Below are 57,671 nucleotides of genomic sequence, written 5' to 3'. Positions count from 1 at the left end.
GCCGGCCTCGGCATGGGCCTGGTGTTCTCGCCGCTGTTCAGCGTCGGCATGCGCCAGGTCCCGCCGCCGCAGGCCGGGGTGGCCTCCGGACTGGTCAACACCGCCCAGGAGATCGGCGGCCTGCTGGCCAGCGCGGCGATCGGCGCGATCCTGTCGCTGCGGCTCTCCAGCGGCCTGCGCGGCTGGGTGAACGAGCAGGCGCTCGCACTGCCGCCGGAGGCCCGGGAGGGCTTCAAGCGGGCGTTCGCCCCGCTCACCGACGGCGCCCTGAAGATCGGCAGCGGCGGTCCGCCGCCCGCCCTGGCCGGGGCCGACCCGGCGCAGGCGGCCAAGGTCCAGGGCGCCTTCGCCGAGGCCTTCACCAGCGCCATGCACAGCGGACTGCTCCTGCCGGTGGGCCTGCTGGCCGTCGGCTGGGTGGCCGCCCTGCTCCTCATCCGGGACGTCCCGGCACCGGCCTTCGGAGCTCCACGACCGCCCGCCGCCAGGGCCACGGGCAGCGCCCCGGCGGCGGCCGAGAAGGCCTGAGGCCACCGGACCGGTGGCTCCGCGCCACCGACCGACGTCCCCCGTCCCCCCGTCCACCCACCACCTACCGACCCGAACCGCATCCGACCGGTCCGCGCCGGCGGAACGAACAGAACCGAGGAGTCATCCGATGTCCCAGTCCCCCGTGGTGCTGTCCACGCACATGATGGCGACGTACATGGTCAAGCCCGGCTGCGCCGAGCAGGCCCGTGACATCATCGCCCGGCACTGGCCCACCCTGAAGGCGCACGGCCTGGTCACCGACGAGCCCGCCACCGTCTACCACAGCGAGAGCGAGCACGGTCCGGTCTTCTTCGAGATCGTCACCTGGGTCGACGAGAACGCGGTCAGCCGCGCCTTCAACACCCCGGACGTCAACGCGATCTGGCAGGAGATGGCGGCGATCACCGAGGCCCGCGAGGGCCGGCCGCCGGTCGACTACCCGATCGTGCACCGGATGGGCTACTTCCAGGACGAGCCCGACCTCCCCGAGGAGGACGCCTACACCGGGCTCGCCCACTACCTCGTCCGCCCGGACAAGGTCGCCGAGTTCCACGAGCTGATGGCCCGTGACTGGCCGACCCTGCGCGACGAGAAGCTGACCAGCGGCGACCGCGCCGTCGTCTACTTCGGCGAGGACGCCACCGGCCCGTTCTTCCTGGAGATCGTCCGCTGGTACGACCAGCAGGGCCCCAGCATCGCGTACCGCAACGACAAGGTCAGCGCGATCTGGCAGGACGTGTTCCGCTACACCGAGGGCCGCAGCGGCCGCCCCGCCTCCGAGTACCTGTGGGCCGGCGAGCTCCGCTACCCGTACCACGACGCCGACTGACGTAACGTCAACACCTCAGAGAACCATCAGCGTTCGGACGGGCCGGGGCGCCGCCCCCGGCCCGTCCGGCCCCGTCCGACCGGAGCTTCCTCGGTGACCCGCAAGACCCCCCAGACCTTCGACACCCCGCCCGCCCCCGTCCTCGCCGACCGGCTCAGGTCCGAGCTGGAGGACAGCGCCGTGCCCGGCCGGGCCGACGGCGAGAAGGCCTACCTGAAGAGCCGGCTGGAGCACATCGGCGTACCGCTGCCCGCCATGCGCACCGTGGTGCGCAACTTCGTCCGCCGCCACCCCGGGCTCGACCGGGACACCCTGCTGGAGCTCACCGAGGAGCTCTGGGCCCCGCCCGTCCACGAATCGCGCTCCTGCGCCGCGCTGCTCCTGGAGAGCCGCTCCGACCTGCTGGTCCGCGAGGACACCGGCTACCTGGAACAGCTGCTGCGCGAGTGCGAGACCTGGGCGCACGTCGACCTGATCGCCCCCAAGGGCGCCGGCGCCCTGCTGCTGCGGCTGCCGGAGACCGCCGAGGACTTCCTGCGCTGGAGCCGGGACGACCACCAGTGGGTACGGCGCGGCGGCATCCTGTCCTACCTGCTGGCCCTGCGCGACCGGGGCGAGTTCCCGCACTACTTCGCCGCCTTCGGCGAACTCGCCGACCCGCTGCTGACCGACTCCCGGTTCTTCGTGCGCAAGGCGCTGGGCTGGGCCCTGCGCGAGGGCGCCAAGCACCACCCCGAGGAGGTCGCCGACTGGCTGCGCGCCCGCCTGCCCCGGGTCTCCGGGCTCACCCTGCGCGAGGCGATCCGGCCGATCGACGACGACACCTGCCGGAGCCTCCTGCAGGAGCACGCCGAACTCGGCGGGCGCCGACCGCGCGGCTGACCGCCCGCGCCGCGCCCGGCCGCCACCGCCCACCGCCCGGAGGCCCGCATGACCACGCACAGTCCCGCCGACCCGCACCGCCGGCCGCTCCCGGTCGTCCAGGTGCTCGCCGAGGACGGCCGGCACCGGACGATCTGCCGGATGTGCCACGGCGGCTGCGGCGCCATCGTGACCGTCGACCAGGGGCGGCTGACCGCCATCGAGGGCGACCCGGAGAACCCCAACAACCACGGGTTCCTCTGCGCCAAGGGCCGCGCCTCGCTGGAGCACCTCAACCACCCCGACCGGCTGACCACGCCGCTGCTGCGCACCGGGCCGCGCGGCAGCGGCGAGTTCCGGCCGATCGGCTGGGACGAGGCGCTGGAGCGGACGGCCGTCGCGCTCGACCGGGCCCGGATCGAGCACGGCCCGGAGGCGGTGGTGCTGGCCCAGGGCACCGACCGCAACTACCAGGAGTGGCTCTTCCGGTTCGCCAACAGCTTCGGCACGCCCAATGTGCTCGGCCCGGCGCACGTCTGCTTCTACCCGAGGGTGATGGCCGGCATCCTCACCGCGGGCGGCTTCACCTTCTGCGACTACGAGGGCCGGCCCGACCTGGTCCTGGTCTGGGGCTCCAACAAGGCGCTCACCCACGGCGACGGGGTGATCGGCACCCGGCTGCTCGCCTCCGTCCGGGACGGCTCCCGGATGATCGTGATCGACCCCCGGCGGACCTCACTGGCCGCCCGCGCCGAGCAGTTCCTGCAGGTCCGCCCGGGCGGGGACGCGGCGCTGGCGCTGGCGATGATCCACACCGTGATCGAGGCGGACGCCTACGACCACGCCTTCGTCGAGAAGTACACCGTCGGCTTCGAGGACCTCGCCGCCCACGTCGCCGACTGGACGCCGGAGTCGGTCGCCGAGCGGACCGGCGTGCCGGCCGACCTGATCAGATCGGCCGCCCTCGCCTACGCGGCCGCGCCGAGCGCCGCGATCGAACTCGGCACCGGGCCCCAGCAGCACCGCGACTCCTTCCACACCTGCCGGGCGGTCCTGCTGCTCTCGGCGATCTGCGGCAACCTGGACCGGCCCGGCGGCGACGTCCTGTGGGACCCGCCCGGCATCGACGGCCGCCGGTCCTTCCCGCGCGCCGAGCTGCTGGCGCCCGAGCAGGCCGCCAAGCGCCTCGGCGGCGACCGGCACCGCATCCTGGCGATGTCCGGCTGGGCCCACCCCGGCTCCGTCTGGGACGCCGTGCTCGAACCCGACGCCCCGCACCCGGTGACCACCATGCTGGTGCACGGCAGCAACCTGCTGCTCAACTACGCCGACTCGGACCGCGTCCGGCGGGCCCTGGAGCGGCTGGACTTCCTCGCCGTCGCCGACCTGCGGCTCACCCCCACCGCCGCCATGGCCGACGTCGTCCTCCCGGTCGGCGGCTGGCTGGAGCGGGACCAGATCGTCGAGCACGCCCACTACGTCGCGGCCCGCCGGGCCTTCGCCAAGGTCGGCGACACCCGCTCCGACGAGTGGATCCTCACCGAACTGGCCCACCGGCTGGGCCTGTCCGCCGACTTCTGGCCGGACGCCGCGGACTCCCTGGACACCCGGCTGGAGCCGATCGGCATGGACTGGCGGCAGCTGGCCGAACTCCACTACCGGGCGACCCCGCTGGAGTACCACAAGTACCGCAGCCGCGGCTTCGGCACCCGCAGCGGCAAGGTCGGGCTGCGCTGCGACGCCCTGCGCGCCTTCGGCTACCCGCCGCTGCCCACCCCCGGTCCGCCGGTCGGCGGGCCGGAGGACGGCCCCTACCTGCTCACCTCGGCGCACTCGGCGTTCTACTTCAACTCCGAGTTCCGCGACCTGCCCTCGCTGCGCTCCAAGGAGCCCGAGCCCCGGCTGGAGATGCACCCCGAGGCCGCCGCCCGCGAGGGCCTGGCCGACGGCGAGTGGGCGGAACTCGCCACCCGCACCGGCCGCATCCGGCTGCGCGTCCTGCTCACCGACCGGATCGCCCCCGAGGTGGTGATGGCCCCCGCCGCCTGGTGGTACCCGGAGCGCGGCGCCGACGGCGGCTGGCGGGAGGCCAACGTCAACCTGCTGACCACCAACGAGGACGAGAACGCCGAGATGGGCTCCTCCACCTTCCGCGGCCTGCGCTGCACCGTCACCCGCGCGGCGGACCAGTCCCCGGCCCCGGGCGGACTGGCCGCCGCCGCGGCGGGTCCGCGGGCCCCGGGGCGGTGAGCCCGGCCGTCCCCCGGGCCGGTGGCGGGCGCCGACCGGTCAGCCGGCCCTCGCACTGCGGAACGCCTCCCGGTAGCTGTTGGGCGGGACGCCGACGATCCGCTTGAACTGGCGCCGCAGCGTGGCGGCCGTCCCCATCCCGGTGGCGACGGCCACCGCCTCGACGCTCTCGTCAGTGGCCTCCAGCAACTCCTGGGCCCGGCGGACCCGCTGGTTCAGCAGCCACTGGAGCGGTGTCTGCCCGAGCACCGACCGGAACTGCCGGCCGAGGTTGCGCGGGCTGGTGTTCGCCCGCCGCGCCAGGTCGGTCACGGTCAGCGGCCGGTCCAGCCGCTGCTGCGCCCAGGCGAGCACCTGGGTCAGCGGGTGGTCGCCCGTCGCCTGCACCGGCGTGGCCACGAACTGGGCCTGACCGCCCGTGCGGTGCGGCGGCATGACCAGGCGACGGGCGACCGAGTTGGCGATCCCGGCACCGTGGTCGAGGTGGATCAGGTGCAGGCAGAGGTCCACGGCCGCCGCCTTGCCCGCGGAGGTGAGCACGCTGCCGTTGTCCGTGTAGAGCACGTCCGGGTCGACCACGGCCAGCGGGTGGCGGGCGCTCAGCTCCGCGGTGTGGGCCCAGTGGGTGGTGGCCCGCCGGCCGTCCAGCAGGCCCGCCGCGCCGAGCACGAACGCGCCGGTGCAGAGCGAGGCCACCCGGGCGCCGGCCCGGTGCGCGGCGCGCACCGCCTCGACCAGCTCCGGGGGCGGCGGCTCGTCGACGTCGGCCCAGGCGGGCACGATCACCGTGTCGGCGTCCACCAGGCGGTCCAGCCCGTGGTCCGGCTCGACGACGAACGGGCCGACCCGTACCGGCCCGGGCCCGCAGAGCACCACGTCGTACCAACCGTCCACGGCCTCGCGCGGAGGATTGCCGAAGATCTCGTAGGCCACCCCCAGCTCGAAGTGCAGCAGGTTTCCGGCGGTCGGCAGCGCGACAGTGGGCATGTCCGAAAGTGTACGGGTGTTGTCGTTCCGGACCATCACACCCGGGCCCCGCCGGCGACCAGACTGAGGGTCGACAGGACAACGAGAACGGGGAACAGCGATGGGTACGACGGCTGCAGTGGTGGTCTACGGCGCGACGGGGCACACCGGTCGCTTCATGGTGGCCGAGTTGCGACGGCGTGGCTTCGCCCCCGTCCTCTCCGGCCGCAACGCGGCCCAGTTGGAGGCGCTGGCGGCCGAGTGGCCCGGCACCCAGGTCCGGCCGGCCACCGTGGACGACCCGGCCTCGCTGGACCGCGCCCTCGCCGGGGCGGCGGCGGTCGTCAACTGCGCCGGACCGTTCGCGGTGACCGGCGGCCCGGTCGTCGAGGCCGCGATCCGCGCGGGGATCCCCTACGTCGACGTCGCGGCGGAGATCGAGGCGAACGCCGCGACCTTCGCCGACCACGCGGACGCCGCCCGGGAGGCCGGCACCCCGGTCGTCCCGGCGATGGCCTTCTACGGCGGCCTGGGCGACCTGCTGGTCACCGCCGCGATGGGCGAGTGGACCTCGGCGGACCTCGTGCACGTCGCGTACGGGCTGGACAGCTGGCACCCCACGCCGGGCACCCGGGAGGCCGGCCGGGTGTCCCACGAGCGCCGCGCGGGCCGCCGGGTGAGGTTCGCGGACGGCGCGCTGCGGTACCACGACGACGCGCCGTCCGAGCAGCAGTGGACCTTCCCCGCGCCGCTGGGTACCCGCGCGGTGCTCGGGGAGTTCACCATGGCCGACGTCGTCACGGTACCCAGCCACCTGGCCGTGCCGGAGGTCCGCACCTACATGACCGTCGAGGCCGCGGGGGACCTCGCCGGCCCGGACACCCCGGCCCCGGAGGCGGTCGACGACCTGGGCCGGTCGGACCAGAGCTTCGTCGTCGACGTCCTGATCGAGTCCGGCGGGGTCGGGCGACGGGCCACCGCCCGCGGCCGGGACATCTACGCGATCACCGCCCCGCTGGCGGTGGAGGCCGTCGAGCGCCTGCTGACCGGCCGGAGCCGCACCACCGGGGTCGCCTCGGCCGGCGCGATGTTCGACGCGGCGGACTTCCTGCGGGCGCTGGGTCCGCACCTCTCGGTCGAGCTCCCGCACTGACGCCGCTCGCCCGTCCCCCGCTACCCGCTACGCCTCACCGGCGCGCAGCGGGTAGCGGGGGACGGAGCGGCGGTGGGCGATCCGCCAGCCGTCCCCGGTGCGGACGTAGACGTCGAACCAGTCCCCGTTGTGGACCGTCCCGTCGAACTGGATCGCCAGGTAGCGGCTGTGGCCCCGGACGGTGCCGTCCGGCTCGACGGTGAGCACGCTGTCCAGGGTGTGCTGGTCGGGGGACCGGCTGCCGAGGTCGCGGCTGAACACCCGGATCTTCTCCAGTCCGCTGAACACCGCTCCGGTGCGGGCGAGTTCGAGCACTCCGTCGGCGGTGAAGACCTCACCCAGCGCCCTGGTGTCGGCGTTGTCGAAGGCGTGCGGGAAGCGGGCGAGCAGCTGGCGGATCTGCTCGGCGTCGGTCGGGGACAGGTCGGCGGCCATGCGGTCTCCTCGGCAGGGAAGTCGGGGCGGGGGTCCGGCGCCCGGACCTCGACCGCACCGGTGACCTGACGTCGCGTCAGCGGAGTGCACCCCGGTGACGGGACTGCCGGCCGGGGCCCGCGGCCGACGTTCTCCGCCGCCCGATTCTAGGAACGCCGGGACGATCTCTCAACGGCCGGACCGGGGATTCGGCGGCCTCGGGGCATTCCGAAAACCGCACGTCACAGGAGCGAAACACGGCCGCCACATTGACCCGTGGAACGCCACTCCGACCCGCCTGCGGGCGCACCGGCCTCAGCAGGCGCAGGAGATCCCGGAGCGCGGGGCGGTCAGCTCGTCCACCGGCCGCTGCTCGCTGCCGTGGTCGGTGTCGTAGGCGAAGCCCTCGCGGGCCCAGTACTCGAAGCCGCCGAGCATCTCCTTGACCGGATGGCCGAGTCGGGCGAAGGCGAGGGCCGCCCGGGTGGCGCCGTTGCAGCCCGGACCCCAGCAGTAGGTGACGACCGTGGCCGAGGGGTCGATCAGCAGCGGCGCGAGTTCGGCGATCCGGGCGGTGGGGATGTGCACCGCGCCGGGGATCCGGCCCTGTGCCCAGGCCGCCTCGCCGCGGGAGTCGACCACCACCACACCGGGCACGCCGGCGGTCAGGTCGGCGTGCACGTCCGAGACGTCGGCCTCGAAGGAGAGCCGGCCGAGGAAGTGCGCGGCGGCGACGGCCGGGTCGGCGGCGGGGACGGTGAGAACGGCGCTGGCGGTCATCGGGGTGCTCCTCGCACTCGCACCGGGGCCCGCCCTGTTCGGCGGTGGTCCGATCCTCGCCCGGCGGGGCCGGCGCCCACGAGCGGCGTGATCGCCCACCTTCGTCAAGATACCGCCAGCCCGTGGGCGCCCAGCCGGATGCGCAGCCCGCGCAGTTCGTGGCGGGCGAGGGCGGGCAGCGCGGTCGCCTCGTCCAGGACCGGGGCGAGCAGCTCCACGGCGGTCCGCAGGTCATGGGCACACAGGTGGCAGTCGGCCATCCGGATGGTGAACAGCAGCCGGGTGGAGGGCAGTTGGTCCGGGGCCAGCAGCCGCAGCGCGGTGTCGGCGGCGTCCACGGCGCGCAGCGCCAGCCGGTGGTCCCCGACGGCGGCGGAGGCGTCGCGCAGTGCGGCGGCGGCGGCCGACTCGACCCGCAGCCGCATCGAGGCGATGGAGAGCCAGGGCGCGTCGGTCTCGTCGTGCTCGCCGATGTGGTCGAGGTGCAGCCGGGCGCGGCCGATGTGCCGGACCGTCGCGCGGACGTCCCCCGCCAGGGCGTGCGCCCGGGCCTGGCCGATCTGGGACATCGCGCCGGCCCAGTGCCGGCCGGGCGCGGCCCGGGCGATCTCGCGGGCGTAGCCGAGCGCGGCGGCCGGGTCGCCGTCGAGCCGGGCGAGGGTGCTCATGTCGCTCAGCGCGGCGACCTGGGTGGCCGGGTCGCCGGCCAGTTCGGACCAGGTGAGCGCGCGGTCGAAGCAGGCCATCGCGGTGGCGTTGCGGCCGTGCTGCATCCGCAGCCCTCCGGCCGCGTGCGCGTACTCGGCGGCGAGCCGGGCGAGCGCCTGGCGGGCCCGGGCGTCGGTGGTGCCGCCGAGCCGGCGCAGGATCGCCCGCAGGGTCTCCTCGACGGCGGCTGTGCCGGGCCCGGCGGGCGCCTCGCCGGCCCGCAGGTGGGCGGCGAGCAGGCCGGTGAGGGCGTGCGCGGTGTCGGCGTCCAGCGGCGGCGCGGCGTCCGGGTCGGCGGCGCAGAACGCGGCGTGCAGGGCGGCGAGTTCGGCGGCCTCGGGGACGGCGCAGCCGGCCGCGCCGTGCAGCGGGCAGAGCAGCCCGTAGTCGGGGAGCCGGCGGGGCGGGCCGCCGGCTGCGAGCGGCGGCAGCGGCGAGGGCGGGGCGGCGGGGCCGCCGGGCAGTGGCGGGCGGGCCCAGCCGGCCGGGGCGGGCGGGCCGGGCGGGGCGGCCGGGGCGGGCCGGTCCCACTCCCCCGCGTCCCCCTCCTCGGCCCGCAGGCAGGCGGTGCGCAGTTCGCCGCCGGCGCCGAGCAGACCGTCCAGCCGCTCGGCGATCCGCGGGGTGGTCCGGCGGGCGCCGTGTTCGAGCTTGCTGACGGCGGTGTGGTCGTAGCCGATCTCGGCGCCGAGCTGGGCCTGGGTGAGGCCGGCCCGGCGGCGCCAGTGCCGCAGCCGGGCGCCGAAGGCGCGCCAGAGCGGGTCGGCCGGCGGCGGACCGACGGACGGTACGTCGGTGTGGCTCCGGTGCACGGGGCTGCCCTCCCGAGTCGGTTCCGGTCCTTCCGATGGACAGGACGGTACTGGACCGGGCGGGCTCCGTACATGAGGTGGTCTCAACCTCTTGGTCTCAACCTCTTCACAAAACCCGCAGCTTGACAGAACTTGCCAACTGCACGGAAGCCATGCCGCAGCCGTTGACCGGGGCATGACGGCATGTGAGTGTTCCGGCACCCGAGCGCGGACGCCCGCAACGGCCGTCCCCCGATGCGGCCCCGCGGTGAGCGCCAGACAGGCACGTCGTCCGCGGTCGAGCACCCCCACGTTCGAGGAGCCTCGGAATGAAACGCAGATTACTGACGGCGGGAACCACCCTGACCGTCCTGGCCGGCATGCTGACCGCCACCGCGGTCGGACAGGCCGCCGCCCAGCCCGGCCCGGCCGTCAGCGCGCCGCCGAGCGCCCTGGCCGCCGCCGTCTCCGCCGCCGACCAGGCGGCCGCGGCGGGCCTGGACGCCCTGGCCAAGGGCCCGGGCGAGACCTACGAGCGCCAGTCCGTCACCCCGTGGCTCGGCGGCCTCTACTCCGTGGCCTACGAGCGCACCTACCAGGGCCTGCCGGTGGTCGGCGGCGACGCCGTCGTCATAGCCGACGGCCAGGGCAAGGTCCGCGGCCTCCAGTCCGCCGCCACCGGTCCGGTCGGCGGCCCGACCAAGGCCGCGATCAGCGCCGCCCAGGCGGAGAAGACCGCGCGCACCCGGCTGGCCGCCGTCGACGGCGTCGACACCCGCCGCCTGGTGGTCAAGGTGCAGGACGGCACCGGGCGGCTCGCCTGGGAGACCGTGCTCACCGGCCGGACCGGCGCGGCCCCGAGCCGGCTGCACGTCTTCGTCGACGCCCGCACCGGCGAGGTGATCGACAGCTACGACGACGTCAAGGCCGGTACCGCCAACAGCAAGTGGAACGGCCCGGCACCGGTCACCATCAACACCACCGCCTCGGGCAGCACCTACTCGCTGCGCGACCCGAGCCGGTCCGGGCTGAGCTGTGCGGACTACAGCTCCGGCCAGGTGTTCTCCAAGTCCAGCGACTCCTGGGGCACCGGCAACCCGACCAGCAAGGAGACCGGCTGCGCCGACGTGATGTTCGCGGCGCAGAAGGAATGGGACATGCTCCGCGACTGGCTGGGCCGCAACGGCCACAACGGCAACGGCGGCAGCTGGCCGGTCAAGGTGGGCCTGAACGACGTCAACGCCTACTGGGACGGCTCCTCCGTCTCGATCGGCCACAACAACGCCAACGAGTGGATCGCCTCCATCGACGTGGTCGGCCACGAGTTCGGCCACGGCATCGACCAGTACACGCCGGGCGGCGCCAACAACGAGAACGGCCTCGGCGAGGGCACCGGCGACATCTTCGGCGCGCTGACCGAGGCGTACGCCAACGAGCCGTCCCCGTACGACAACCCGGACTACACCGTCGGCGAGATGATCAACCTGGTCGGCAGCGGGCCGATCCGCAACATGTACAACCCCTCGCTGGTGGGCAACAACCCCAACTGCTACTCCTCCTCGATCCCGAGCACCGAGGTGCACGCGGCGGCGGGCCCGCTGAACCACTGGTTCTACCTGCTCTCCGAGGGCTCCAACCCGGGCGGCGGCAAGCCCACCAGCCCGACCTGCAACAACTCCTCGGTGACCGGCGTCGGCATCAAGGACGCCGGGAGGATCTTCTACGGCGGCATGCTGCTCAAGACCAGCGGCATGACCTACAAGAAGTACCGGGTCACCACGCTGACCGCGGCCAAGAGCCTCGACCCCGGCTGCGGCCTGTTCACCCGCACCAAGGCGGCCTGGGACGCGATCAGCGTCCCCGCCCAGAGCGGTGAGCCCACCTGCACGCCGTCCGGCACCAACGACTACTCGCTGCTGGTCAACCCGACCGCCGGCTCCGTGCAGCCCGGCGCCGCCACCACCGCCACGGTGAGCACCGCGGTCACCTCGGGCACCGCCCAGGCCGTCAACCTGGCCGTCTCCGGCGCCCCGGCCGGCGTCACCGCCTCGGTCAGCCCGTCCTCCGTGCAGGCCGGCTCCTCCGCGACGCTGAACGTCTCGGCCTCCTCCTCGGCCACCCCCGGCACCTACGTGCTCACGGTGACCGGCACCGGTTCCGCCACCCACAGCGCGCAGTACACGCTGACGGTCGGCAACGGGAACCCCAACCCCGGCGTGCCCGACGTCAGCGTCGCCAACGTCCAGGCGCACCTCGCCCAGCTGAACACCATCGCCTCGCAGAACGGCGGCAACCGCCGGGCCGGCTCGGCCGGCCACAGCCAGTCGCTCGCCTACATCAAGGGCAAGCTGCAGGCCGCCGGCTACACCGTCAGCGAGCAGACCTGCACCTCCTGCACCTACAGCTCCAACAACCTGATCGCGGACTGGCCGGGCGGCCCGGCCGACCAGGTGACCATGTTCGGCGCCCACCTCGACAGCGTCGCCGCCGGCCCGGGCATCAACGACAACGGCTCCGGCTCCGCCGTCCTGCTGGAGAACGCGCTGACCCTCGCCCAGCAGAACCCCACCCTGACCCGGCACGTCCGGTTCGCCTGGTGGACGGGTGAGGAGCAGGGCCTGCAGGGCTCGCAGTACTACGTCAACCAGCTGGGCTCCACCCAGCGCAGCGCCATCAAGGGCTACTACAACTTCGACATGGTCGGCTCGCCCAACGCCGGCTACTTCATCAACAACATCGGTTCCGCCACCTCCGCCCCAATGAAGGCCTACTGGGACTCCCTGGGCATCCAGCCCGAGGAGAACGTCGAGGGCCAGGGCCGCTCCGACGACTACTCCTTCCAGCAGGGCGGCATCCCCACCTCCGGCTACGCGGCCGGCGCCAGCGCCGTCAAGACCCCGGCCCAGGCGACCAAGTGGGGCGGCACCGCCAACCGGGCGTACGACTCCTGCTACCACCAGGCGTGCGACACCACGAGCAACATCAACGCCACCGCCCTGGACCGCAGCGCCGACGGCGTCGCGTACACCCTGTGGAAGACCTCGGTCGGCACCGGGCCCATCCCGACCAACGACTTCTCGGTCGCGGTGAACCCGAGCACCGGCAACGCCCTCCCGGGCGGGAGCACCAGCGCCACGGTCTCCACCGCCACCACCTCCGGCTCGGCCCAGACGGTGAACCTCACCGCCTCGGGCGCACCCAGCGGGGTCACCGTGTCGGTCAGCCCGTCCTCGGTGCAGTCCGGCTCCTCCGCGACGCTGAACGTCTCGGTCGGCTCCGGCGTCCAGGCCGGCACCTACACCATCACGGTGACCGGTACCGGCTCGGCCACCCACAGCACCACGTACTCGCTGGTGGTCGGCACCGACCCGGGCAACCCGGGCGGCACCTGGACGCCGGGCACCACCTACAGCGCGGGTGACGTGGTCACCTGGAACGGTGTCAGCTACCGCTGCATCCAGGGCCACACCGCCCAGGTCGGCTGGGAGCCCAACATCGTCCCGGCCCTCTGGCAGCAGATCTGACCTGATCCGGAGGCCGTCGGGCCGGGCCGGGCCGCGGTTCGTCGAGGGGGACGAACCGCGGCCCGGCCGTCTGTTCGGCGGGGGTCACCGGGCGCACGACGGGGTGCGGCCCCGGTCGGCACCCGATCCGGTCGGCACTGCCGTCCGGGCGGATCGGAACCCCGCCGTCGTTGCGGGCCCCGGCGGTGCGGCCGGGGCCCGCAGCACGTACGCCCGGCGGCTGGGCGGCGCGCGGCGACCGTGCGCTGACGTACAGTCAGGCCGGGGCCCGTGCCCCGCCCAGCAGTCGACCGTGCCGGCAGAGGAGAAGCGCCGTGGCCACCGAAGCCCACCCCGTCCCCGTCCCGCCGCCCGCCGACGGGGCCGCCCGGCCCGTTCCCGAACTGCCGGCCGAGGCCGTCGCCCGGTGGCGGGCCGAGGGGTCCGAGCTGGTCGAGCTGCTCGCGCTCGCCCACCGGGAGCTGGGCGGCGTCGCGGCGTTCCGGCTCGGACCGGCCCCCACCGTGCTGGTCACCGACCCGGAGGCGGTGCAGCACGTGCTCGGGCGGCACCCGGACCGCTACGTCAAGCGCTCCCACCGGGCCCGGATGCTCGCCGGCGAGGGCGTCCTGTCCGCCACCGGAGAGGCCTGGAAGCGCCAACGGCGGATGCTGCAGTCCCAGTTCACCGGACCGGGGATGCGCCGCTACGAGCGGCGGATCGCCGAGGCCGCCCGCCGCGCCGCCGACCGCTGGGCCGGGTACGCCCGCACCGGCGAGCGCTTCGACCTCGGCGAGGAGATGCGGCACTTCGCCCTCGACACCATCTGGCGCGCCCTCACCGGCCGCCCGCTGGACGACCGGACCGACCGTGAACTCGCTTCGGTGGCCCGGGTGGTGGCCGCGCTGCCGACGCTGCCCGCGGACGGCGCCGACGCCCGGGACGCGGTCGCCGAGGACCTGGCCAGGATCGACGCCGTCGCGCACGCCGCGATCGACGCCGCCCGGCGCGACCCGGCGGGCGACGGCCTGCTCCGGGTGCTGGTCGAGGCCGCCGACGAACACCCCGAGTACACCGACCGGTTGATCCGCGACGAGCTGGTGACCCTGCTGGTCGCCGGGCACGAGACCACCGCCACCACATTGACCTGGCTCTTCCTGTTGCTCGACGGCAACCCCGGGGCCCGCGCCTGGGCGCTGGCGGCCGGCCCCGAGGGCTCGGCCGGGCGGCGCGAGGCGGTGCAGGCGCTGGTCAGCGAGACCCTGCGGCTCTACCCCTCCGCCTGGATCCTGCCCCGGCACGCGGCGGAGGCCGACACCCTGGCGGGCCACCGGATCGAGGCCGGTACGGACCTGCTGGTCTGCCCCTATCTGACCCACCGGGACGCGGAGTTGTGGCCCGACCCGGAGCGCTTCGACCCGGCCCGGTTCACCTCCCCCGGCCGCAAGCCCGCCCACCTGGGCGCCTACTACCCCTTCGGGCTCGGCGCCCGCGCCTGCCTGGGCACCCAGTTCGCCGTGCGGGAGACCACCGCCCTGGTCGAACTCCTGCTGGAGCACAGCCCGCGGCTGCTCGCCGTCCCCAGCGGCTCCGCGTACGGGATCACCGTCCGGCCCGACGGGCCCGCCCCGGCCACGCTCGCGGGAGCGTGACCGGGGCGGGCCGGCCTGCGGGGCGACCGTCGGGGACGGCCGGTCGGAGACGGTCAGTGCAGGGCCGCTCAGGGACCGGTCAGGGGAAGGCGACCACGGTGGACGGGACGGTGGCGGTGCCGGAGGTCGCGCCACCGGTGCCGTTGACCACGTGCTCGTACTGGCCGTTGCCGCCCAGCGAGACCACCGACAGGTCGTGCAGGCGCACCCCGGGCCGGACCGGGACCTCGAAGCCGTGGTCCATCCGGATGGTCGGGTCCACGTTGAAGTAGCAGTAGCTGCCGAGGCCCCAGCCCTCGTGGGTGGTCACGCCGTCGTCGACCTTGTAGGCCGCGAAGCCCTTGGTCGCGCCGTTCTGCACGGCCGCCTGGTTCGGCGCGTCGTACGCCTTCTCGTTCTGGAAGAAGATCGTCCGGCCGCGCTCGCCGGACCACTCGACGTCGTACTTCTTGAAGTGCTCCACGAACAGGCCGGTGGCGAGCACGTCGTCCCCGCGCACCAGCAGGCCGTAGTCGGAGGGGTTGGTGGTCCAGCCGACCCCGGCGCCGTGGTCGGCCCGCCAGATCCAGCTGTGGTCGACGATCACGTCGTCACTGTTGACCACGATCCCGGCGGTGGCGGAGCCGGGGCCGGCGCCGCCGACCCGGATGAACACGTCCTGGAGGGTGGTCGGGTCGGCCGCGTGGTCGGCGGCGGCGTTGTCCGGCCCGATCTGCACCAGGGAGGGCGAGTTGACCGCTCCGGCGTCGACCAGCAGACCGGCCAGCCGGACGCCGTCGACGTCGGCCACCTTGATCGCCGTCACCCCGTTGTCCGGGACGACGGTGGCCAGGCCGAGGCCGAGCACCACGGTGTCGGGCCGGTTCACCTCGATCGGCCGGTCGACGTGGTAGACGCCGGGGGTGAAGAGCAGGTCGAGCCCCTGGGCCAGCGCCGCGTTGATGGTCGCCGCGGTGGCACCCGGCTTGACCACGTAGAACTGGCTGAGCGGCCGCGAACCGCCCTGCGGGGTCCCGTCCCAGGAGACGCCGCGGGCGTCGGTCCGCTTGGCCGGGACGAACACCTTGTAGTCGTTGCCGTCCAGGTAGAGGAACGGCTTCTCGCGGGAGACCGGTGTGCTGTCGAGCGTGGTGTAGGGCGGGTTGGGGAAGCCCTGTGCCGGCGCGCCCTGGACGCCGGAGAACACCTGGTTCCAGACCCCGTTGGAGAAGCCGCCGACCGCGCTGTCCCGGGTGTACCACTGCTGCTGGGAGTAGTTGCCGACGGTGCCGTCGATCCGGCTGTCGGCGATGTAGCCGCCGCTGGCCCAGCCGTAGCCGTCGGGCGACAGGTTGAGGCCGCCCTTGACGTGCATCCGGCGGAACGGCGCCGCCTGGGCGACGGCCCAGCGGTCGGTGCCGTTGACCGGGTTGAGCGCGAGGTTCTCGGCGGAGCGCCAGAAGTTCTGCGTCGCGTTGCCGTTGAACCAGCCGGCGTCCACCGTGACATCGCCGTTGATGGTGGTGTCGTCCGGCTTCAGGCCGAGGCCGGCGATCGAGGTGTAGAAGCCGAGCTGCGCGTTGAGGTTGTTGTAGGTGCCCGGCTTGAACAGCAGCGCGTAGCGCTCGCTGCCGAACTGGTTGGCCTCCTGCTGGTGGAAGACCGCGTCGACCTTGGCCTGGATCCCCGGGGTGGCGGGGTCGAAGACCAGCACGTTGGGGCCGAGGTCGCCGCCGCCCTGGACCGGCGGCACGGTCGGCCCGTCGGTGGTGTTGACCCGGAAGTCCCAGAGCGAGTACCCCCAGGCGGTGCCGCGGGCCTGCCCGTTCATCCGGACGTAGCGGCCGCTGCCGGAGACGGCGAGCGTCTCGGTGCCGCCGGCACCGGTCGCGGTGGCGTACAGCGTCCGCCAGCTCGATCCGTCGTCCGAGGTCTGGAGCTGGTAGGAACGCCCGTACGCGGCCTCCCAGTTCAGGACCACCCGGCAGAGCGGGCGGACCGAGCCGAGGTCGACCTGGAGCCACTGCTGGTCGCTCGCCGCGGACGACCAGCGGGTGCCCGGGTCACCGTCGACGGCGTTGCCGGCCGCCGTGCCGGCGTTCTCCGCGGACGAGGCGGTGGCGGGCCGGCCCTGGGCGGCGTCGGTGCTGCCGCAGTCGGCGCCGCCCGGGGTGAAGGCGCCGTAGACCTGGAACTCCCAGAGCGAGTAGCCGTATCCGGTGCCCCGGGCCAGGCCGTTCATCCGGACGTAGCGGCCGCTGCCGGAGACGGCGAGCGTCTCGGTGCCGCCGCTGCCGGTGGTGGTGCTGTAGAGCGTCCGCCAGCTCGATCCGTCGTCCGAGACCTGGATCTGGTACGAACGCCCGTACGCCGCCTCCCAGGTGAGCACCACCTTGGTGAGCGCGGCACTGGCTCCGAGGTCGACCTGGAGCCACTGCTGGTCGCTCGCCGCGGACGACCAGCGGGTGCCGGTGGATCCGTCGACGGCGTAGGCGGCCGGGGTGGCGCCGTTCTCGGTGGACGAGGCGGTGACCGCCCGGCCCTGGGAGATCAGGGTGTCGGCGGCGTGGGCGGCCGGCGCGGGCAGCGCCAGGACGGCGCCCGAGAGCAGGGCGAGGCCGGCCAGTGCGGCCGGGGCCCTGCGGGGGCGTGCTGAAGCGAGCCTCATGGGCTTCTCCTGCGGTGGGGGTGAGTGGGGTGTGGGGGCGCGCGCCACGGCCCGCACCCGGTGCGGCGCAGGTACCGGGCGTGGGGGAACGACGGGGCGGCCGGGCGGTCGACGGTCGGCCGGCCGGGCTCGGCAGGTGGTGGCCGGCCGGGCACGGGTGGACGGCCGCCGGAGGTCCGACGGAGCGCCACCGGCCCGTCGTCCGGGCTCGGGGAGCGCCCCCGACCGGGAGTCTCGGGGCTGCCGATCGGGGGTGTCAACCCTTCGCGCCGACTTTCCTCACACCGTGAACTTGCTGGTGTGCCAACGGATCAGCGGAAGAAGCCAGGTCAGGCGGGGGTGGCCCGCACCTCCCGGGCCCGCGGTTCGGCGCGACGCGGGAACTCCCCGCCGGAGTCCAGGAAGTCGGTCAGCGGCAGGGTCGCCGCGCCGACGGTGACCGCCTCCGGCCCGAGCATGCCGAGCACGATCGAGGTCTGCTCCCGGGGGAACCGCAGCGCGTACTCGGTGGCGGCGGCGCGGATCGCGGGCAGCAGCCGGGGACCCAGCAGCAGCCCCGCCCAGCCGCCGATCACGATCCGCTCGGGGTTGAACAGGTTGACCAGGTCCGCGATCGCCGCGCCCAGGTACTCCGCCGCCTCGGCCAGCAGCCCGGTGGCCGCCGGCTCGCCCGCCTCGGCGGCCGCCAGCAGCGCGGCCAGCCCGGCCTTCTCGCCGCCGCCGGGCGGCGCCGCGCCCCACCGCTCGACCAGCGCCTCGGCGCCGACGTACGCCTCCAGGCAGCCGCGCGCGCCGCACCGGCAGCGCCGGCCGCCGACGTGCACCTTGGTGTGGCCCCACTCGCCGGCGCTGCTGGTGGCGCCGCGGAAGCGCACGCCGTCGGCGATCACACAGGCGCCGACCCCGGAGCCGAACAGCGCGATCACCGCGTGCCGGACCCCGCGCCCGGCGCCGAACCACATCTCGGCCTGGCCGAGCGTCTTGGCGCCGTTGTCGACGAACAGCGGCAGGTCGGTACCGGCTCTCAGCAGCCGGCCGAGCGGGACGCCCTCCCAGCCGACGGTCTGGCTGTGCACGACGATCCCGAGGCCGTCCGGGGCCGGGTCGCCCTGGTCGACGATGCCCGGGACGCCGATGCCGACGCCGAGCACGGTCGCCGGATCGGTGCCGGTGCGCTCCAGCACCTCGGCCAGTCCGGACAGGATCAGCTCCACCACGTGGTCCACGTCGTGGCCGCAGTCGGAGAGCGGCCGGTCGCTGGCGGCCAGTTCGGTCCGGGCCAGGTCGAACAGGGCGACCCTGACCTGCGTCTCCCCGACATCCACGCCGACCAGCCGGGCCCGCCCGGCGGCGACCCGGAGCAGGATCCGGGGGCGGCCGCCGTCCGACTCCACCGAGCCGCACTCCTCGATCAGCCCGTCGGCGAGCAGCTCGCCGGTCACGTTGCTGATCGAACCGGCACTGAGCCCGGTGATCACGCCGAGCTCCTGCCGGCTGAGCGGCCCGTCGAAGTACAGCCGCCGCAGCAGCGCCGACCGGCTGCCCCTGCGCAGGTCACGCACCGTCTTCTTGCCTCGCACGGTCATGGCATCTCCCTCCTGATCCGAATCTATCGCTGTCCGAACCCTTGACGGAAGCTTTTCTCACACGTTAAATCACGGCCTGAAGTAAGCATTCCATCAAGGCACTTCACCCGAACCCGCCCACCCCGCCCGAGAGGGGCAATCGGTCATGCCCATCAGCCGAGTCGCTGCGGCCACCGCCCTGGTCGCCACCCTGGTCCTCACCGCCACCGCCTGCGGCGGCGGTTCCACGTCCGGCGGCGGAGACAACAGCAGCCCCGGCACGCTCACCTACTGGGCCTCCAACCAGGGCACCAGTCTGGAGAACGACCGGCAGGTCCTGGAGCCGGAACTCAGAAAGTTCGAGCAGCAGACCGGCATCAAGGTCAAGCTGGAGGTCATCCCCTGGGCCGACCTGCTCAACCGGATCCTCGCCGCCACCAGCTCCGGCCAGGGCCCCGACGTGCTGAACATCGGCAACACCTGGTCCGCCTCGCTCCAGGCCACCGGCGCGCTGCTCCCCTTCGACGCGGCCGCCCTCAGCAGGATCGGCGGCAAGGAGCGCTTCCTGCCCGCCGCGCTCGCCTCGGCCGGCGCCCCCGGCCAGGACCCGGCCGCCGTCCCGCTGTACTCGATGGCCTACGGCCTGTACTACAACAAGAAGCTCTTCGCCGAGGCCGGCCTCGACAAGCCCCCGGCCACCTGGGAGGAGCTGGTCGCCGACGGGAAGAAGCTCACCACCGGCGACCGCCACGGCATCGCCCTGGAGGGCGGCAACGTCTCCGAGAACGTCCACCACGCCTTCGTCCTCGCCAAGCAGCAGGGCACCGACTTCTTCGACGCGGCCGGCAAGCCCGCCTTCGACAGCCCGGGCGCCGTCGCCGCCGTCAAACAGTACGTCGGCCTGCTCGGCACCGAGAAGATCGCCGCGCCCGGCAACGCCGAGTACGCCAACAACCAGTCCGTCACCGACTTCGCCACCGGCAAGGCCGCCATGCTGATGTGGCAGGCCGCCGGCGCCAACCTCAAGTCCCACGGCATGAACCCCGAGGACTACGGCGTCGCCCCCGTCCCCGTCCCGGCCGGCGCCACCGGCGGACGCGCCACCACCTCGATGGTCGCCGGCATCAACCTGGCCGTGTTCAAGAACACCAGGAACACCGACGGCGCGCTCTCCTTCGTCAAGTTCATGACCGGCACCGAGGAGCAGACCCAGCTCAACCGGACGTACGGCTCCATCCCGCCGGTCAAGGACGCCCAGGCCGATCCGGCCTTCGCCACCCCCGAACTCAAGGCCCTCACCGACGTCCTCTCGACGAGCGCCCAACCGCTCCCGCAGGTCGCCGACGAGAGCCAGTTCGAGACCCTGGTCGGCACCGCCGTGAAGAACCTGCTCGCCGCGGCCGCCGGCGGCAAGGCCGTCACCGACGAGTCCGTGAAGGCCGAACTCACCAAGGCCCAGCAGCAGATGCCGGCCAAGTGAAGTGATCCGCAAGCGCCTCCTCCCCCGTCGCAGCGCGCTGCCGTACCTGCTGCTGCTCCCCGCCCTCGTGCTCGAACTGCTCATCCACCTGGTGCCGATGGTGGTCGGCATCGTGATGAGCTTCAAACAGCTCACCCAGTTCTTCCTCCGGGACTGGACCGCCGCCCCCTGGGCCGGTCTCGCCAACTACCGGATGGCGGTGGACTTCCACGCCCCCGTCGGCCGGGCCCTGCTGCACTCCTTCTGGGTCACCTGCGCCTTCACCGCCCTGGCCGTCGGCCTCTCCTGGCTGCTCGGCACCGCCGCCGCGATCATGATGCAGGACACCTTCCGCGGCCGCGGCCTGCTGCGCGCCCTGTTCCTGCTCCCGTACGCGCTGCCGGTCTACGCCGCCGTCATCACCTGGTCGTTCATGTTCCAACGGGACACCGGCCTGATCAACCACGTGCTGCACGACCAGCTCCACCTGGTCGACGACAAGCCGTTCTGGCTGCTCGGCGACAACAGCTTCACCGCCCTGGTCACCGTCTCGGTCTGGCGCAGCTGGCCGTTCGCCTTCCTCACCCTCACCGCGGGCCTGCAGAACATCCCGCGCGAGCTCTACGAGGCCGCCGCCCTGGACGGCGCCGGCGTCCGGCAGCAGATCCGCCGGATCACCCTGCCCTCGCTGCGCCCGGTCAACCTGGTGCTCGTCCTGGTGCTGTTCCTCTGGACGTTCAACGACTTCAACACGCCGTACGTGCTGTTCGGCCGGTCGGCGCCGGAGGCGGCGGACCTGATCTCGGTCCACATCTACCAGTCCTCCTTCGTCACCTGGAACTTCGGCGCGGGCTCCGCGATGTCGGTCCTGCTGCTGCTCTTCCTGCTGCTGGTGACCTCCGGCTACCTGCTGCTCACCTCGCGCCGAAGGGATGCGCAATGATCGGCCCGCCCGCGTCCTTCCGCTGGATCCGCCGGATCCTGCTGACCGCGCTCGCCCTCTTCGCGGCCGCGCCCGTCCTGGTGATGCTCAGCAGCTCGCTGAAGCCGCTGCAGGACGTGCAGGGACCGTTCCGGTGGATCCCGAGCACCGTCACCCTCCGGCCCTACCTGGACATCTGGCGCACCATCCCACTCGGCCGGTACCTGGTCAACTCGCTGATCGTGGCGGGCGGCGCCACCGTGCTCTCGGTGCTGGTCGCGATCCTCGCCGCCTACGCGGTGAGCCGCTACCGCTTCCGCGGCCGCCGGCTGTTCACCGTCACCGTGCTCTCCACCCAGATGTTCCCGGGCATCCTCTTCCTGCTGCCGCTCTTCCTGATCTTCGTCAACGTCGGGAACGCGACCGGGGTGGCGCTGTACGGCAGCCGGGGCGGTCTGATCCTGACCTACCTCACCTTCTCGCTGCCGTTCTCGATCTGGATGCTGGTCGGCTACTTCGACTCCATCCCGCGCGACCTCGACGAGGCCGCCCTGGTCGACGGCTGCGGGCCGGTCCAGGCGCTGCTGCGGATCATCGTCCCGGCGGCCGTGCCCGGCATCGTGGCGGTCGCGGTGTACGCCTTCATGACCGCCTGGGGCGAGGTGCTGTTCGCCTCCGTACTCACCAACGACGAGACCCGCACCCTCGCCGTCGGCCTGCGCGGCTACGCCACCCTCAGCGACGTGTACTGGAACCAGGTGATGGCCGCCTCGCTGGTGGTGAGCGTGCCCGTGGTCGCCGGCTTCCTGCTGCTCCAGCGCTACCTGGTCGCCGGGCTCACCGCCGGAGCCGTCAAGTGACCCTCCCCGACCTCCCCTTGAGCGAAAGGCTCGCCGTGAACGACCTCAGCGCCCTCCCCGACGACTTCCTCTGGGGCGCGGCCACCGCCGCCTACCAGATCGAGGGGGCGGTGGACGCCGACGGCCGCGCACCGTCCATCTGGGACACCTTCTCGCACACCCCCGGCAAGGTCGCCGGGGGCGACACCGGCGACACCGCCTGCGACCACTACCGGCGCTGGCCCGAGGACGTCGCGCTGATGAAGCGGCTCGGCCTCGACGCCTACCGGTTCTCGATCGCCTGGCCCCGGGTGGTGCCGCTCGCCGACGACAAGGTCAACACCGCCGGCCTGGACTTCTACGACCGCCTCGTGGACGCCCTGCTGGCCGCCGGCATCACGCCCTTCCCGACGCTCTACCACTGGGACCTCCCGCAGGCCCAGCAGGACCGCGGCGGCTGGCCCGTCCGGGAGACCGCCGAGCGCTTCGCCGAGTACACCGCCGCGGTGGCGGCCCGGCTCGGCGACCGGGTGACCGACTGGGCGACCCTCAACGAACCGCTCTGCTCCGCCTGGATCGGCCACCTGGACGGGGCGATGGCCCCCGGCCTGACCGACCTCACCGCGGCCGTCCGGGCCTCCTACCACCTGCACCTCGCCCACGGCCTGGCCGTCCAGGTGCTGCGCGAGAGCGTCGCCGGGGCCCGGATCGGCATCGTCAACAACCTCAGCCCGGTGACCGCCGCCACCGACTCCGAGGCCGACCGGGCCGCCGCCGTCCGCGCCGACGGCCACATCAACCGCTGGTGGCTGGACCCGGTCCTCGGCCGCGGCTACCCCGAGGACATGGTGCGGGCCTACGGCGTCGACCTGCCGGTGCGCGACGGCGACCTCGACCTCATCGGGGCCCCGCTGGACTGGATCGGCCTGAACTACTACTTCCGCCAGATCGTCGCCGACGACCCGACCGGCCCCGCCCCGCACTTCCGCCAGCTGCCCGGCCCCGGCCCCGAACGGACCGCGATGCCGTGGGAGGTGCACGCCCCCGGGCTGGAGGAGCTGCTGCTGCGCCTCACCCGCGAGTACGGCGCGCGGCGGATCTACGTCACCGAGAACGGTTCCGCCTACCGCGACACCGTCGGCCCCGACGGCAGCGTCCACGACCCGGAGCGCACCGCCTACCTGGAGCAGCACCTGGCCGCCTGCGCCCGGGCCACCGCCCAGGGCGCCCCGCTGGCCGGGTACTTCGCCTGGTCGCTGCTGGACAACTTCGAGTGGGCGTACGGCTACGACAAGCGCTTCGGCCTCGTCCACGTCGACTACGCGACCCAGCGGCGGACGGTGAAGACCAGCGGCCGGCGCTACGCCGACCTGATCACCGCCCACCGGGGGCGCTGACGCGACACCCGAGGGGCGCGGACCGAACCGGTCCGCGCCCCTCGGGTGCAACCCTGCCCCCGCACCGCCCCGCCGGCCGCGTCAGTGGCGCCGTCCCAGGTAGGCCGGGGTGACGGCGGAGATCAGCACGGCGGCCGCGGCCACCTGGAGCAGGTGGCGTATCCAGTCGACCCCGTCCGTGTGCCGCACGCCGACCGCCGAGGCGAGCAGATTGCCGAGCAGCGCGCCCACCAGCCCCAGCAGCACCGTCAGCCAGAGCGGAACGGGCTGACGGCCCGGCAGTACCAGCTTGGCGAGCAGACCGACGACGAGTCCGACGACGAGCGCCCAGATCAGCGTCATGGGGAACAACCTCCCTGTGGGCCGGGCTCCCGGCCGGTCGACCGGGGCGCCCTCCGCCTGCCCCGCCGGCCCCGCTTCATTCCTGGTCGCCCGCGAGCCGGCCACGCCCCGGGGAGGCTACGGCGCGTCGACCGGGTCGGCGGCGCTCACCGGCACGTCCGGGTGGCGGAACCAGGAGCCCTGCACGGCCCACTGGACCAGCATCAGCACACCGCCCAGCAGCAGGGCGCCGATGCCGATCACGGTCACCCCGCCGGTCTCGCCGATGAGCGGCAGATCGATCGAGGTCGCCCCGTAGTCGGCGGCCGCGTAGACGTCGAACGCGGCGTAGCAGAAGAAGTACAGCAGCACCAAGCCGCCCAGCAGCGGGACGAGCCCCTTGAAGACGAAGTCCTTGACGCTCCTGGTCAGCACCCGCCGGTAGTACCAGACGCAGGCGAAGCCGGTCAGGCCGTAGTAGAAGGCGATGCCGAGCCCCACCGAGGCGATCGAGTCGGCCAGGACGTTGCCGCTGATCGCGGTCAGCAGGACGTAGAAGGCGATCGACGCCAGGCCCATGCCGACGGTCGACCAGGTCGGGGTGCGGTGGCGGGGGTGCACCCGGCCGAACGCGGCGGGCACGGCCTTGTGCGCGGCCATCGAGAAGGCGGTCCGGGCGGTGGGCAGGATGGTGGTCTGGGTGGAGGCCGCCGCCGAGGTCAGCACCATGAAGATCAGCAGCTTGCTGAGGAACCCGCCGAAGCCCGCCGTGCCGAACACCGCGTCGCCGAGGCCGGACAGCACGTCCCCGGAGTTCTCCTCGTTGCCCAGTCCGATGCCCTCCGTGCCGATCCCCGCGAACGACAGCGCCGAGGTGGACACCAGGGTGTAGATCAACAGCAGCAGCACGGTGGAGATGACGGCCGCCCGCCCCGGGGTGCGCTTCGCGTCGGCGGTCTCCTCGTTGACCGAGACGGCGGTGTCCCAACCCCAGTAGATGAACACCGCGGCGAGCATCCCGGCCGTGAAGGCACCGGCCGAGGGGATGTCCAAGGGGTTGAACCAGGAGGCGCTGACGTGGGCCGCCGTGCCGGGCGCACCGCTGCCGTAGGCCTTGACCAGGGCGGTGACCGACAGCACGACCAGCATCACCACCTCGATCGACAGCAGCCAGCGCTGCAGGGCGGCGGAGATCTCGATCCCGACGTAGCAGATCGCCGTCATCACGACGATCCAGACCACGCCGGCGATCGACGTCCAGACCGTGCTGTCGGCGAGCGAGTCCAGCCCCACCAGCCGGAACCCGTACACGCCCGCGATCTGCGCCAGGTTCGCCATCACGATGATGTCGGCGACGATGATCCCCCAGCCGCCCATCCAGCCGGTGCGCGGCCCGAACGCCCGGGCGGCCCAGGTGAAGGTGGTGCCGCAGTCCGGATCGGAGGCGTTCAGCTCCTTGTACGCGTACGCGATCATCAGCATCGGGATGAACGCCAGGATGGTGACGATCGGCGCCTGGAACCCCACCCCCACCACGATGATGCCGAGCGTCGCGGCGAGGCTGTACGCGGGCGCGGTGGAGGCCAGCCCGATGGCGACCGAGGAGACCAGACCGAGCGCACCGGTCTTCAGCCCCTTCTCGCCCGCACCCGAGCCGGTCGCCACTGGCGCCACGCCCGGGGCCGGGCCGTCGGAGGAGTGCGGCATGGGTCCCACCTCCTCCCCCTGACCCACCCGAGTGCCTCGGGCCCGGTCACGGGGTCAGACAAATCACCCTGAACCGACCATACTGCCGCCACCCCTCCCCGGCTCGCTGCGCGCCTGCGGCCCAGCTGGGGGCGCCCCGGCCAGCTCCGGGGCGCCGCGTCACCCGTCACCGACCGCACTCGCCACCGCGCGGGCGGCCCGGCCGCCGCTCCCGCGTGGCGGTGCCGGGTGCGGTCGGGGTGGTCGCCGATACTCCGAGCAGCCGAGCGACGGCGGAGGGGTGAGCGAGAGGATCCCGATTCCCGATGGAGTTCCTGGTCGACATGGTGACCACCGTCCCCGACGGGACGAGCGAGGAGGAGGTGGCGCGGATGCGGGCCCGGGAGGCCGTCCGGGCCGGGGAGCTGGCCGCGCAGGGGAGCCTGCTGCGGCTCTGGCGGCCGCCGCTCACGCCCGGCGAGTGGCGCACCTGGGGGCTGTTCAGCGCGCCCGACGCGGAGCGGCTGGAACGGCTCCTGGCCTCGATGCCGCTGCGGGCTTGGCGGCGCGACCGCGTCACGCCGCTGTCGCCGCACCCGAGCGACCCCGGGGCGGAGGGCGTCCGATGAGCGACACCGCCGTGCTGCGGGGCGTGCTGGACCGCTGGAAGGCGGCCGTCGACGCCCATCGGCCCGAGGCGGTCGCGGCCTGCTTCACCGAGGACGCGGTCTTCCAGGGCCTGCACCCGTACAGCGTCGGGCGGCCGGGCGTCGCCGCCTACTACGCCTCCCAGCCGCCCGGGATGACGGCCGACTACCGCGTCCTGGAGACCAGGCGGCTCACCGACGGCCTCCTGCTCGGCTACCTCGCCGTCGACTTCGCCTTCGTCGACCGGCCGACGCTGACCGTGAACCTCGGCGTCCTGCTGAGCAGGGCGGGCGACAGCTGGTCCATCGCCCACTACCAGGTCTCGCTGCTGCCCTGACGGCGCGGCCTGGCGTCAGTGCCGGTGGTGGTTGTCGGGCTGGGCCGGGTCGCCGGGGTGTTCGAGGCCGGGCAGCAGGGTGAGCCGGGCGGCGCGGGTGCGGTCGAGCCAGCGGACGAAGGCGGCGCGGCGGGCGGCGGCCCGGACGGCGGGAGCCGGGTCGCCGGCCTCCTCCCCCGGCGGGTGGACGGCGAGCAGGGCCGCCGTCCACCCGCCCGCCGTGACCCAGGCGCCCGGCCCGGCGGCGCGCAGGGCCTCGGCGAGGGCGAGCGGGAGGGTCGCCGGGTCGGCCTCGCAGCCGCCGCCGTCGGGGAAGCCGAGCCGCCAGAGGGCGGGAGCGGGGCGGTCGGCGGTCATCGCCCGGTAGTGGGCCACCTCGTCCGCCCGGGGCCGGACGTCCGCCGTGACGGCCTCGAAGACCGCCCGGACGGCCGTGCTGCCCTCGTACGCGGCGGCCGTGATCGACCCGAGTTCGACGGCGGCCTGCTGGTCGAGGCGGGCGGGGGTGTCGGTGCCGAGCGGCAGCCCGCGCTCGGTGCACACGGTGGAGCAGAGCTCCTCCGTCAGCACCACCTGGGCGACCCAGCGGGCGAGTTGGCGGTCCTCGGAGCTGCCGGGCCGCGGCAGGGCGGCGGAGCGCGGGCCGGACCGCAGGGCGGCGAGGCGGCGGTCGAGTTCGGTGCGCGGCAGCGGGCGGCCGTCGAGCAGACCGAGGGCGTCGGCCACCGGGGCCCCGGCGGTCACGGCTCCACTACCAGGGCGACGGCCGGGGAGTACTGGCAGCGGCCGAACCACATCACCTTGGCCAGCGCCCAGGAGGCACCCGGCTCGGCGTCCTCGGGAGCCGCGAGCTCGAAGGCGGCGGTCTCCGTGGCACCGGCGGCGAGGGTGAAGCCGCGGACGGGGGCGCCGACCGCCTCCCACGTCCCCCAGGGTGAGACCAGCTGGAGTTCGCCCCGGATCTCGCCGCGGGTCCGGTTGGCGAGCCGGACGGCGAGGGTGGCCCGGCCGCCGAGGGTCAGCCGCAGCCGCTCCTCGGCCACCGTCACGGTGAGACCGGTGTCGCGGCCGTCCATGGACTCGGTGCCCTGGGCGGCGGTCCAGTCCTCGGGCGTCTCCCCGGGGGCGGGCAGCAGGCCGGGGAGCTCGCCGACGGCGAGCGTGACGACGTCCTCGATCCGCTGGTCCTCGTGCGTGATCCGGACGGCGGCGAAGTACAGCCCGGGTTCGACCGCCGCCGGCGGGGTGAGCGTGACCGGGAAGCGCAGGTGTCTGCCCGGCTCCAGGCGGTAGGGGCGGGCGCCGAGGCTCGCCGTCCAGCCCTCGGGGGGCAGGATCAGCGCGGCGCCCTCCACCGCGGCGTCCCGCAGCTGGGAGGAGAGGGCGACGGAGAGCTCGACCGGCTCGCCCGGCCCGGCCGTCCGCAGCAGGCCGGGCGAGACGCCGACCGACACCGGGAGGTAACCGAGTGGCGCCGGGCCCCGGTTGTGCAGCCAGTAGCGGGCGTGGACCGGCTGGGCGACCTCGGCGACCGCGCCGAGCACCGGGCCGGCCGGGGCGGCGGCCACGCTCGGCCGGGCCAGCACGGTGGCGATCTGCGAACCGGCGAGGTCCAGGGCCCCGTCGACGGAGTCCAGCGGCCGTTCCAGCAGGTCGGCGCGGTGCGGGTCGGTCAGCCCGAGGGCGCCGCCGAGGGTGGCGGTGCGGCCCAGGCCGGTGGACTCGACCAGCCGGACGGTGAGGCGGCCGTCGCCCGGGTCGGCGGCCGAGCCGTGCGCGATCGGGTTGCCGGTCGGCTTGAGGGTGCCCAGCAGCACCTCCCGGGCGGGTTCGACCCGCAGCCAGGAGAGGGTGGCGGGCAACGGCCCCTTCCGTGCGGGGGCGATCCGGGCGTACAGCGGGTGGTTGAACTCCTGCCCCTGGGCGGGCAGCGCCTGGGCCCGCCAGTCCCCCGCGCCGCCGACCAGCGCGTAGCTGAACTCATGCGTCCAGTGCTGGAGTTGGAAGGACGCGCCGTCGGGCAGGGTGCGCCGGGGCGGGTCGATCCAGACGCCGGAGGGCCAGCCGGTGCAGGAGCGCATCAGCGAGAGGTGCAGCGCGCCGGTGGCGTCGACCGCGAAACCGGGCAGGCCGAAGCTCAGCAGTCCGACGCTGTGGTCGGTGAGCCGCTCCGCCGGGTCGAGCGTTCCGGGGCAGACGGCGGTGATCCGGGCGTCGGCGAGGTCGTGGACCAGCGCGGCCGGGTCGGTCACCACCAGGGCGGGCAGCGCCCGCAGGTCGCGCAGGTCGGCGCCGGGCTGCCAGACCTCGGCCAGCGGAGTCAGCGCGGGCACCCAGACGGCGCCGTGCGTCCTGAGCACGGTGGCGTACTCCTCGCCCGCCCGCTCGATCAGCTCCCGGGCGGCGGTATTGGCCTCCGGACCTCCGAGGACGATCCGGAAGTCCGGCAGGTTGGAGTCGACGTCCAGCCAGCCGTAGCGGGCCCAGTCGGCGCCGGAGGTGGTGGCGGTGACGCCGATCCGGGCGAGCGCGACCACCAGGTCGCGGGCGTCGGCGGCGGAGTCGAGGTCGGGAGCGATCACCTCGGCGACGCCGAGGGCGCGTTCGCCGAGCGGCGCGCCGGCCGGGTCGGTCAGGGCGACCCGGGCGGTGGAGCCCAGGCCGAACCAGGTGTTGGCCGGGTTGTCCAGGGTCCAGGGCGCCTCGGCGGAGTCCACGTCGGGCAGTGCGAAACCGCGCCCGACCACCGCGTCGGCGACCTCGCTGACCGGCAGCGCGCCGGGCAGGTCGACCGGGAAGCGCAGCCGCAGCAGGCGGTCGGCGCCGGAGAAGTCGACCACCCTGGTCCGGCAGTCGACCCGGTCGACGCCCCGCCAGAGCGTCACGGTCTGCTCGTACCGGACGCCGTCCACGGTGCCGGCGATCACCAGCCGCTCACCGAGCGGGCCGGTCTCGCGGCGCACGCTCGCCGGCTGCCCGCCGGAGCCGAGGACGGGCCCCTTGGGGACGAGGTGCCACGGGCCCTCGCCGAAGTCGGGGTGCTGCGGGTACTCCTCGTACACCCGCAGCTCGTTGCCGATCCGGCCGCTCTGGATCAACTCCCTCTCGTGCGAGAGGTCCTGAATGGACGTCAGTCCGCCGCCCCGGGCCGGGTCGGCGGTCACCCGGTAGCGGGCGTTGGCGACGGTGTGGCCCTCGGCGCGCGACCAGGCGGTGTCCTCGACCCCGTCGGCGGAGGGGACCAGCCGCCAGGTGCGCCAGCCCAGGGCGGGCACCCCGGCGGCCAGGAAGCGCAGCGTGCCCCGGTCCACGGCGCTGGGGACCACGGCGCCGGTGTCGTCCAGGACGAGGACGGCCCGGGAGCGCCCCCGCGGCAGCCGGACGGCGACCAGGTCGGTGCGGTCGAAGGAGAGGGTGTTGGTGACGACGACGGCCGAACCGATGCCGGCGGTGTCGATCCGGCCGGTGAGAGCGTCCAGCGACCGGTCCCGGACATCGGCGGCCAGGTCGTACGCCTCGCGCCAGCCGCCGAGCAGGTCGAGGTAGACCTGGTCGGATTCCGAGCCGGTGATCGCGTCGTGGTGGGCGCCGTAGGCGAGGTGGCGCCAGACCTTGTCCAGTGCGGCCCCCGGGTAGCGGCCGAGCCCCTGCACGGTGGCCAGGGTGGCGAGCTTCTCGGCGTCGACGGCGGCGACCTCGGCGGCCCGCTGGGCCTGCTTGGTGTCGATGTAGGAGACGTCCTTGCCGGTGTAGACCGGGTTCATGTCCCGGGTCTGCGGGCTGGGCCGGCGGCCGGTGGCGGCCAGCTCGGCGCGGACGGCGTCCAGGAAGTCGCGCGGGGTGGCGCAGACGAACCGCGGCCAGAGGTACTTGCGCGCCCACGAGCGGTGGATCTCGGTGACCCACTTGTTCGGCGGGGTGTAGTCGGTACCGACGGGCAGCAGCAGGTTCTTCGTCGCGCCGACCGGCTTGAGCTTGCGGTACAGCTCGTAGACGGCCTGCTCGGCGGTGGCGAGGTCGGCGGAGGAGTCCATCCACCAGCCGGCCGAGTAGTGGTGCGGCATGTAGTGGGTGAGCACGCCGTCGCCGGAGGGCGCGATCCACTCGAACTCGCTCGGGAACTGCATCACCCGGGCATCGTCCTTGGCCTCGCGGAAGTTCTTCTGGATCGGCCCCCACTGGTGGAACGGGCCGCGGGCCCAGGCGCTGCCGGTGAGCCCGGCGGCCGCGAGGTGGCCGGGGAACTGCGGGTCGTGGCCGAACACGTCCAGCTGCCAGGCGGTCCGCGGGTCGCCGCCGAGGATGTCGCGCTGGTAGCCGATGCCGTAGACGATGTTGCGGATGGTGGTCTCGGCGCCGGTGAGGTTGGTGTTGGGCTCGTTGTAGGTGCCGCCGACCAGTTCCACCTGACCGCGCTCCAGCAGCAGCCGCAGCGCCGCGCGGCGCTCCGGGTGCTGGTCGAAGTAGGGCTTCAGGTAGTCGACTTCGGCGAGTACGAACCGGTAGACCGGGTCACGCAGCGCGAGGTCCAGGTGCGCGTCGACGAGCGCGAAGCCGTTGCGCTCCCAGAGCGGCCGGGTGGTCGCGTCGGCGGAGAGCAGCTCCCAGGGCGAGGTGTAGGCGGCCTGGGTGTTCCACCAGACCGGGTCGTAGTGGAAGTGCGAGACCAGGTACATCGTCCAGCCGGGTTCGGCCGCCTCGACGACGGCCTCGGCGGTCGCGGTGACGCCGTCCGTCGCCGCGGTCACCAGGACCGGGATCCGGGCCCCGGGCTCGGCGCCGGTGATCTCCAGGGGGACTTCGACCAGCCCCGTGCCGGCCTTCTCGCCGCGTACGCCCGGGCCGGTGACGGTGATCCGGGCGGGCGGGCCGTCGAGGGTCACGCGCAGCAGCTGGCGCGGCGCGTCCTCGGGGCCGGTGAAGAGGTCCGTGCTCTCGACGGCGGTGATGGTGACCGGCACGGGGTGGGTCCTTTCGGAAGACGGAGCGGGTCGGGAGCCGGGACCGGGTCTGGTCCGACGGTTCCCGTCGCATCAGCGCGCGGCGGGAACCGTCGGACGAGCCCTACGCGCCCCAGGCCTCGAACTCGTAGATCCGGGCGGCGGGGTCGGTGCCCTGGGTGGGCTTGGTCACCGAGAGCCGGACGTAGCGGGCCGTGGTGCTCACCGGGTGGGTGGTGGTCCCGGCGGTGTTGCCGGTGACGGTGGCGACGGTGCTCCACGCGTCGGCGGTGGAGTCGCGCACCTGGATGGTGAAGTCCCGGGTGTTGTACGCCGGGCTCTCGCCCCCGGCCGAGGCGTGCTTCACCACGAACCTGCTCAGCGGCTTGGCCGAACCGAGGTCCACCTCCAGCCACTTGGCCGAGGTGGTGGTGCACCACTTGTCGCCGTTGCCGCCGTTCACGGTGCCGTTGACGGCCTTGGCCGGGGTCTCGTTGCCGTTGCACTGGCCGGAGGCGGTGGCCGGGCGGTTCAGTGCCAGGTTGCCGCCGACCGGCGGGGTGCCCGTCCAGGAGACCGTGGTGGTGGCGGCGGCGGAGCGGCCGTACTCGGTGGAGACCGCCTCCACCTCGACGGTCGTGGCGCTCTCCGTCCCGGCCCGCTCCAGCTTGTTGACGAAGTAGGCGTCGGACGGCGTCGCGCCGAGGTAGCTGCGGCTGCCGTCGGCGTTGCGCCGGTACAGCTCGTAGTGGTGCACCGAACCGCTCGCCGAGGCCGTCCAGGAGAGCCGCAGCGACTGGCTGGAGCCGGCCACCACGTCACTGGCGCCGAGCACGGTGAGGCCGCTCGGCGCGGCCGGCGCGTCCACCGCGCCGTCGTAGACGGCCAGCTGACCGACCCTCAGGTCGTAGGCCGGGTTGGAGCCTTCGACCTGGAGGCCGATCTGGGCGATGGTGCGGCCGGCGTAGCCGGAGAGGTCGAGGGTGTGCCGCTCCCACCCGGTACCGGAGTTCGCGCCGACGTCGACGGTGGTGAAGGTGCCCGGTGCGTCGGTGAAGGAGATCGCGGCCTTCAACCCGGTCGCCCCGGCGGCCGGGGTCTTGAGCACCAGCGAGAGCTTGCTGTCCGCCGCGACCGGCAGCCTGCTCTGGTAGAGGCGCACGGTGTTGGTGGCGTCCAGCTTGCCGCTGAGCCGCAGCGAGGAGCCGCCCTCGTAGGCGTCGGTGAAGTCGACGGACGGGGTCAGCTTGGTGCCGCTGGAACCGACCAGCCAGCGGTAGGTCGGCGGGACGTCCTGGAGCGAGAGGTTGTTCCAGCCGCCGGTGGCGACCCGGCCGCCACCGGCGTTGTAGAAGTCGCCCTGACCGGTGGAGAAGTTGGTGACGAAGGGCTTCGCGGTGATCGGCGAGGACTCGGCTATGTAGGTCGACAGGCCCTTCCAGCTCGACGAAGTGGCGGTGTTCGACGGGTCGTTGTTGGCGCCGACCCAGTAGCGGGAGTCCTTGGCGTAGAAGTCGGCGCGGTCGGTGGCGGACTTCCACGTCCACTCGGGCCGGTAGAGCCCGAGCGAGGTGGTGTGCGCCTTGCCGGCCGGGAAGAGCGCGTTCCAGTCGACGCCGGTGTTGTAGCCGTTGGACTCGGTGTCGATCCCGGAGTAGAGGTCGTACTCGTCGCGGCCGAGGCCGCGGGCCAGCGAGCGGGACGAATCCAGCCCGCCGGAGCTCCAGTTGAAGTTCAGGAACATCGAGTCGGAGGTCCGCTTGGCGCCGTCCTGGAGGAAGGAGTCGTTGGCGGAGGTCAGCGCGTTCTGCCAGGACACCGAGCCGGACTCGGTCATCGCGTCGTACCACATGTACTCGGTGCCGGTCTGCGCCTTGGTGTACTGCATGAGGTTGCGCACCTCACCGGCCAGCGCCGAATCCCCGCCGCCGGTCTCCTGGTTGATGAACCAGCCGTCGAAACCGTAGTACTGGGCGGCCTGGGTGAGCTTGTCCGCGACCGGGTAGCGGGAGCCGGACTTCTGGACGAAGTCGCGGACCCACTGGAGCTGACCGCCGTAGGCGGCGGGCGGGAAGAAGACGGTGCCGTAGACCTTGACGCCGTTGCGGTGCGCGGCGTCGATGACGGTCGGGTTGGGGGCGAGGATCAGGCCCTCTCCGGCCGAGCCGCCCCAGAACACCAGCTTGTCGACGTACTGCCAGTAGCCGAAGGCGTAGTAGTTCGGGTCGGCCGAGCCCTGGGAGGGGTTGTTGGAGGTCGGGCCGAAGGAGACCAGCGAGGCCACCTTGCCCTCGCCGGCCCGGGCGTTGGGGTTGGCCTTGAGCGCCGGGTCGCTGGTGCGCGGCCGGAGCGGGACGCGGGACCGGTTGAAGCGGGCGTCCGGGTCGGTGGCCGGGTCCCAGTTCAGGATGGTGTTCGGGTACCAGTAGGAGGCGTAGGGCTGGGTGCCGGCGGCCGCGGCGGCGGCCGGGGTGGCCGGTGCCGGAGCGGGATCCGCGTGGGCGGTGGGCGCGGCGCCGAGGACGGCGGCCCCGAGGGCGGCGCTCAGCAGGAGGGGGAGACGTCGTGACATGCGGTGGCTCCGATCGAGCGGAGGAGGGTGGGGGCGGAGCCGCCCGCGAGGGGCGGTCCGGATGCATGTGCGAGGTACGTGCGGTGGTGCGGGTGGGCGTGGTGGTGCGGGTGCGGTGGCGCCGATCGCGGGGAATCGCCGCCCGGCCGGCCCAGGCCCGCTCGGTGCCGGACGGCCGAGGGGCCGACGGTGCGAGGCACAGCGGAACGGGGAACGGCGGTACGAGGAAGGCAGAACGGCCGCGCAACCGGTTCCCGCCCAGGGGGCACACGGGGCAGCACGGGCACGACGCCCCCGCCGCCCCGGCCGCAGCGGCCCGGGCCGGGAGCCGCCCGACTCCCGCCCACCGTGGCGCGCCGAGCGGACCGGCTCGGCGCTGCGAGGCTAAACCGGTTCAGACCGACTGTCAACGGCCCCGGCAACAGCCACCCCTGAGGGTGATTCGGGGGCCGGCGGCGAGGTGGACTCGCGGACCGTGAGGCGCGGTGTGGGCATCTGCAGGTCCCGGCCGGGGCCGGTCCCGTCGATCACCGCGAGCAGGCTGCTCGCGACCTGCTCGCCGAGCGCGAAGGTGTCCCGGCTGAGCGCGGTCAGCGGCGGGTGGACGATCCGGGCGAGCACCGAGTCGTCGAAGGAGACGATCGACAGCTCCCCGGGCACCGCCACGCCCATCTCGCCGGCCACCCCCAGGCCGGCCACCGCCATGACGTCGCTGTCGTAGACGATCGCGGTGGGCCGCCGGGGCCGGGAGAGCAGGGCCCGGGTGGCGGCCGCGCCCTCGGCGTCGCTGAAGTCGGTCGGCACCGAGACCGCCTCCTCCAGGTCCAGCCGCCGGGAGGCGTCGCGCAGGGCGCGGATCCGGCGCTGGGTGTGCTGGAAGTGCGGCAGGCCGGCCAGGTGGGCGATCCGGCGGTGCCCGATCGCGGCCAGGTAGTCGACGATCGAGAGCATCGCCTCCCGGTCGTCGGCCCAGATCCGCAGCGGCCCGCCGCCCTTGCCGGGGCCGCCCAGCACCACGGCGGGCAGGGCGAGTTCCTCCAGCGCCTCCAGCCGCGGGTCGCGCACCTGGAGGTCGACCACGATGAAGCCGTCGACCCGGTGCTCGGAGGCCCAGCGCCGGTAGACGCCGATCTCGGCGGCGGTGTCCTCGACCACCATCAGGTGCAGCGCGACCGCGTGGGCGGAGAGCACCGCCTGGAGGCCGGAGAGCAGTTGGCTGAAGAACGGCTCGACCCCGATGGTGCGGGCGGGGCGGGCGATCACCAGCCCGACCGCGTCGGCCCGGGCGCCGCCCAGGGCGCGGGCGGCGCTGTGCGGCCGCCAGTTCATCTCCTCGGCGACCCGGAGGATCCGGGCCCTGGTCGCCTCGCTCACCCCGGGGCGCCCGTTGAGCGCGAAGGACACCGCGCCCTTCGAGACCCCGGCCTGGCGCGCGATGTCGGCGATGGTCGGTCTGCCCACAGAATCCGACTCCTCTCTTGACATCCAAGTTTAGGCGGGAGCATAGTCCCTGCAACAGCTAGACCGGTTTAGTAAGTCAGGTTCTGTACGTCAGCACAATCCCCCACCCACCCCCTGGACCGGGAGACCCTCATGCGAAGAATCTGGGCGGCACTGACGATGGCGGCGGTCACCACCGCCACGCTCACCGGCTGCGGACTCGGCTCCGACACCAAGAGCGACGACACCGCGGCGAGTGCGGCCGCCACCGGTGACGTCAAGGGCAAGGTCTCGCTCCAGACCTGGGCACTCAAGCCGAAGTTCACCGATTACATGCAGAGCGTGATCGACGGCTTCAAGCAGAAGTACCCTGGCGTCGAGGTCGACTGGCTCGACCAGCCCGGCGACGGCTACTCGGACAAGGTGCTCAGCCAGGCCGCGGCCGGCGGCCTGCCCGACGTGGTCAACCTCCCGCCGGACTTCGCCCTCCCGCTGGCCAGGCAGAACCAGTTGCTGGACATCGCCAAGGCCGACCCGAAGCTCGCCGACGAGTACGTCGCGGGCGGCGTCGACGCCTACCGCTTCCGCGGCATGGACGGCACCTACGGCTACCCCTGGTACCTCAACACCGATGTGAACTACTGGAATTCCGAGCTGCTGACGAAGAACGGCCTGGATCCCAAGGCCCTTCCCGGCACCCTGGACGAACTGATCGCCCAGGCCCGGGTGTTCAAGGAGAAGTCGGACGGCTCGACCTACCTGATGAGCCGCAAGCCCGGCCTCGGCGACCTGGTCAACGCCGGCGTCAAGGTGATGTCGGACGACGGCAAGTCCTTCACCTTCAACACCCCCGAGGCCGCCGCGCTGCTCGACAAGTACCGCGCGGCGTTCAAGGAGGGCCTGCTGCCCAAGGACGTCCTGACCGACACCTACGCCGGCAACTCCAAGCTCTTCAACGCCGGCACCGCGGGCTGGACCACCGGTGGCGCCAACTTCATCACCAGCGTCGCGACCGACAACCCGACCCTCGCCCCGAAGATCGTCTCCTCCCCCGCGACGGGCACGCCGCCGCTCTACGTCCAGGGCCTGTCCGTCCCGAGGAACAGCAAGAACCCGGCCGCCGCGGTGGCCCTCGCCCGCTGGGTCACCAGCGCCGAGAACCAGGCCAAGTTCGCCCACCTGACCAGCATCTTCCCGTCCACCAAGGCGTCCGCCGGCGACCCGTTCTTCAGCAAGAGCGACGGCACCAACGCCGGTGACGCCAAGGTCGTCGCGTTCACCTCGCTGGCCAAGGCGAAGATCCTCCAGCCGGTCGAGGTCGACGACGCGATGGGCACCGTCATCAAGCAGCAGATCGCCCTGGCGATCAGCGGCGACGCGACCTCGAAGCAGGCCCTGGACACCGCCGTCGAGCGCTGCAACCAGCTGCTCAAGGGCTGATCCGACCCCCGGACGAGCCCCCGGCCGTACCCCGTACCGGTGGCGCGGCGGCGTCCTCCCCCAGGAGCCGCCGCCCGCCGGGGCCACCCGCACCGGTCGCACCGACCGCACCGACCGGCCACCCCCCGACCGGCCGCACCACCCGCACCGGCCGCACCGGCCGCCGGCACCGCCCCGGCCCGCCGGGCCCCGGCCGCGACACCCCTGCCGCAGGCCCCGGCCGCGGCTCCCCGGCCCGACGGCCCCGGCCCGCACCGCACCACCCCCGGGGACCCACCCTCCCCGCCCCAGGAAGGCATCGGTATGACCCACCGGCGTTGGTTCACCCCCTGGCTGCTCGCCGGGCCCGCGATCATCTGGCTGGTCGTCTTCAACCTCTGGCCGACGATCAACACGGTGATCCTCTCGTTCACCAACGCCAAGCCCCTGGGCGGCGGCCGGTTCACCGGCCTCGCCAACTACGAACGCATCTTCAGCGACGAGCAGTTGGCCGACGCCCTGCTCAACAGCATCGTCTACCTGCTGATCTGCCTCCCGCTGCTGACCGTCCTGCCGCTGCTGCTCGCCCTGCTGGTGCAGCGCAAGCTGCCCGGCATCACCTTCTTCCGCACCGCCTTCTACACCCCGGTGATCGCCTCCGCCGTCGTGGTGGCGCTGATCTGGGGCTGGGTGCTCGACGACCGCGGGCTGGTCAACGGCCTGCTCCAGCAGACCGGGCTGGCCGACTCCCCGGTCGCGTTCCTGACCGACCGCTGGCTGCTGCTGCTCAGCTCGATCGCCCTGACCACCTGGAAGGGCCTCGGCTACTACATGGTGATCTACCTGTCGGCGCTGGCCAACGTCGGCCGCGAACTGCACGAGGCCGCCGCGGTCGACGGCGCGAGCGCCTTCCGCCGGTTCTGGCACGTCACCCTGCCCGGGGTGCGCCCCACCATGATGCTGATCTCGGTCCTGATCTCGGTCTCCTCGCTGCGCGTCTTCTCCGAGCTGTACGTGCTCTCCAACGGCACCGGCGGCCCCGGCGGCCGGGACATGTCGGTGGTGATGCTGATCCAGATGTACAGCCGCGGCTTCACCGGCCACCTGGGCTACGCCTCGGCGCTCAGCCTGCTGCTGTTCGTCATCACCCTCGGCCCGATGCTGCTCCTGACGCGCCTGAACCGGAAGGCGGACTGACCCCGTGACCCGACCCGCCACCCCCACCGGGCCCGCCCAGGCACCCGCCACGGCCCCGGTCCCCGCTCCCCGCGAGCCCGCGGACCGCCCCGTCGCCGCCCGGCGCGCCCGGAGCTTCAACTCCCCCTCCCCCGCCCAGACCGCGCTGCGCTACCTGCTCCTGCTGGTCGTCCTGCTGCTGGTGATCGGCCCGTTCCTCTGGCAGCTCTCCACCTCGCTCAAGGGGCCGGGCGAGGACGTCTACACCAAGCACCCGAGCTTCTTCCCGCAGGACCTCACCTTCGCCAACTACGGCAAGGTCGCCGACACCATCCCGGTCTGGACGTACGCGGCCAACTCGCTGGTCGTGGCCGCGATCGCGATCTTCGGCAACGTGGTCGGCACCACCCTGGCCGGCTACGCCCTGGCGAAACTGCGCTTCCGCGGCGCCCGGCTGGTCTTCGGCCTCTTCCTCGCCACGCTGGTCCTGCCCGGCGAGGTCACCATCGTCTCCCAGTACGTGACGGTCCGCAGCCTCGGCCTGGCCGACTCGCTGACCGGCGTCGCCCTGCCCGGCGCGATCGCCATGCTCAACGTGCTGCTGATGCGGACGGCCTTCGCGGCCGTCCCGCCCGAACTCGACCAGGCCGCCCTGGTGGACGGCGCCTCCGTCTGGCAGCGCCTGTGGCACATCGGCCTGCCGAACGTGCGCGGCATGCTCAGCGTGATCGTCATCTTCACCTTCATCGGCGCCTGGGACGACTTCCTCTGGCCGCTGATCGTGCTCAACGACCCGCAGAAGTACACGCTCACCGTCGGACTCCAGTACCTCAACGGCACGTTCAGCGCCAACCCCCGGCTGATCGCGGCCGGCACCATGATCGCCTTCCTGCCGATCGTCGTGGTGTTCGGCGTCTGCCAGCGCTTCTTCTTCAGGGGCGTCGAGGAGGGGGCCGTCAAGGGGTAGCCGCGCCATCCGCCCGACCCGTCGCCGTACCCGCGACGGCCGCACCCACCGAGGAAGCCCACCGCGCATGACCGCCGCTCAGGACCGCCCGCAGGACCGCGCCCAGGACCGGGCCGGGGAGCACACCCAGGCCCCCGCCGCCCCGCGCTTCGGCGTCAACTACACGCCCAGCGCCGGCTGGTTCCACCACTGGCTCGACTTCGACCTCGACGCCGTCCGCGCCGACCTCGACTCGATCGCCGCGCTCGGCCTGGACCACGTCCGGGTCTTCCCGCTCTGGCCCGTCTTCCAGCCGAACCGGACGCTGATCCGCCCGCGCGCCGTCGAGCAGCTGACCGAGCTGGTGGACGCGGCTGGCGAGCGCGGCCTGGACGTCGCGGTGGACGGCCTCCAGGGCCACCTGTCGAGCTTCGACTTCCAGCCCTCGTGGACGCAGACCTGGCACCGCCGCAACCTCTTCACCGACCCGGACGTGATCGACGGCCAGGCCGCCTACCTGCGCACCCTGGCCGCGGCCCTGCACGAGCGGCCCAACTTCCTCGGCATGACGGTCGGCAACGAGGTCAACCAGTTCTCCGGCGACCCGCACCCCGACCCGGACCGGGCCACCCCCGGGCAGGTCGACGCCTGGCTGCGCCGGATGCTCGCCGCCTGCGAGCAGGGCGCGCCCGGCCGGCTCCACCTGCACGCCTCCTACGACGCCGCCTGGTACCTGGACGAGCACCCGTTCACCCCCTGGCACTCGGCCCGGCTCGGCGCCGCCACCGCCGTGCACTCCTGGGTGTTCAACGGCACCGCCCAGCGCTACGGGGCGCACTCCACCGCCACCGCCCAGCACGCCGCCTACCTGGTCGAGCTCTCCAAGGCCTGGGCGGACGACCCGCACCGCCCGGTCTGGCTGCAGGAGGTCGGCGCGCCGGCCCCGCACATCACCGCCGAGGACGCCGCCCGGTTCACCGGCGACACGGTGGCGGCCGTGCTGGACTGCCCGGACCTCTGGGGCGTCACCTGGTGGTGCTCGCACGACGTCGACCGCTCGCTGGCCGACTTCCCCGAGCTGGAGTACAGCCTCGGCCTGCTCACCACCGACCGCCGGGTCAAACCGGCCGGCGCCCGGCTCGCCGCCGCCGTCGCGGACCTGCGCGCCGACCGGCGGCCGCCCCGGCCGCGCACCACCGCCGTGGTGGTCGCCACCGGCGACGACGTCACCTCGCCCAAGCGCTCGGTCTGCGGCCCGGGCGGCACCGTCTTCGAGGCGTTCATGCGCCTCGCCGAGGCCGGCGCCCGGCCGACCGCGGTGCTCGCCGAGCGCGCCGAGGACCGCGCCCACCTGGCCGCCCGGGGCATCACCGAGGTCGTCCACCCGGACGACGTACGCTGACGAACCACCGCCCGGACCTCGCGAAAGCCGCACCCCGACTCCCCGTCACCACCCCTCAGTCACGCAACGGAGCCTGCTGACATGCACGATGACCGCAGCCTGGTCGAGTCCCGCCTCAAGCGCGTCCTGGAGGAGCGCATCCGACCGGCGCTCTACCCGGAGTCCGTCCCGCTGGAGGTCACGGTCTGGACCGCGCCCGGCGAGCCCGTCCCGGTCGCCGAGGGCCTCGCCGCGCCGCGCACCCCGATCGCCGTCGGCGACGCCTGGGGCGCCCCGTGGAGCACCAGCTGGATCACCGTCGCGGGCACCGTGCCCGAGGCCTGGGCCGGGCGGACCGTCGAGGCGCTGATCGACCTCGGCTTCGACGCCAACATGCCCGGCTTCCAGTGCGAGGGCCTGGTCTACCGCCCGGACGGCAGCCCGGTGAAGGGCCTCAACCCGCAGAACCAGTGGGTGCGGATCGCCGCCCCCGCGGCCGGCGGCGAGCAGGTGCTGCTGCACGTCGAGGCCGCCGCCAACCCGGTGATCCTCGACTACCACCCCTTCCTGCCGACCGAGCTCGGCGACAAGGACACCGCCGGCGACCGGCCGCAGTACAAGCTGGCCCGGATGGACCTCGCGGTCTTCGACGAGACGGTCTGGCAGCTCGTCATGGACCTGGAGGTGCTGGGCGAGCTGATGGAGGAGCTGCCGGTCGACGGCGCCCGCCGCTGGGACGTGCTGCGCGCCGTCGAGCGGTCCCTGGACGCGATCGACCTCCAGGACGTCAACGGCACCGCGGCCGCCGCCCGGGAGCAGCTGGCCGGCGTGCTGGCCTCGCCGGCCGTGCCCTCCGCGCACCGGATCAGCGCGGTCGGCCACGCGCACATCGACTCGGCCTGGCTCTGGCCGCTGCGCGAGACCGTCCGCAAGGTCGCCCGCACTACCGCCAACATGACGGCGCTGCTGGAGGACGAGCCGGACTTCGTCTACACCATGTCGCAGGCGCAGCAGTACGCCTGGATCAAGGAGCACCGGCCCGAGGTCTACGCACGGGTCAAGAAGGCCGTCGCCGAGGGCCGGTTCGTGCCGGCCGGCGGCATGTGGGTGGAGTCCGACACCAACATGCCCGGTTCGGAGGCGATGGCGCGGCAGTTCGTCCACGGCAAGCGGTTCTTCCTGGAGGAGTTCGGGGTCGAGAACCAGGAGGCGTGGCTGCCGGACACCTTCGGCTTCACCGGCGGGCTGCCGCAGATCATCCGCAACGCGGGCTCCAAGTGGCTGCTGACCCAGAAGATCTCGTGGAGCCAGGTCAACAAGTTCCCGCACCACACCTTCCTCTGGGAGGGCATCGACGGGACGCGGATCTTCACCCACTTCCCGCCCGTGGACACCTACAACTGCTCCATGAAGGGCAAGGAGATCGCGCACGCCGCGCGGAACTTCAAGGACAAGGGCGTGGCCCGGCACTCGATCGCCCCGACCGGCTGGGGCGACGGCGGCGGCGGCACCACCCGCGAGATGATCGCCAAGGCGGCCCGGCTGCGGGACCTGGAGGGTTCGGCGACGGTCCGCTGGGAGCGGCCGGCCGAGTTCTTCGAGAAGGCCGAGGCCGAGTACCCGAACCCGCCGGTCTGGGTCGGCGAGCTGTACCTGGAGCTGCACCGGGCCACCCTGACCAGCCAGGCCAAGACCAAGCAGGGCAACCGCCGCAGCGAGAACCTGCTGCGCGAGGCCGAGCTGTGGTGCGCCACCGCCGCGCTGCGCACCGGGCTGGCGTACCCGTACGAGGAGCTGGACCGGATCTGGAAGACGGTGCTGCTGCACCAGTTCCACGACATCCTGCCCGGCTCGTCGATCGCCTGGGTCCACCGGGAGGCCGAGGCGACGTACGCGGCGCTCGGCGAGGAGCTGGAGGCCCTGATCGAGCGGGCCCAGCAGGCCCTGGCCGGGGACCGGGCGGGCGGGCGCGAGCTGGTGTTCAACGGCGCCCCGCACACCCGCTCGGCGGCGCCCGCCGGCGGCGCCGCGCCGGCCTCGGCGGCACCCGCGGACGGCTGCGCGGTCACCGCGCGGGCGGGCGGCGGGTTCGTGCTGGAGAACGGCCTGCTGTCCGTCACGGTGGACGGCGAGGGCCTGGTCGTCTCGGCGGTGGACCTCGGGACCGGGCGCGAGACGGTGGCCCCCGGCGAACGCGCCAACCTGCTCCAGCTGCACCCGGACTTCCCGAACATGTGGGACGCCTGGGACGTGGACCAGTTCTACCGCAACTCCGTCACCGATCTGACCGGGGTGGACGCGCTCACCGTGTCGCTCGCCGCACCGGACGCGGTCGCCGTCCGGGTGGCCCGCTCCTTCGGCTCCTCCACGGTGGTCCAGACGCTGACCCTGCGCGCGGGCGCCCGGCGGCTGGACATCGACACCGAGGTGGACTGGCACGAGACGGAGAAGTTCCTCAAGGCGGCCTTCCCGCTGGACGTGCACACCGAGCGGTACGCCGCCGAGACCCAGTTCGGCCACCTCTACCGGCCCACCCACACCAACACCAGCTGGGAGGCGGCCAAGTTCGAGGCCTGCAACCACCGCTTCGTCCACCTGGACGAGCCGGGCTGGGGCGTCGCGCTGGTCACCGCCTCCACCTACGGCCACGACGTCACCCGCACGGTCCGCGCGGCGGACGGCGGCACCACGACCACGGTGCGGTTCTCGCTGCTGCGCGCCCCGCGCTTCCCCGACCCGCAGACCGACCAGGGCCTGCACCGGTTCCGGCACGCCCTGGTGCCGGGCGCCGGGATCGCCGACGCCGTCCGCGAGGGCTACCTGATCAGCCTGCCCGAGCGGCGGGTGACCGGCACCGCCGACGCCGTCCGGCCGCTGGTGGAGCTGGACGAGGACGCCCTGGTGGTCAGCGCCGTCAAGCTGGCCGACGACGGCAGCGGGGACGTGGTCGTCCGCGTCTACGAGGCCAACGGCGGCCGCGCCCGGGGCCGGCTCACGACCTCGTTCCCGCTGGCCGGGGCGGTGCCCTGCGACCTGCTGGAGCGGCCGTGGGACGGCACCCGCGGCTCGGTGACGGTGAGCGGCGGCGGCGTCGAGCTGGCCCTGCGGCCGTTCGAGCTGGTCACGCTGCGCCTGACGGCCGCAGCGGGCTGACGCCCCGGTCCGGCCCGGCGGGTGCCCGCCCGACGCCGTCCGTCCGGGCGTCCCGCGGGCCCGCCCGGGCCGGACCTACCCTGCCCCTGTGCCCCCGCCCGCCCGGGCGGGGGCCCTGTCCCCGGTTCTGGAGCCCCTGCGATGACCGCCGCCCCGCCCCTCCGCCCGCTGTTCGCCGCCCTCGACATCGGCGGGACGAAGATCGCCGGGGCGCTCGTCGACGAGCGCGGGGAGCTCTCCCACCGGCTCCAACTGCCCACCCCCGCCGAGCAGTCCGGCGCGGCCGTGCTGGCCGTGGTGCACCAGGTGCTCGACCGGCTCGCCACCGCGCCCGGCTGGGCCGCGGTGACCGCCGTCGGCATCGGCAGCGCCGGGCCGGTGAACCTCCGGCACGGCACCGTCAGCCCGGTCAACATCCCCGGCTGGCGGGCGTTCCCGCTGGTCGCCGAAGTCGCCGCGCACCCCGCCGTGGCCGGGGCGGCCGTCCCGGTGGCGCTGGCCGGGGACGGCGTCGCGATGGCGGCCGCCGAGCAGTGGCGCGGCGCCGCGCGCGACGCCGCCAACGCGCTCTGCCTGGTGGTCTCCACCGGGGTCGGCGCCGGGCTGGTGCTGGACGGCGCGGTGCGGCCCGGCCCCAGCGGCAACGCGGGCCACCTCGGTCACATCAGCGTCGACCTGGACGGCGACCCCTGCCCCTGCGGCTCGCGCGGCTGCCTGGAGGGGATCGCCTCCGGTCCGGCGATCGCCCGGCGGGCCGTGGCCCGGGGCTGGCGCCCGTCGGACGGGGGCGAGGACCGCTCGGCGCGCGCCGTCGCCGCCGACGCGCTGGCCGGCGATCCGGTCGCGCTCGCCTCCTTCGACCGGGCCGCGCAGGCGCTGGCCGCCGGGATCGCCGCCACCGCCGCCCTGGTCGACCTCGACCGGGTGGTGATCGGTGGCGGGGTCGCCGCCGCCGGCGCCCCGCTGTTCGACCCGCTCGCCCGCCACCTCGACCGGTACGCCGCGCTGCCCTACGTCCGGGGCCTCGACGTCCGCCGCGCCGAACTCGGCACCGACGCGGGCCTGATCGGCGCGGCGGCGCTCTGCCGCCCGGCGCCGGCGGGGTGTCAGGCACCCCCGGGCCCGCTGTAGCCGCCCCGTCGGCCCCCTCAGGAGAGGCCCCGCATGCCCACACCCACCCGTCCCCCGTTCGCCCCGCTCCTCAACCCCGTCCGCGGCTACGCGTGGGGGTCCATCACCGCCATCCCCGCGCTCACCGGCGCCCCGCCCACCGGCGAACCGCAGGCCGAGCTCTGGATGGGTGCCCACCCGTCCGCGCCCTCGCTGCGGGACGACGGCGCGGGCGCGGGCCCCCGCCCACTGGACCGGCTGATCGCCGAGGACCCGGACGGCGAGCTCGGGCCGGACACCGTGAAGCGGTTCGGGCCGCGACTCCCCTTCCTGTTCAAGGTGCTGGCCGCCGACCGGGCGCTCTCGCTCCAGGTGCACCCGACCCGGGCGCAGGCCGAGGCCGGCTTCGCCGCCGAGGAGGCCCGCGGCATCCCCCGGGACGCCCCGCGGCGGATCTTCCGGGACCGCGGTCACAAGCCCGAACTAATCTGCGCCCTCGGCGACTTCGAGGCACTCTGCGGGTTCCGACCGGCGCCCGCCACGGCCGGGCTGCTGGACGCGCTGGCCGTCCCGCTGCTCACCCCGTGGGCCACCGCGCTGCGCCACCGGCCGGCCGAGGAGGTACTGCCCGCGATGCTGCGGCACGTCCTGGAGGACGTCCGCCCCGGGCCGGCCGAACTCGCCGCCGTGGGCGCGGCACTGCGGCGGGTCGCCGCCGGCGGCGGACCGTACGCCGCCGCCTGCGCCGCCTACGCGCGGGCGGCCCGGGACTACCCCGGTGACCCGGGCCTGGTCGCCGCGCTGCTGCTGAACCACGTCCGGCTCGGGGCGGGCCAGGCCCTGGCGCTGGACGCCGGGGTGCCGCACGCCTATCTGCACGGTCTGGGCGTCGAGTTGATGGCCAACTCGGACAACGTGCTGCGCTGCGGCCTCACCGCCAAGCACATCGACGTGGACGGGCTGCTGGCGGTGACCTCGTTCCGGACCGGTGAGCCCCCCGTGCTCACCGCCTCCCCTGCCGCCGGGCTCCCTGCGGACGGCTCGGGGGCCGGTCGGGGGATCGAGGAGGTCTTCCCGTCACCGGCCGAGGAGTTCCGGCTCTCCCGGCTGCGGCCCACCGCCGCCCCCACCGGGATCGACCTGGCCGCGCCGCAGATCCTGCTCTGTACGGCCGGGCGGGCCCGGCTGCGGAGCGCCGCGGGCCACACCCTCGACCTGCGGCCGGGCGGATCGGCCTACCTGCGGCCGACCGGCGACCCGGTCCTCCTGACGGGCGCCGGCGCGGAGCTGTTCCGCGCCACGACCGGCTGAGCGGCGCGGGCGACCCACCGGACGACCCACGGGATGACCCACCGGGTGAGCACCGGGTGGCTCCCACGGCCGCTTCCGGCCGCCGCCCCGTCGGGGTGTGGGGAGCGCGGCAGCCGGTCGGCGTCCCGGTCGGGTGCTCCGCAGTCGGCGGCGCCATTGCCGCCGCTGCCAACCCCACCGCCGCCGTCCTCGCCACGGCCGCCCCCCGTACCCGCCGCCGTCGCGTCGGCCACGACGGTCGCGGCCCGGCCGGGCGCCCGGCGGTGTCCGCGGGCCCGGCCGCCGCGGCCTCGCCCACCGGTCCTGCCCGCGCTGCGGGTCATGCTCGTCCTACGGCCCTGCGGGCCCTGTCCCGGACGCGTCCGTGGTCCCGGACGCCCCGGATGTGCTGGATGTGCTGGATGCCGGCAGCGTCATCGGTGCCGGCATCGCCGCCGTCAGCGCGCCGAGGCGCGACAGCGTCGGCGGGCGCGGAGCGCCGAGCCGGGCAGCGGGCTGCGCGATGCCGACACCGGCACCCGCTGTGACGGCGCCGAGGCCGTCGCCTCGACCGCCTCGCCCGGGACGAACGCCGAGAGAAATCGGCGCTCGGACTGGCTGAGTTTACGGGAACGGCCCGATTCGCGGTCCCGGGCGACCACCACGGTGCGCGCCCGCATATAGGTGAGCGGATCGCGGCAGACATTCACCACCACATGCGCGGAACTCCGGCCCAGCCGCTCCACGGTCAGCCGTACCAGCAATGGCTCCGGCTGGTGGTGCAACTGTTCCAGGTAATCGATCTCGTGCCGTGCGATCAGGAATCCGGACGGAAAGAGGGATTCCCGGACGGCGACCTTGTGGTGGCAGAAGAGGTCGTAAATCCCCTCCTGGACGTAGGAGACCAGCCGGGCGTTGTTGATGTGCCCGTTCTCGTCCACGTCGCTCCACCGGGTGGGGCAGGTCAGGACGTGCGCGTTGGAGTGCGGCGCGCTCACGGCTTCTTCAGCCCGGCATCGCCCTGGCCGCCCGCTCCGGCGGGCAGCAGCGCCCGCCGCAACCGGGCGTAGTAAACGGCGTGTTCGGACGCCATCCGGGCCGCCGTCCACCCCTCCTCGGCGGCCTCGGCGGCAGCCTGGACGACCAGGCTGTCCAGCACCCCGTCGACGGCCCGGCAGAGGTCGGCGACCGCCGCCAGGCGCTCGGGGACGTCGGAGCCGCCGGCCCCGCCCCGGGCCGGGAAGGCCGCGAGGGAGTCCACGGCGAGCCGCAGCTCGTCCACGGCGACCGGCCGGATTTCCGAAATGCTATTACCCATGAGTTTCTCCCGAATTAGCTGAGGCATTCGTCGGATGCGTTCGAACGGACCGGTGCGGCACACACGCAAGCGAGGTACCCCCCGGTGCACTGGACGCTATCCCAGGCTGGGCACCGCATACGAGGTTTGGGCGGCCGCAGGGGAAACTGCCCACCATTGGAGTAGTTTGCCGGGGCATAAAATCTGCCGCATCAGCCGAATGCCACCCCGGGCCGTCACCCTGAGCGACCGTCACCCACTCCAACTGGCCCACCAGCGCGCCTTGTACAACTGCGTACCGCGCAGGGTCCGGGCACCGTCCGGACCGTGGAGTGCCAGGACGGAGGTGCACCAGGAGCAGGCCGCCGCATGGTCGGGGGCGGCGGTGAGCAGCCGCCCGGTGCCGGGTTCGTCGCCGACGCTCTTGATGTCACGCTCCGCGGCCTCGTCGGCGAACCGCACCCGGGTGAAGCGTCCGCCGGCCGGGTCGAACTGCCACAGGTGCTCGGCGGTGCTCACCCAGAACCGGCCCGGCGCGGCGAGCACCGGCGCGAGGTCGTGCCCGCCCGGCTCCGGCAGCGGGATGCTCCGGGCGGCCGTGAGCACCGGCGCGGCCGGTGTGCCGCCCACCCGGAGCGCGGTGAGTTCGTCGTCCCCCACTGCCCAGAGCAGCCGGGTGCGCCCGTCCCACTGGACGCCGTGCGCGCCCTTGAGCGGGTACACCGCGTGGACGGTGCTGCGCGGCCCCCGCGAGGCGGCGTAGAGCCGGACCCACCCGCCCGTGCTGGCCGCGACGGCGACGTTGCCGTCCGGCAGCAGCTCCACGCTGTGCGGGTTGGCGCCGCCGGTGTCGGCGGCCCAGGAGGTGCCGCCGGTCGCGGTGTCGACCACCGCCACCAGCCCCCCGCTGGCGGTGGTCAGCAGGTAGCGGCGGCCGCCGCGCACCCGGCTCTTCGCCTCGTCCGGCATCGACCAGCTGTGCGCCGGGGTGAGATCGGCGAGGTCCGCCGCGCGGTCCGCGCTCCAGGACCACACCACCGGCAGCCGGCCAGGCCCCCGATAGGCCATCAGCTCCTCGGCGCTCTGCAGCAGGAGCACGCTGCGCGATCCCTGATCCACCACGACGACCGCCCAGCCGGGCCGCGCCGGCAGGGCCGAGGCCGTCGGCGCACCGAGCCCCAGTGACACGGCCAGCCCCACCAGTCCCACTCGCCACCTGCGCACCCGCACCGTCCCTCCGCCGTCTCGGCCCCGGGACCACCGTGCGTCGTGGCGACCGCCGCTGCCACCGCGGCACGCCCGAACGGCCGCCGGGAGCACGGCCGCTCGGTCGCCCCTCGGTCAGTGCCGTCCGGAGATGGCGTCCGCCAGCCGGGCGAGCGGTGAGCCGGTGGCCCGGCCGGTGGACTCCTGGCGGTCGGCGGCGTGGTACGCGGCGTAGAGGGCGTGCACACCGAGCCAGCGCAGCGGCTCCGGCTCCCAGCGGCGCACCCGGTGGCCGACCCAGGGCAGCCGGGTGAGCTCGGTGTCACGGCCGAGGACGAGGTCGCGCAGGGTGCGGCCGGCCAGGTTGGCGGTGGTGACCCCGCTGCCCACGTACCCGCCGGCCCAGCCGAGCCCGGAGGCGCGGTCGAGGTCCACGGTGGCGCACCAGTCGCGGGGGACGCCGAGCACACCGGCCCAGGCGTGGTCGATCCGGGCACCGGCGGCGGCCGGGAAGAAGCTGTCGAGGATCTCGCGCAGCTGCCGGACGGTGGCCGGCTGGGTGGTCCCGTCCGCGTCGGTGCGCGAGCCGTACCGGTAGGGGACGCCGCGCCCGCCGAGCGCGATCCGGTCGTCCGCGGTGCGCTGCGCGTACATGTAGGCATGGGCGAAGTCGCCGAGGACTTCGCGGCCGGTCCAGCCGGTCCGGGCCCAGAAGGACTCCGGCAGCGGTTCGGTGGCGATCATCGCGGAGTTCATCGGCAGCCAGGTCCGCCGCTCGCCCCGGAGCCCGGCGGTGAACCCCTCGGTGGCGCGCAGCACGTGGTCGGCGGTGACGGTGCCGTTCGGGGTGACGGCGCGGGCCCGGCGGCCGGCGCCGCCCGGCTCGACGGCGGTGACCGGCGTCCGCTCGTGGACGCGGACGCCCAGACCCGCCACCACCTCGGCGAGCCCGCGGGCCAGCTTGGCGGGCTGGACGCGCGCGCCGTAGGGCGTCCAGGTGCCGCCGAGGGTGCCGGCGATCCGGATGCGCTCACCGGTCTCGGCCGCGGTCAGCAGCTGGACGCGGTCCGCGCCGAAGGAGCGCTCGGCCGCCGCGAAGGCCTGCAACCGGGCCAGCTGGGCCGGGGTCCGGGCGACCTCCAGGACGCCGCCCCGGACGAGGTCCGCCTCGATGCGCTCGGCGGCGACGGTGTCGGCCACCTCGCCGACCGCCTCGTCCATCACCCGCTGCATCGCGGCGGCCGGCCCGGCCCCGTACCGGCGGGCGAAGGCCGACCGGCCGGCGAACCCGTTGTAGAGCCACCCGCCGTTGCGCCCCGAGGCGCCATAGCCGCAGAACCGGCGCTCCAGCACGGTGATCCGCAGTCCGGGGTCGGCCTTCTTGAGGTAGTAGGCGGTCCAGAGCCCGGTGTACCCGCCACCGACGATGCACACGTCCGCGTCGGCGTCGCCCGGCAGCGCGGGCCGGGGCTCGGGCAGCCCGGTCTGCGCGTACCAGAAGGAGACGCGGCCGTTGACGGCCGGGGATTCGTCGCCGGTGCGGTCCACGGGAACCTGCCTTCGCTCGGTGGTCTCCCCGGACGCTATGCCGCGGCGGTGCGCCGCGGCCACCGACACGGTGGCAGGATCCGCGCACGCCGCCCTGCACTGTGTCAGAGCCTCCGACGCCGGCCCGATCGACAACTCTGGTTACCTCACAGCATTTCGGTAACTATAGTTACCATCATGTCAACACCGGAGATCACCGCCCCGGAGCGGGCGGCGCTCGCACGGATCCTTCAGGACGCCCTCGGCCCGCCCGCCCCGGCCGCGCACACCGGGCGCCACCGGTGCGCAGTGGACGCCGTCGAGGTGGCCCTGGCCGTGCTCGACAGCCGCAGCCGGAGCGTCACCGCGAAGTGACGGCCGCCCGCCCCCGGACCGGCCGGCAGGGCGCCGACCGGTCCGGCCCGCGGCGGGTCAGCGCGAAGCGCCCGCTCCCGCGCCGATCGTCGAGCCCTCGATGGGCGCCGACAGCGGGATCGTCTCCCCGGCGAAACCGGCCTTGACGAACTGCCAGGTGAGCCCGTTGATCACGCCCTGGCCCAGTGGCGCGAACCTGGCGAAGGCTGGCTGACTCAGGTCCAGGTGCGTGGAGTCGCAGGACGGACACTTGTCCCGGACCGGGACGGTGACCGTCTTGCCCTGATAGGTCACCTTGACCGAGATGCCCTTGCACAGCGGGTCGTTGTTCGGATTCGCCGAAGTCCACCAGGTGTGCGAGACCGCCACCAGCATCTGGTTGGACGCGTTGATCTGGGTGCCGCAGGCGCCGTAGCCGGCGTCGTTGTAGTAGGTCGCCTTGCCGGTCATCGGCTTGTTGATCGGGATCGCGGCACTGGCCGAACCCGCGGTCAGGGCGATCAGTGCGGCGGCGGCGAGCGGAGCGCCGGCCAGGATCCTGAGGTTCTTGACGACTCGCATGGTTCCCTCCGATTGTCGGTGCGGACGGCATGACCGAGTACAGGCAGGCCGGCGAACCTGCGGAAGCTCCCGAGCAGGCCGAATCGGCCTGCGGTGCAGTGGAGTTCGGGCACGTCCGGCCTACCCAGGGAAGGACCGTATGCCGGACGTCGAAGGGAGGTCCATACCTTTGATGTGTTGTCATGAACACAAAGCAGGAAGCTTTACGAAAGCGGCCGAAGGCGGGACGATACGTGACCGCAGAGCGGACGACGCGTTGTCAGTTCACGCGTCCCACTCTCCGGAGGCCCCCTTGCGCATCCCGTCCCGCACGCCGTCCCGCACCCCGCTCCGCCCCGCGTTCCGCGTTCCGCTCCGCAGCGCCGCCCTCGGCGCCGCCCTGCTGGGCGCGGCCGTCCTGACCGGCGCCACCGCGACCCCGGCGGCGGCCGTGCCCCGGGAGGTGAACCAGGGCTACGTCATCCCGGTCGGCGGCATCACCGACCTCGGCGCGCTGCCCGTCCTCGGCAGCCTCGGGATGGACTTCGCCCGCCTGCTCGGGCAGTCCTGAGCCACCCGTTCAGCACCGGGCGGCCGGCCCCGGCACCGGCCGCCCGACACTCCCGCACTCCCGCCCCCGCGCCCTCAGGCCCGGCCGCGCACCCCCGGGACGGCCAGCTCGAACAGCCGCCCGGAGAGGGGGTGTTCCTCGCTCCGGGCGGTGGTGATGAACAGCGTGTCCAGCCCCGGCCCACCGAAGGCACAGCTGGTCGTCCGCGGCGCCGGGACCTCCACGGTGTCCAGCAGCCGGCCCTGCGGCGAGAGGCAGTGCACCGCCCCGCCGTCCCAGAACGCCACCCAGAGGTTCCCCGCCTCGTCCAGGGTCATGCCGTCGGGCGTCCCCGGCAGGTGGGAGACGTCCAGCGAACGGATCCGGCGGCCGACCGGACCGTGCTCGGGGTACTCGTAGAACTCGATCCGCCGGGTCGGGGTGTCGATGTGCCAGAGCCGGTCCGGCTCGGGCCAGGCCAGGCCGTTGGGGATGGCCAGGCCGTCCAGAATCGGCCGCACCGAGCCGTCGGACTCCAGCCGGTACAGCGGCCCCGGCTGCTGCGGCCCGGTGCGCTGCATGGTGCCCGCGACCGGCCGGCCGTACGGGTCCCGCTTCCCGTCGTTCATCCGGCGGTCCGGCCGGTCGGCCTCGACGGCGGCGAGCAGCTCCGTCCGGCCGGTCGCGGTGTCCAGCGACTCGAACCCGCGCTCGGTCGCGAGGACCGGGCTGCTGCCCTCCGCGGCCGGCATCAACGTGCCCGGGGTGACCTCCAGTTCGAGCACCGTGAGCCGGCCGCTCGGACGGTGGAGGGTGAGGACCTCGCGGTCCGGGATGCCGATCCAGTGGATCGACTGCGCGGCCGCATCCCAGACCGGGCCTTCACCGAGGGTGAGGCAGGGGGTGTCGGCGACGGGTTCGGCACGCATGGGCATCTCCTCGGACTGGACGGCGGGCTCGACGCGACGGGCTTCCGGAAGCATCGCACCCGCCGGCCGGATCGGCAGGTGCCGGGGCGGGACGGATTCACCGGACGAGCCACACACCGCAGTCGAACAGTGTGACGATCCGATTCCGGACAGTGACGATCGGGATCGGGTCAGCCTCCGGCGATCACCTCCCCGGCGCCGCCGCGCACCGCCACCCTGGTCCCGGCACTCTCGCGTGCCGCACCTACAGGGGAGGGCAGTTGAGGGGCACCGCCGGCCGAGTGGACCTACTCCGCACCGAGGTCGAGAACGGCTTCACCGAACTGCGCGACACCGGTGACGCCCTGCGCACCGAACTGCTCAACGCCATCGTCGACGGCCTGCGCGACCACCGCGACGAGATCGTCACCGCGCTCACCAGGGAGCGGCAGTCCGCCGAACAGGCCGACCGCGACACCCGGCGGCTGCAGCGCCGGCTCACCGAGGCGCGCGAGGAACTGCACCGCCTCCAGCTCCGGGCCGCCGAGACCGCCCAGCCCCGGCCCGAACCCGTCGACCCGCCGGATCCCACCTACCTCCCCGTGAAGGAGACGCCCGTGCCCGAGACCGCCCACGCCGAGGAGAGCAGCAGCCCCTCCCCCGGCATCACCGCCGAACAGGCGCAGCAGCTCATCGACCTGCTCACCCGGCTCACCCCCGCCGAGGCGGCCGCGCCCACCCCGGACCGGCCCGCCGCCGACGCGCCGCCCGTCGACGCGGGCGGCGTCGCCGACCTCATCCCCGCCACCCTCGCCTGGCCCGCCCACGTGGCCACCCTGCTGAAGGCCGCCGCCGTCAACACCGTGGCGATCGCCTGCAACCCGCACACCTGGGAGTTCCTCGGCACGCGGGTCGAGGGCGCCGAACACTTCGACCAGCAGGAGGCCGCCCAGCGCCCCCGCGGCGCCTTCCAGGAGGACGAGGCCGACACCATCCTCTCCGGGCGCAGCGTCATCGCCCTCCTCAACGCCCTGCGCACCACCGTCCACGCGGGCACCGGCCAGGACGTCGAGACCTGGGCCCTCGCCGTCACCTGCTACGAGCGCATCGCCGAAGTCATCAACTCCACCCGCCCGGCCCGCGACGAACACGAGTCCACCCGCCCCCGCATCGTCCTGGACGACCTCACCGCGAAGACCCCCGCCTGAGCCCGTCCCCACCGGACGGAGGCACCAGGCACGGCGTGGTGACGCTGAGCGCCAGTCGGGCGTCCCCGGTGCTGAACACCGTGGCGACGTACCGGCTCTCGGGGTGGCGGGCCGTAACGGTGGAGTTCGCCGGCGCGGTCGACGTCTCGCGATAGCCGGAGACCGTCAGCCCCTCGGTCTTCAGCAGGTCCCTGACGCTGCGGACGACCTCGTTGTGCCGGGCCCCGGGCACATCGCCGTGGACGAAGTAGGCCAGGGTGAACCGGTCGTCCGGCGCCGACTCCCCGTTCGCTCGTACACGCCTCATTCGGCCGATCCGCTGGATTCCCACACCGGAGTGGGAAGTCGGACCGGCCGACCTCCCACTCCTCCGGTGGTCCGTGGCGGGGGCTACATCGGGGTGGCGAGGGGGACGGTGATCTGCTTCAGCCAGGTGTGGGTGGCGAAGTCGCGGGCCTTGAGGACGACGCGGTCGTTGTGGACCTCCACCTGGAGGCCCTGGTTGAAGGTGCCGGGCACGGCCGACTCGCCGCCCTGGCCGTTGTCGGTGTAACCGGTCTGCACGGCGCCGGTGTTGACCACCGAGAAGCCGTCGAGGTTGGCGGTGCCCGGGACGACGCGGCGGACGTACCAGTCGGAGAGGCCGAGGTCCCAGTGGGTGTGGCCGCAGAAGACGAAGACGTCGCGGTGGCGGCCGAGCAGGCCGAGCAGGCGGTCCGCCTGGAGGTAGTCGTGCAGGTAGAGGTTGTTCCGGCTGCCGGAGACGGTGTTCGGCAGCGGGTGATGGGTGATCACCATGACCGGCCGGCGGCGCTGCGCCCAGTGGGTGAGCCGCTGTTCGAGCCAGGTGAACTGGGTGTCGCTGAGCCACACCTCGTCCCAGAGCTTCGGGTCGTGGAAGTGCATGTAGCGCTCGGTGCCCAGGGTCAGCACCGGGATGCCGCCGAAGACGTGCTCGGAGAAGACGGTGCTGCGGCCGGCGAAGGTGTAGAAGCTGCGGAACAGCGAGTCCTCGGTGGTGCCGTTGGGCCAGGCGGCCTGGTCCAGGGTGGCCGGGTCGCGCCACTTGGGCACGTAGAACTCGTGGTTGCCGATCGCCCAGGCGACCGTCGCCGGGTGGCTCGTCCTGGCGAACTCGGCCCGGACGGCGGCGTATTCGGCGTCGTAGCCGCGCGGGGTGATGTCACCTGCGACGGCGAGGCCGGAGGAGGCGGGGTTGGTGGACCTCATGTCGCGCAGCGCCACACCGAGGTCGGCGAGGTCGCCCTGGATGTCGCTGATGACGTTGAAGGTGGTGACGGGGCCACTGGCGGAGGGCCGCGCGGCGGCCGGGGTCGCGGTGACCGCGGTGGCGGTCACCGCGGTCACGGCTCCGGCGGCGGCGGTGCTGAGCAGGGTCCTGCGGTCCACGGGTACGTCCTTCCGGGGGAGGGCGGCGCCGCGCCGGACGGACCGGCCCGGCGCCGCCTGTGGGGATCAGACCCGTTATCTCTAAGTGATCACGCTGAACGGACCGGCAGAGACGGTGTGTATACCGCGTGAACGGCTCCCCAAGCGCCGCACCCGGCGTGGGTCCGGGCCCGGGCCCGGACCCACGGGGCGTCAGCTCAGGGCTGCCGCCAGGAGAGCGGCCGCCTTGGCGACCAGCGGCTCGTCCGCCGCCGCGTCGGCGTCGCGCTGGGTGGACAGGACGGCCAGGACGACGGGCGTGCGGTCCGGCATCCAGGCGATGCCGACGTCGTTGGTGGTGCCGTACTCGCCGGTGCCGGTCTTGTCCGCGAGGGTCCAGTCCTTGGGGAGTCCGGCGCGGAAGCGGGCGGCGCTGGTGGTGTTGGCGAGCAGCCAGTCGGTCAACTGCCGCCGGTCCCGCGGCGCCAGCGCGTCCCCGAGGACCAGCTTCTGGTTGGTCCGGCCGATGGCGGCCGGGGTGGTGGTGTCCGTCGTGCGCTCCGGTTCGGCGGAGTTCAGCGCCGGCTCCCACCGGTCGAGCCGGGTCACCCGGTCGCCGATGGACCGGCAGAACCGGGTGATCGCCGTCGGACCGCCGAGCTCACGGAGCAGCAGGTTGTCGGCGGCGTTGTCGCTGTAGTCGATGGCCGCCGCGCACAGCTCGGCCACGGTCATGCCGTTCGCGAGGTGCTCGGGCGTGCCCGTGATCGGGGCGTAGCCCGAGTCCTTGACGTCCTGCTCGGTGTACCGGATCCGCTTGGCGAGGTACTCGCCACTCCGGTCGAGGTCCCGCAGGACGGCCGCGGCGGTGATCGTCTTGTGCACGGAGCAGATCGGGAAGCGCTCGTCGGCGCGGTACGTCACGGTGCGGCCCGTGACGGTGTTGCGCCCGAACACCCCCAGCCGGGCGCCGTGCTCCCGTTCCAGGTCGGCCAGGGCCCGGCCCACCACCGCGTCCCCACCCGCCGGAGCGAGGCCCGCCGCATGGGCCGACCCGCCTGCCGACACACCGGCGGCGAGTACCGCCCCGGCACCGAAGGCCAGCACCGCGCGACGCCCGGGGCGCCCTGCGAAGGTCTCCACGATCGCGTTCTCCTCTTGTTCGGCAACGATCCTTCGGAACTCAGGACGCCCCGGCAGCCCCACCGGTTCACCCGCTTCCCAACGGATCGTCCGACGAACGGCCCCGGCCCGCCTTCACGGGGCCCGCCGGGCTCAGAAGCCGGTCGTGTCCAGTACCAGCCCCAACGGCGCGGGCAGGTGCAGCGAGGTACCGAACGGATGGGGCCCTTCCACCCGGGTGTAGCCGAGCCGGCCCGGCTGCGAGAACAGCGTGCAGGTGCGTTCCTGACGGTCGACCAGGAGGTAGACCGGGGCCCCGAACTGCGAGTAGCGACGCCGCTTGGCGGTCCGGTCGGTCTCACCGTTCGACGGCGACGTCACTTCGACGACCAGCACGGTCTGATCCGGCAGGAGCGCGCCCAGGGCCCGGAGGGGGTGTTCGACCGTGGTCGGGCGGCCCTCCTCCCGGGCGGGTCGGCCGGGTTAAGCTCACCGTCGTACGCATGCCACACATTCAGGGGGGACCTGTGATCGGCGAACTGCTTCCCGCGGCGGTCGTGGTGGAGACGGCCTACGACGACCCGCCGCAGGCGCGGCTGGAGCCGGCGGAGGAGGCGGTCGTCGCCCGGGCCGTCGAGACCCGGCGGCGGGAGTTCACCACCGTCCGGTACTGCGCCCGCCTCGCGCTCGGACGGCTCGGCGTCCCGTACCGGCCGCTGGTACCCGGCCTGCGTGGCGCGCCGAGCTGGCCCGACGGGGTGGTCGGGAGCCTCACGCACTGCGCCGGTTTCCGGGGTGCGGCCGTCGCCCGGGCGGGCGAGGTCGTCTCGATCGGTATCGACGCCGAGCCGGCCGAGGCGCTGCCGGAGGGGGTGCTGGACGCCATCGCCCTGCCCGGCGAGCAGGAGCGGAACGGCAAGCTGCTCGCGGACCGCCCGGGGCTGCCCTGGGACCGGCTGCTGTTCAGCGCCAAGGAGGCCGTCTACAAGGCGTGGTTCCCGCTGACCGGCGTCTTCCTGGAGTTCTCGGAGGCCGACATCACGCTGCGTCCGGACGGCACCTTCCACGCCGTCCTGCTGGTTCCGGGCCCGGTGGTGGACGGACACCGCCTCGGGGGCTTCGACGGGCGGTGGGTCGTCCGGGACGGGCTGCTCGCCACCGCGATCACCGTCCTGCCGGGGGCACGTGGCTGACGGGGGCACGCGGGTCGTACGTGGCGGCCCGGGCCGTCGGGGCCTGGGCCGGTTCCGGGACTACTCGGACGGGTGGGGCCGGAACGGCCGCCTGACCTGCCGGCGGCCGGCCCGGCTCAGAGTTTGAACAGCTTGTCGTAGGGCTGCACGACTCGCACCTGGTGCGAGCCGAAGTCGACCAGGACCGCGCCCTGGCCGGCGGTCTCGGTGCTGATGATGCGGCCCAGACCGTACTGGTCGTGGGTCACGCGGTCACCGGCCTCGAACTGCTTGAGGGGCGGTGGGACCTCGCTTCGGAAGGGACTGGTGGGCAGGTGGCGTCTCGGCGCAGGTGATTTCGTCATCCCTGGAAGTATGCGCCCAGTTCGCGGTCCCCGGCCGCACCGGGGCGCCGAATTCCGGGATCCGCCCGGGCCGCCGACCGTCCGGTACCGGCCCGCCGCGAGGGTGGCCGAGCGAGCGCGGCGGCCCGCCGGGGCACCCCGTTCCGGCGCCGTTCCCGCCGCGTTCCGGCCCCGTTCCTGCGCTGTTCCCGGTTGCCCCCGGCCGCCGGCCGGCTCCGCACCGGGCACCGCCGGCGGTGGCCGCCACGCCCCGTGAGGGCTCCCGTACGGGGTGGGAGAGTTCGGACGGTCGCTTGACAAAGCCGGATCCGGCGGCGGCCGCACGG

Annotated in this window: 46 protein-coding genes and 1 pseudogene (1 of these 47 cut by a window edge); 24 read left to right on the top strand and 23 right to left on the bottom strand. The window is 73.8% G+C overall.

Going from position 1 to position 57,671, the window contains the following annotated elements; genetic code table 11:
* From ACZ4UX_RS22980 to ACZ4UX_RS22965, 4 genes are all read left to right on the top strand, one after another.
* Nucleotides 1-528: the final stretch of an MFS transporter gene (locus ACZ4UX_RS22980; protein WP_465708010.1), read on the top strand. It extends 1,104 nt beyond the left edge of the window; the window shows 528 of its 1,632 coding nt (coding positions 1,105-1,632); the start codon falls outside the window, past its left edge; it ends in the stop codon at nt 526-528.
* Between the two features lie 130 nt (nt 529-658).
* Nucleotides 659-1,360 (top strand): hypothetical protein, encoded by a 702-nt coding sequence (locus ACZ4UX_RS22975; protein WP_465708009.1) that lies wholly within the window; start codon nt 659-661, stop codon nt 1,358-1,360.
* 93 nt (nt 1,361-1,453) lie between these two features.
* Nucleotides 1,454-2,242 carry a DNA alkylation repair protein gene (locus ACZ4UX_RS22970; protein ID WP_465708008.1) on the top strand — a complete coding sequence of 263 codons (789 nt, stop codon included), beginning with the start codon at nt 1,454-1,456 and terminating at the stop codon, nt 2,240-2,242.
* A 48-nt stretch (nt 2,243-2,290) separates the two neighbouring features.
* Nucleotides 2,291-4,471, top strand: a complete 2,181-nt coding sequence (locus tag ACZ4UX_RS22965; RefSeq protein WP_465708007.1) for a molybdopterin-containing oxidoreductase family protein — start codon at nt 2,291-2,293, stop codon at nt 4,469-4,471.
* A 39-nt stretch (nt 4,472-4,510) separates the two neighbouring features.
* Here the strand turns inward: ACZ4UX_RS22965 and ACZ4UX_RS22960 are convergent, their stop codons facing one another.
* A complete protein-coding gene (locus ACZ4UX_RS22960) occupies nt 4,511-5,458 on the bottom strand; it encodes a helix-turn-helix domain-containing protein (RefSeq protein ID WP_465708006.1) in 948 nt (315 codons plus the stop codon).
* Nucleotides 5,459-5,558: 100 nt separating this feature from the next.
* Between ACZ4UX_RS22960 and ACZ4UX_RS22955 the strand changes: the two genes are divergently transcribed.
* Nucleotides 5,559-6,590: a saccharopine dehydrogenase family protein gene (locus ACZ4UX_RS22955; RefSeq protein ID WP_465708005.1), complete on the top strand. Its 1,032-nt coding sequence runs from the start codon at nt 5,559-5,561 to the stop codon at nt 6,588-6,590.
* A 27-nt stretch (nt 6,591-6,617) separates the two neighbouring features.
* Here ACZ4UX_RS22955 and ACZ4UX_RS22950 read toward each other — a convergent pair whose 3' ends face one another.
* From ACZ4UX_RS22950 to ACZ4UX_RS22940, 3 genes are all read right to left on the bottom strand, one after another.
* Nucleotides 6,618-7,025, bottom strand: coding sequence for a nuclear transport factor 2 family protein (locus tag ACZ4UX_RS22950; RefSeq protein WP_359803939.1), 408 nt, complete (start codon nt 7,023-7,025; stop codon nt 6,618-6,620).
* A gap of 294 nt (nt 7,026-7,319) precedes the next feature.
* Nucleotides 7,320-7,784, bottom strand: a complete 465-nt coding sequence (locus ACZ4UX_RS22945) for a rhodanese-like domain-containing protein (protein WP_465708004.1) — start codon at nt 7,782-7,784, stop codon at nt 7,320-7,322.
* Nucleotides 7,785-7,888: 104 nt separating this feature from the next.
* Nucleotides 7,889-9,304: a helix-turn-helix domain-containing protein gene (locus tag ACZ4UX_RS22940; protein ID WP_465708003.1), complete on the bottom strand. Its 1,416-nt coding sequence runs from the start codon at nt 9,302-9,304 to the stop codon at nt 7,889-7,891.
* Nucleotides 9,305-9,612: 308 nt separating this feature from the next.
* Here ACZ4UX_RS22940 and ACZ4UX_RS22935 point away from each other — a divergent pair, with 308 nt between their 5' ends.
* Both ACZ4UX_RS22935 and ACZ4UX_RS22930 read left to right on the top strand, forming a co-directional pair.
* Entirely contained in the window at nt 9,613-12,807 is a 3,195-nt protein-coding gene (locus tag ACZ4UX_RS22935; protein ID WP_465708002.1) for a M28 family peptidase, read from the top strand.
* A gap of 314 nt (nt 12,808-13,121) precedes the next feature.
* On the top strand, nt 13,122-14,438 hold the full coding sequence (locus ACZ4UX_RS22930) for a cytochrome P450 (RefSeq protein WP_465708001.1): 1,317 nt from the start codon (nt 13,122-13,124) through the stop codon (nt 14,436-14,438).
* 79 nt (nt 14,439-14,517) lie between these two features.
* Here ACZ4UX_RS22930 and ACZ4UX_RS22925 read toward each other — a convergent pair whose 3' ends face one another.
* Together ACZ4UX_RS22925 and ACZ4UX_RS22920 are read right to left on the bottom strand one after the other, a co-directional pair.
* A complete protein-coding gene (locus ACZ4UX_RS22925; RefSeq protein WP_465708000.1) occupies nt 14,518-17,085 on the bottom strand; it encodes a discoidin domain-containing protein in 2,568 nt (855 codons plus the stop codon).
* A gap of 329 nt (nt 17,086-17,414) precedes the next feature.
* Entirely contained in the window at nt 17,415-18,671 is a 1,257-nt protein-coding gene (locus ACZ4UX_RS22920; RefSeq protein WP_396486595.1) for an ROK family transcriptional regulator, read from the bottom strand.
* A 145-nt stretch (nt 18,672-18,816) separates the two neighbouring features.
* On the opposite strand from ACZ4UX_RS22920, the gene ACZ4UX_RS22915 reads away from it, so the two are divergent.
* From ACZ4UX_RS22915 to ACZ4UX_RS22900, 4 genes are read left to right on the top strand one after another with little or no spacing between them, the layout of a single operon-like run.
* Nucleotides 18,817-20,130, top strand: coding sequence for an extracellular solute-binding protein (locus ACZ4UX_RS22915; protein ID WP_329486377.1), 1,314 nt, complete (start codon nt 18,817-18,819; stop codon nt 20,128-20,130).
* Nucleotide 20,131: 1 nt separating this feature from the next.
* A complete protein-coding gene (locus ACZ4UX_RS22910) occupies nt 20,132-21,052 on the top strand; it encodes a carbohydrate ABC transporter permease (RefSeq protein ID WP_329486378.1) in 921 nt (306 codons plus the stop codon).
* Entirely contained in the window at nt 21,049-21,891 is an 843-nt protein-coding gene (locus ACZ4UX_RS22905; RefSeq protein ID WP_329486379.1) for a carbohydrate ABC transporter permease, read from the top strand. Before ACZ4UX_RS22910 ends, ACZ4UX_RS22905 begins: the two co-directional genes overlap by 4 nt.
* A 35-nt stretch (nt 21,892-21,926) precedes the next feature.
* Nucleotides 21,927-23,267, top strand: coding sequence for a GH1 family beta-glucosidase (locus ACZ4UX_RS22900; RefSeq protein WP_352298037.1), 1,341 nt, complete (start codon nt 21,927-21,929; stop codon nt 23,265-23,267).
* 81 nt (nt 23,268-23,348) lie between these two features.
* On the opposite strand, the gene ACZ4UX_RS22895 is transcribed toward ACZ4UX_RS22900, so the two are convergent.
* Together ACZ4UX_RS22895 and ACZ4UX_RS22890 are read right to left on the bottom strand one after the other, a co-directional pair.
* Nucleotides 23,349-23,609: a GlsB/YeaQ/YmgE family stress response membrane protein gene (locus tag ACZ4UX_RS22895; RefSeq protein WP_329486380.1), complete on the bottom strand. Its 261-nt coding sequence runs from the start codon at nt 23,607-23,609 to the stop codon at nt 23,349-23,351.
* Nucleotides 23,610-23,726: 117 nt separating this feature from the next.
* Nucleotides 23,727-25,295 carry an APC family permease gene (locus ACZ4UX_RS22890; protein WP_465707999.1) on the bottom strand — a complete coding sequence of 523 codons (1,569 nt, stop codon included), beginning with the start codon at nt 25,293-25,295 and terminating at the stop codon, nt 23,727-23,729.
* 305 nt (nt 25,296-25,600) lie between these two features.
* Here ACZ4UX_RS22890 and ACZ4UX_RS22885 point away from each other — a divergent pair, with 305 nt between their 5' ends.
* Both ACZ4UX_RS22885 and ACZ4UX_RS22880 read left to right on the top strand, forming a co-directional pair.
* Nucleotides 25,601-25,903, top strand: a complete 303-nt coding sequence (locus tag ACZ4UX_RS22885) for a muconolactone Delta-isomerase family protein (RefSeq protein WP_465707998.1) — start codon at nt 25,601-25,603, stop codon at nt 25,901-25,903.
* Nucleotides 25,900-26,259, top strand: a complete 360-nt coding sequence (locus ACZ4UX_RS22880; RefSeq protein ID WP_380392621.1) for a nuclear transport factor 2 family protein — start codon at nt 25,900-25,902, stop codon at nt 26,257-26,259. Before ACZ4UX_RS22885 ends, ACZ4UX_RS22880 begins: the two co-directional genes overlap by 4 nt.
* Nucleotides 26,260-26,274: 15 nt before the next feature.
* Here ACZ4UX_RS22880 and ACZ4UX_RS22875 read toward each other — a convergent pair whose 3' ends face one another.
* The 4 genes from ACZ4UX_RS22875 to ACZ4UX_RS22860 form a co-directional block, all read right to left on the bottom strand.
* On the bottom strand, nt 26,275-27,003 hold the full coding sequence (locus ACZ4UX_RS22875) for a DUF7158 domain-containing protein (protein ID WP_465707997.1): 729 nt from the start codon (nt 27,001-27,003) through the stop codon (nt 26,275-26,277).
* Nucleotides 27,000-31,220: a glycoside hydrolase family 38 N-terminal domain-containing protein gene (locus ACZ4UX_RS22870; RefSeq protein ID WP_465707996.1), complete on the bottom strand. Its 4,221-nt coding sequence runs from the start codon at nt 31,218-31,220 to the stop codon at nt 27,000-27,002. The genes ACZ4UX_RS22875 and ACZ4UX_RS22870 overlap by 4 nt, the downstream gene beginning before the upstream one ends.
* A gap of 103 nt (nt 31,221-31,323) precedes the next feature.
* Entirely contained in the window at nt 31,324-33,771 is a 2,448-nt protein-coding gene (locus tag ACZ4UX_RS22865) for an endo-beta-N-acetylglucosaminidase (RefSeq protein ID WP_465707995.1), read from the bottom strand.
* Nucleotides 33,772-34,155: 384 nt separating this feature from the next.
* Nucleotides 34,156-35,232 (bottom strand): LacI family DNA-binding transcriptional regulator, encoded by a 1,077-nt coding sequence (locus ACZ4UX_RS22860; protein ID WP_359803927.1) that lies wholly within the window; start codon nt 35,230-35,232, stop codon nt 34,156-34,158.
* A gap of 132 nt (nt 35,233-35,364) precedes the next feature.
* Between ACZ4UX_RS22860 and ACZ4UX_RS22855 the strand changes: the two genes are divergently transcribed.
* The 7 genes from ACZ4UX_RS22855 to manA all read left to right on the top strand — a co-directional run bounded on the left by ACZ4UX_RS22855 (nt 35,365) and on the right by manA (nt 45,707).
* Complete coding sequence (locus tag ACZ4UX_RS22855; protein ID WP_352295524.1) at nt 35,365-36,651, top strand: ABC transporter substrate-binding protein; 1,287 nt, start codon at nt 35,365-35,367, stop codon at nt 36,649-36,651.
* Nucleotides 36,652-36,954: 303 nt separating this feature from the next.
* Complete coding sequence (locus ACZ4UX_RS22850) at nt 36,955-37,827, top strand: carbohydrate ABC transporter permease (protein WP_359803926.1); 873 nt, start codon at nt 36,955-36,957, stop codon at nt 37,825-37,827.
* Between the two features lie 4 nt (nt 37,828-37,831).
* Nucleotides 37,832-38,773, top strand: a complete 942-nt coding sequence (locus tag ACZ4UX_RS22845) for a carbohydrate ABC transporter permease (RefSeq protein WP_465707994.1) — start codon at nt 37,832-37,834, stop codon at nt 38,771-38,773.
* 67 nt (nt 38,774-38,840) lie between these two features.
* Entirely contained in the window at nt 38,841-40,154 is a 1,314-nt protein-coding gene (locus ACZ4UX_RS22840) for a glycoside hydrolase 5 family protein (protein WP_465707993.1), read from the top strand.
* Nucleotides 40,155-40,235: 81 nt separating this feature from the next.
* Entirely contained in the window at nt 40,236-43,286 is a 3,051-nt protein-coding gene (locus tag ACZ4UX_RS22835; protein WP_465707992.1) for an alpha-mannosidase, read from the top strand.
* Nucleotides 43,287-43,427: 141 nt separating this feature from the next.
* Nucleotides 43,428-44,417, top strand: a complete 990-nt coding sequence (locus ACZ4UX_RS22830; RefSeq protein WP_465707991.1) for an ROK family protein — start codon at nt 43,428-43,430, stop codon at nt 44,415-44,417.
* Between the two features lie 33 nt (nt 44,418-44,450).
* Entirely contained in the window at nt 44,451-45,707 is a 1,257-nt protein-coding gene (gene manA, locus ACZ4UX_RS22825) for a mannose-6-phosphate isomerase, class I (RefSeq protein ID WP_465707990.1), read from the top strand.
* Between the two features lie 437 nt (nt 45,708-46,144).
* Here the strand turns inward: manA and ACZ4UX_RS22820 are convergent, their stop codons facing one another.
* The 4 genes from ACZ4UX_RS22820 to ACZ4UX_RS22805 form a co-directional block, all read right to left on the bottom strand.
* Nucleotides 46,145-46,684, bottom strand: a complete 540-nt coding sequence (locus tag ACZ4UX_RS22820) for an acyl-CoA thioesterase (protein ID WP_329486395.1) — start codon at nt 46,682-46,684, stop codon at nt 46,145-46,147.
* A complete protein-coding gene (locus ACZ4UX_RS22815; RefSeq protein WP_329486396.1) occupies nt 46,681-47,004 on the bottom strand; it encodes a hypothetical protein in 324 nt (107 codons plus the stop codon). The genes ACZ4UX_RS22820 and ACZ4UX_RS22815 overlap by 4 nt, the downstream gene beginning before the upstream one ends.
* Nucleotides 47,005-47,235: 231 nt before the next feature.
* Nucleotides 47,236-48,192 (bottom strand): DUF6528 family protein, encoded by a 957-nt coding sequence (locus ACZ4UX_RS22810; protein WP_465707989.1) that lies wholly within the window; start codon nt 48,190-48,192, stop codon nt 47,236-47,238.
* 132 nt (nt 48,193-48,324) lie between these two features.
* A complete protein-coding gene (locus tag ACZ4UX_RS22805) occupies nt 48,325-49,737 on the bottom strand; it encodes an NAD(P)/FAD-dependent oxidoreductase (protein WP_465707988.1) in 1,413 nt (470 codons plus the stop codon).
* Between the two features lie 177 nt (nt 49,738-49,914).
* On the opposite strand from ACZ4UX_RS22805, the gene ACZ4UX_RS22800 reads away from it, so the two are divergent.
* Nucleotides 49,915-50,091 (top strand): hypothetical protein, encoded by a 177-nt coding sequence (locus tag ACZ4UX_RS22800; RefSeq protein WP_465707987.1) that lies wholly within the window; start codon nt 49,915-49,917, stop codon nt 50,089-50,091.
* A gap of 57 nt (nt 50,092-50,148) precedes the next feature.
* On the opposite strand, the gene ACZ4UX_RS22795 is transcribed toward ACZ4UX_RS22800, so the two are convergent.
* Entirely contained in the window at nt 50,149-50,652 is a 504-nt protein-coding gene (locus tag ACZ4UX_RS22795) for a cysteine/serine endopeptidase inhibitor (RefSeq protein ID WP_329486399.1), read from the bottom strand.
* 292 nt (nt 50,653-50,944) lie between these two features.
* On the opposite strand from ACZ4UX_RS22795, the gene ACZ4UX_RS22790 reads away from it, so the two are divergent.
* On the top strand, nt 50,945-51,202 hold the full coding sequence (locus ACZ4UX_RS22790; protein ID WP_359803917.1) for a hypothetical protein: 258 nt from the start codon (nt 50,945-50,947) through the stop codon (nt 51,200-51,202).
* A 74-nt stretch (nt 51,203-51,276) separates the two neighbouring features.
* Here ACZ4UX_RS22790 and ACZ4UX_RS22785 read toward each other — a convergent pair whose 3' ends face one another.
* Complete coding sequence (locus tag ACZ4UX_RS22785; protein ID WP_465707986.1) at nt 51,277-52,110, bottom strand: SMP-30/gluconolactonase/LRE family protein; 834 nt, start codon at nt 52,108-52,110, stop codon at nt 51,277-51,279.
* Between the two features lie 281 nt (nt 52,111-52,391).
* Between ACZ4UX_RS22785 and ACZ4UX_RS22780 the strand changes: the two genes are divergently transcribed.
* Nucleotides 52,392-53,297: a hypothetical protein gene (locus ACZ4UX_RS22780; protein ID WP_465707985.1), complete on the top strand. Its 906-nt coding sequence runs from the start codon at nt 52,392-52,394 to the stop codon at nt 53,295-53,297.
* Here ACZ4UX_RS22780 and ACZ4UX_RS22775 read toward each other — a convergent pair.
* The 4 genes and pseudogenes from ACZ4UX_RS22775 to ACZ4UX_RS22760 form a co-directional block, all read right to left on the bottom strand.
* Nucleotides 53,275-53,604, bottom strand: coding sequence for a hypothetical protein (locus ACZ4UX_RS22775; protein WP_465707984.1), 330 nt, complete (start codon nt 53,602-53,604; stop codon nt 53,275-53,277). The genes ACZ4UX_RS22780 and ACZ4UX_RS22775 overlap by 23 nt on opposite strands.
* 83 nt (nt 53,605-53,687) lie before the next feature.
* Nucleotides 53,688-54,707: a metallophosphoesterase family protein gene (locus tag ACZ4UX_RS22770; RefSeq protein ID WP_465707983.1), complete on the bottom strand. Its 1,020-nt coding sequence runs from the start codon at nt 54,705-54,707 to the stop codon at nt 53,688-53,690.
* A 192-nt stretch (nt 54,708-54,899) separates the two neighbouring features.
* Complete coding sequence (bla, locus tag ACZ4UX_RS22765; protein ID WP_465707982.1) at nt 54,900-55,829, bottom strand: class A beta-lactamase; 930 nt, start codon at nt 55,827-55,829, stop codon at nt 54,900-54,902.
* Nucleotides 55,830-55,961: 132 nt separating this feature from the next.
* Nucleotides 55,962-56,225 (bottom strand): annotated as a pseudogene (locus ACZ4UX_RS22760) (Uma2 family endonuclease); the annotation flags it as partial.
* A 110-nt stretch (nt 56,226-56,335) separates the two neighbouring features.
* Here ACZ4UX_RS22760 and ACZ4UX_RS22755 point away from each other — a divergent pair.
* Nucleotides 56,336-57,001: a 4'-phosphopantetheinyl transferase family protein gene (locus ACZ4UX_RS22755; RefSeq protein WP_465708022.1), complete on the top strand. Its 666-nt coding sequence runs from the start codon at nt 56,336-56,338 to the stop codon at nt 56,999-57,001.
* A 116-nt stretch (nt 57,002-57,117) separates the two neighbouring features.
* On the opposite strand, the gene ACZ4UX_RS22750 is transcribed toward ACZ4UX_RS22755, so the two are convergent.
* Nucleotides 57,118-57,345, bottom strand: coding sequence for a hypothetical protein (locus tag ACZ4UX_RS22750; RefSeq protein WP_329486410.1), 228 nt, complete (start codon nt 57,343-57,345; stop codon nt 57,118-57,120).
* Between the last annotated feature and the right edge of the window lie 326 nt (nt 57,346-57,671).

This window comes from Kitasatospora sp. NPDC028961 (genome assembly GCF_055564815.1).
This window is presented reverse-complemented; position numbering and strand designations above follow the sequence as displayed.

Excerpts from the sequence above, each read along its gene's own strand:
- ACZ4UX_RS22850 (WP_359803926.1), top strand. The coding sequence starts at position 36,955 with ATGACCCACCGGCGTTGGTTCACCCCCTGGCTGCTCGCCGGGCCCGCG.
- ACZ4UX_RS22950 (WP_359803939.1), bottom strand. The coding sequence starts at position 7,025 with ATGGCCGCCGACCTGTCCCCGACCGACGCCGAGCAGATCCGCCAGCTG.
- ACZ4UX_RS22975 (WP_465708009.1), top strand. The coding sequence starts at position 659 with ATGTCCCAGTCCCCCGTGGTGCTGTCCACGCACATGATGGCGACGTAC.
- ACZ4UX_RS22840 (WP_465707993.1), top strand. The coding sequence starts at position 38,841 with ATGACCGCCGCTCAGGACCGCCCGCAGGACCGCGCCCAGGACCGGGCC.
- ACZ4UX_RS22865 (WP_465707995.1), bottom strand. The coding sequence starts at position 33,771 with ATGTCACGACGTCTCCCCCTCCTGCTGAGCGCCGCCCTCGGGGCCGCC.
- ACZ4UX_RS22880 (WP_380392621.1), top strand. The coding sequence starts at position 25,900 with ATGAGCGACACCGCCGTGCTGCGGGGCGTGCTGGACCGCTGGAAGGCG.
- ACZ4UX_RS22895 (WP_329486380.1), bottom strand. The coding sequence starts at position 23,609 with ATGACGCTGATCTGGGCGCTCGTCGTCGGACTCGTCGTCGGTCTGCTC.
- ACZ4UX_RS22815 (WP_329486396.1), bottom strand. The coding sequence starts at position 47,004 with ATGGGTAATAGCATTTCGGAAATCCGGCCGGTCGCCGTGGACGAGCTG.
- ACZ4UX_RS22920 (WP_396486595.1), bottom strand. The coding sequence starts at position 18,671 with ATGACCGTGCGAGGCAAGAAGACGGTGCGTGACCTGCGCAGGGGCAGC.
- ACZ4UX_RS22885 (WP_465707998.1), top strand. The coding sequence starts at position 25,601 with ATGGAGTTCCTGGTCGACATGGTGACCACCGTCCCCGACGGGACGAGC.
- ACZ4UX_RS22965 (WP_465708007.1), top strand. The coding sequence starts at position 2,291 with ATGACCACGCACAGTCCCGCCGACCCGCACCGCCGGCCGCTCCCGGTC.
- manA (WP_465707990.1), top strand. The coding sequence starts at position 44,451 with ATGCCCACACCCACCCGTCCCCCGTTCGCCCCGCTCCTCAACCCCGTC.
- ACZ4UX_RS22960 (WP_465708006.1), bottom strand. The coding sequence starts at position 5,458 with ATGCCCACTGTCGCGCTGCCGACCGCCGGAAACCTGCTGCACTTCGAG.
- ACZ4UX_RS22935 (WP_465708002.1), top strand. The coding sequence starts at position 9,613 with ATGAAACGCAGATTACTGACGGCGGGAACCACCCTGACCGTCCTGGCC.
- ACZ4UX_RS22775 (WP_465707984.1), bottom strand. The coding sequence starts at position 53,604 with ATGAGGCGTGTACGAGCGAACGGGGAGTCGGCGCCGGACGACCGGTTC.
- ACZ4UX_RS22750 (WP_329486410.1), bottom strand. The coding sequence starts at position 57,345 with ATGACGAAATCACCTGCGCCGAGACGCCACCTGCCCACCAGTCCCTTC.
- ACZ4UX_RS22945 (WP_465708004.1), bottom strand. The coding sequence starts at position 7,784 with ATGACCGCCAGCGCCGTTCTCACCGTCCCCGCCGCCGACCCGGCCGTC.
- ACZ4UX_RS22800 (WP_465707987.1), top strand. The coding sequence starts at position 49,915 with ATGTCAACACCGGAGATCACCGCCCCGGAGCGGGCGGCGCTCGCACGG.
- ACZ4UX_RS22785 (WP_465707986.1), bottom strand. The coding sequence starts at position 52,110 with ATGCGTGCCGAACCCGTCGCCGACACCCCCTGCCTCACCCTCGGTGAA.
- ACZ4UX_RS22830 (WP_465707991.1), top strand. The coding sequence starts at position 43,428 with ATGACCGCCGCCCCGCCCCTCCGCCCGCTGTTCGCCGCCCTCGACATC.
- ACZ4UX_RS22855 (WP_352295524.1), top strand. The coding sequence starts at position 35,365 with ATGCGAAGAATCTGGGCGGCACTGACGATGGCGGCGGTCACCACCGCC.
- ACZ4UX_RS22915 (WP_329486377.1), top strand. The coding sequence starts at position 18,817 with ATGCCCATCAGCCGAGTCGCTGCGGCCACCGCCCTGGTCGCCACCCTG.
- ACZ4UX_RS22925 (WP_465708000.1), bottom strand. The coding sequence starts at position 17,085 with ATGAGGCTCGCTTCAGCACGCCCCCGCAGGGCCCCGGCCGCACTGGCC.
- ACZ4UX_RS22890 (WP_465707999.1), bottom strand. The coding sequence starts at position 25,295 with ATGCCGCACTCCTCCGACGGCCCGGCCCCGGGCGTGGCGCCAGTGGCG.
- ACZ4UX_RS22835 (WP_465707992.1), top strand. The coding sequence starts at position 40,236 with ATGCACGATGACCGCAGCCTGGTCGAGTCCCGCCTCAAGCGCGTCCTG.
- ACZ4UX_RS22955 (WP_465708005.1), top strand. The coding sequence starts at position 5,559 with ATGGGTACGACGGCTGCAGTGGTGGTCTACGGCGCGACGGGGCACACC.
- ACZ4UX_RS22795 (WP_329486399.1), bottom strand. The coding sequence starts at position 50,652 with ATGCGAGTCGTCAAGAACCTCAGGATCCTGGCCGGCGCTCCGCTCGCC.
- ACZ4UX_RS22905 (WP_329486379.1), top strand. The coding sequence starts at position 21,049 with ATGATCGGCCCGCCCGCGTCCTTCCGCTGGATCCGCCGGATCCTGCTG.